The sequence below is a fragment of the Micromonospora sp. PRAS1 genome, from assembly GCF_059553435.1.
In genome coordinates this window covers 1-44,821 of record NZ_JCANNB010000048.1, presented here as the reverse complement: position 1 = coordinate 44,821, position 44,821 = coordinate 1, and the positions used below count along the sequence as shown (strand labels likewise).

Below are 44,821 nucleotides of genomic sequence, written 5' to 3'. Positions count from 1 at the left end.
CCGGGGCGGGTGACAACAACTTCATGATCGCGCGGGGAAAGGGGGAGGGGGAGGGGAGGGGGAGAGGGGGAGAGGGGGGAGGGAGGGGTGACTCTTCAGTCACTACGCGTTACGGTGCTGGCATGTACCGGAGCAGGCGTCTTATCCGGCGCTGCTTCGTCGACTTCCTCCGGGTGTGCAGCAGCGCCTGTTGAGTCCGACATCGCCGCCGCGCGACCTCATCGTCTGAACCGCCCCGAACCTCGCCCACGATCGGCGGGGCGGCGCGGCGTGGCACGGTGGCCCGCCGTTTCCGTACGCCGGCTCGACGCAACGAGCGGTCCCGCCCCGCACGAGGCTGCCTGTTCGCCTGGCTGCCCCCGGGTCGCCGCGACCCGGGCCGTCCACGTCCGACCCCCGACTTAGTCACGTCAAAGCCCCCGGGAGGACCCGATGACTCCGTCCACCGACGACCTGTCGCCCGTCGACGCCGACGCCGAGGAGATCCGTAATCTGCTGCGCCACCAGGCCAGCACCGTCACCGTTGTCACCGCGCCCGGAGCTCCGGCGGTCGGCTTCACCGCCACCTCCTTCACGTCGGTGTCGCTGTCACCACCGGTGGTGTCGTTCTGCCTGAACACCGGATCGTCCAGTTGGCCCACCGTGGCCGGTGCCCGACACGTGGGTGTGCATCTGCTCGCCCACCACCAGACCGAACTCGCGCGCACCTTCGCCACAAGCGGCATCGACCGGTTCGCCGCACCGACCCGTTGGCGGTACGGGCCGCAGGGGGTACCCATTCTGGACGGCACGCTGGCCTGGTTGCTGTGCCGCGTGATCGACCGGGTCACGGTGGGCAGCCACGCCATCGTGCTGGCCGAGCCGGAGCTGGTCCGGCGTGCGGAGATCGGCTCGCCGCTGCTCTACCACCGGGGTCGCTACACCGGGCTGGCGCCGGGCACCGAGAGCTGGGTCTCCCGTGCGGTCGCGTGACGTGCGCCGTACCCAGGTTGCCCGGACAGGAGATCGCCGCATGCCCGTACGCCGGATCCGTCCCCTGCTCGCCGTCGCCTGCCGATCCTGCTGCTCATCGGTTGCTCCGCCGCGGTCACCGGCCCGTCCGCCGGTACCGCCGGCCAGCCCAGCTCCGGCGGCACCGTGACCTGGGCGATCGAGACCGAGCCGCTCACTCTCAACCCGCACCAGTACGCCCAGGCCAAGGCCCTCGAGTTCCTGCTCCGTCTCGTCGCCCGCGACGAGATCACCGTCGTGCTCGACCAGAGCCACGATCTCGACGGCATCGTCGAGGCCCATCGCCGCGTCGACACCGGCCACAAGGTCGGCAACGTCGTGGTACGCCCGTGCGGTCCATAGGCGGCGACGACCGGGAGCGGGGCGGGCTAGGCTCGGCCGTTGCCCGCCGTTACGTCGTGCCGGTACGGCGGGTCGGCGCCCGCGCGGGTGCAGGTGATCGCGGCGACCTCGGCGGCGTACCGCAGCGCGGCGACGATCTCCTCCTCGGGCCAGTCTCTCGGGGCCCGCGACAACCCGGCGAGCAGCCCGGCGGTGAACGCGTCGCCGGCCCCGATGGTGTCCACGACGTCGACGACCGGCGCCGGCTGCCGGAACCCGCGCGCCCCGGAGACGGCGACCGCGCCCCCGGCACCCAGGGTCGCCACGGCGAGTACGACGCCGAGGCCCTGCCAGTGCCGCAGCACCTCCTCGACCGACCGGCCCGGGTAGAGCCAGTCGATGTCCTCCTCGCTGGCCTTGACCACGTGCGCCAGCCGCACCAGACCGTCGATCCGGGCGCGGGCCTCGGCGGGGGTGCCGACCAGACCGGGCCGGATGTTCGGGTCGAGGCTGACGAGCGCGCCCCGGTCCCGCGCGGTACGCAGGGCGTCGGCCAACCGGTCGGCGCCGGGGGCGCGGAACACCGCAAGCGAACCGGTGTGCAGGATGCCCCGGCCGGTGAGCGCCAGGGTCAGCTCCTCGGCACGCCACTGCCAGTCGGCGGTGCCGTCGACGTAGAAGTCGTACGTGGCCACCCCGGCGCCGGTGAGCGAGGCGATCGCCAGCGTGGCCGGGTCTGCGGTGTCGACCGCGTGGCGCAGGTCGACGCCGTTGATCTCGGCGTGCCCGCGTAGCCACCGGCCGAACCGGCTGGTCGAGAAGCGGGCGAGCAACGCGGTCGGCACACCGAGGCGAGCCAGCCCGACGGCGACGTTGAGCGGGCTACCGCCCGGGTGGGCGGCGAACCGGCCGTCCGGCTCCTGCACCAGGTCGACGACGGCCTCACCGAGCACGGTGACCGGCGTACCCCCGGCTGGTCCCGACGTCGACGACGGCTCGGCCTCCCGCACCGGCGGCGCAGACGCCACCGACGCGGGGGCCACCTGCCCGCTCCGCCCCGCAGCCACCTGCCCGCCCCGCACCTCAGGCACCGGTGGGCGCGGGAACCGGCGGCCGGGTGACCAGACCTGTGCCCGGCTCGTAGCGGACCGGGATGGGGTCGCTGAGTTCGCCGACGAACTGGCCGTCGGCGTGGTCGACGAAGCCGATCAGGGACCAACCGTCGCCGTCGGGCACCAGCCTGGGCGCGTACAGGTTCGGTTGGTCGATCGGTCGGGCGGCCGTGACGTCCCACGGGCCCTGCACCGTCGGCGCGGGCACCACCCAGAGTTGGTGCTCGGCGTCCTGGCCGGCGGCCACGGCGTTGGTACAGAACAGCAGCAGCGGCTGCCCGTCCACGACGGCGACCTGGGGCACCTCGAGGTGGCCGAAGCCGGCCGGCGCGGAGAGCGGCGGCTGGACGGTCCAGTTGACCAGATCGGGGGAGGTGGCGTGGCCGACCACGCCTCGGGCGTCGGCCGGCCCCTGGTTGGCCCGGGCGGTGATCAGCATGTGCCACCCGTCGCCGGCCGGGTCCGGGAAGACCCAGGGGTCACGCCACGCCTGCTCGTACCACATCTCACGGTCGAGCAGCTCGTACCAGGTGGGGTCGGCCTCCACCAGCGGGCCGTCGCCGTGCCGGTGCCAGGTGACCAGGTCGTCGGAGACGGCCAGGCCGATGCGCTGGACCAGCCCGTCCTCGGCCCGCCCGACGCCGGTGTAGAAGAGGTACCACCGCCCGTCCGGGCCGCGTACGGTGCAGCCGGTCCAGGTCGCCAGGTCGTCCCAGCCCGTGTCGGCGGGCACGAGCGCGTCGGCGACGAGCTGCCAGGAGCGGAGGTCGGTGGAGACGGCGTGGCCGATCGAGGCGCGCCGGTGACGGCGGTGCGGGTCGAGCAGGGCTCGGGAGGCGCGCAGGAAGAAGGCGTGCCACCGACCGGCATCGTCCTGGGCGTACCAGCTGTCCCACACCCAGTGGTCGGGCAGACGTAGCATGGCGGGCAAGGTATCACTAAATCGGTTTAGCTCGCGACCCGGGGTGCCCCCGAAACCGACAGGTGCCGCAGCGGCGCGACTGGTCACCGCCGAGCGCGGCTGCCCCTCCTCAGCCGGCGGGTCTGCCGACGGACCGGCGTCGGCGCAGCGGCATGGGTACCAGCGCCGAGCCGTGACCGTCGTCGTCGAGCAGGAGTTCCACCGCCCGGCGCCCCATCTGCTCGTGCGGCAGTGCGGCGGTGGTGAGCCCGGGGCGCAGCCAGGAGGCGATCGGGTCGTCGTCGAAGGAGACCACCGAGATGTCGTCGGGAATGCTCAGGCCCGCCTCGCCGAGCGCCTGGTAGGCGCCGAAGGCGAGCCGGTCGTTCATGCAGATGATCGCGCTGGGCCGCGCCGCCTGGCTCAGTAGTGCGTGCGTCGCGGTGTAGCCGTGTTCCGGTAGCCACTCGGGGCAGAAGACCTCGGTCAACAGCTTGACATCGGCGGCGGCCAGGGTGTCCCGGATGCCGTCCAGCCGCGCCTCGGCCGCGAGGGAGATCTCGGGGTCGCGTTCCTTCTGCCGGTTGCGCCCGATCAGGGCGATCCGGTCCCGGTGGCCCTGCGCGAGCAGCGCCTCGGCGACCGTCGCGCCGGCCCCCTGGTCGTCGGGGAGCACGCTTGGCAGTTGCGTGGCGCTTGTGGCGTTGAGCAGCACCACCGAGGCGCCGAGGATCGTTGACGGTACCGCCAGCCGGCGGGTCGCCATGGCCGCGTAGATCACGCCGTCGACCTGTCGGTCGAGCATCGCCTCGATCGCGTACTGCTCGAACGTCGCGTCACCCTGGGTCTCGGTGATGAGCAGTACGTGGTCGCGCTCGCGAGCGGCATCCAGCGCGCCCCGGATGAGGCCGCCGGCGAACCGGGTGGTGGCGACGATGTCGGAGACGAACGCGATGGTGGCCGTCTTGCGGGTTCGCAGGCTGCGGGCGGCGATGTTGGGCCGGTAGCCGAGTTCCTCCGCCGCCGCGAAGACGCGTTGATGCGCCTCCGCGGAGAGTCGGGTGCCCTCCCGCCCGTTGAGCACCATCGACGCAGCGGTCTTGGACAAGCCTGCCCGCCTGGCCACGTCTGCCAGGGTTGCGCGGTTGCGGCCCATGAGTCCTCCGATCGCGGCTGGTCCGTTCGGTGCCGCATGCTCCCCATCATGATGGGTGGTGTCGCGTCGCTGGTCGTCGGTGGGCGGCCCGCGTCACCGAATCCGTCTTGTGAACCAGTCGTTTCCGGACCGTTGCCAACTCCTTCTTGACAGCCCCAGGCATCACGCGCATGCTCTGCTAAATCAGTTTAGCGACGAGGTTCAGCCGCTGGCGGAGGGCGTTGTCCGCCAAGTCTTCATTGGGAACGCGAGCCCCGCAATCGGCGCGCGACGTCCGACGCGTACCGGCCGCCGGCCGGCAACGGTGGACGTCGGCCGTCCAGCGGCCCGGTTCGCGGATGAGTTCAAGGAGCATTGAGGTGCCGGAGTTCTCGACCAGATTCAGCCGTCGCCGGCTGGCACTGTTGGTGCCGCTGCTGGCCGCCGGCCTGACCATCACCGCGTGCAGCGCGCCCGGCTCCGAGCAGACCGCGTCGAATGACTCCGACGCCGAGGTCAGCACGGAACTGGGCACCGATCCGATCACCCTGGAGATGTACGCCGAGACCGGCTTCCCGCTGGCCAAGGCGCTCGCCGACGAGTTCACCAGGCAGCACCCGCACGTCAAGTTCAACGTCCGTGAGGACCAGTTCACCGTAATCGTGGAGAACGCGCCCCGGGTGCTCGCCTCGGACAACGCGCCCGACATCATCCGGCTGCCCACGATGGTCGACCTGGTCAAGGACGGGCTGCTGAAGAACCTGGACCCGTACTTCGACGCGTACGGCTGGGACAAGTTCCCCGCCTCGCAGCTGGTCCAGCTGCGGCTCACCGACGGCGGCGCGGAGCGGGGCAGCGGCTCGCTGTACGGCATGGGGCTCGGCTACAGCGTCACCGGCGTGTTCTACAACAAGAAGCAGGCCGAGCAGATCGGCATGACCCAGCCGCCGGCCACCATCGCCGAGTTCGAGGACCTGCTGGCCAAGGCCAAGGCGGCCAACCTGCTGCCGATCATGCAGTTCAACAAGAACACCGCAGGCATCAACTTCCCGCACCAGGCGCTGCAGAACCAGTTTGGCGACCCGACCCAGATCGCGGACTGGATCTTCCAGAAGCAGGGCGCCACCTTCGACACCCCGGCCGCGCTCAAGGCGACCCAGACCATCCAGAAGTGGGCCCAGGCCGGCTACTTCCCGAAGGACGCCAACGCCATCGACTACACCGCGATGATGGGCGAGTTCCAGAAGGGCAACGGCCTGTTCATGTTCAACGGCGACTGGGAGTCGGCGAACCTGGACAAGAACATGGCCGGCGAGGTCGGGTTCTTCCTCTTCCCGGGTGAGACCGCCGAGGCCAAGAAGGTGGCGATGTCCGCGCCGAACACCTTCGGGGTCGGTGCCCGGGCGAAGAACGCCGACGCCGCGGCCTACTTCCTGAACTGGGTGCACACCAACGACAAGGCCCGGGAGATCTCGGTGAACGTCGGTGGCTCCCACCCGGGCGGCCCGAGTGAGCTGCCCCTGCCGGCGGTGACCGACGGCACCGTACTGGCCGAGACGCTGAAGGCGTCGCAGCAGCTCGGTGCCGACAACGGTGCCGTCGACTTCACCGCGAACGCCACCGGCGGTATCTTCGCCGCGGCCATCACCCCCGAGATGCAGAAGCTGGTCGCCGGCCAGCAGACCCCCGAGGGGTACGTGAAGGCGGTCCAGGCCGAGTACGAGAAGGAACTCTCCCGATGACGTCTGCCCTTGGCAGCGCTCCCGCCGGGTCGGGCATCGCGTCCCGACCCGGCGGGGGGAACCCCGAGGGACCCGTGCGGCTCCACCGCAAGCGGCGGTGGGGCCGCACGGCCCGGTGGATCGGCTGGCTCTGGGTGCTGCCCGCGCTGATCATGTACGGCTTCTTCGTGCTGCGCCCGCTGGTGCTGACCGTGCAGTACTCGCTCTACCGGTGGAACGGCATCGGAGCGGCCACCTGGGTCGGGCTGGAGAACTACCTGACCGTCTTCACCGACCGGGACCTGTTGAAGATCATTACGAACGCGTTCATCCTGATCATCTTCTTCAGTTTCATCCCGGTCGTGCTCGGCCTGCTGGTGGCCAGCCTGGTCCGGCGGATCACCACCGGTCCGGCCGGCACCGTGGTCCGTACCGTGCTCTTCCTGCCCCAGGTGATTCCGCTGGTGGCCGCCGGTATCGCCTGGAGCTGGATGCTCTCCAGCAGCGGCCTGGTCAACCAGGCGATGCGCGCCGTCGGGCTGGACGGGCTCACCCGCTCCTGGCTCGGCGAGTTCAGCACCGCGCTGCCGGCGGTGGGGGTCATCGGCACCTGGGTCATGCTCGGCCTCTGCACCATCCTGCTGGTCACCGGCATGAGCAAGATCGACCCGTCGCTCTACGAGGCGGCGCGGATGGACGGCGCCGGCCCGATCCGGGAGTTCTTCGCCGTCACCCTGCCCAGCCTCCGCCAGGAGATCGGTGTCTGCCTCACCGTGACCGTCATCGCGGCCCTGGCCAGCTTCGACATCGTCTACATCTCCACAAGTGGTGGTCCGGGCATCCAGACCACCGTGCCGGGGCTGGAGATCTACCGGCTCGCCTTCTCCCAGCGACAGGTCGGGCTCGCCTCGGCCCTGGGCGTGGTGCTGATGCTGCTGGTCCTGCTCTGCGTACTGCCGATCCAGCGGCTGACCCGAGGGGAGAAGGCGTGAACCTGACCAGTCGCAGCGAACGGCTGACCGGACGGATCTTCCTGATCGCGCTCGTCGTGGTCACCCTGCTGCCGTTCCTGAGCATGCTGTCCGCGGCGCTGCAACCTCGCGGCACCGTGCCGACCGGCCTGGCCTGGCCGTCGGATCCACAGTGGAGCAACTTCGCCGACGCCTTCACCGCCGCGAACATGGGTGCCCTGCTCAAGTCGAGCATGCTGATCGTGGCCGGGGTGGTGCCGATCGGCGTACTCATCGCCACCATGGCCGGCTTCGGGCTCGGTCACCTGCGGGTGCCCGGCGGACACATCGCCTTCGGGCTGCTGCTGCTCGGCCTGACCCTGCCCTTCGAAGCGGTGGTCACCCCGCTGTACTACCAGATGCGGGACCTGGGTCTGCTCAACACCCGATGGGCGATCATCCTGCCGCTGATCGGCCTCTACATGCCGTTCGCGGTGTTCTGGATGCGGGCCCACTTCACGAACGTGCCACGCGAGTTGTCCGAGGCGGCCCGGGTCGACGGCAGCAACACCTGGCAGCTGTTCTGGCGGGTGCACGTGCCACTGGCCCGCCCGGCCATCGCCTCACTGACCATCCTGCTGTTCCTCTGGACCTGGAACCAGTTCCTGCTCGCCATCGTCATGGTCGACGATGCCACCAAGCGGACGATGGCTGGTGCCCTGGGCGCGTTCCAGGGACAGTGGGGGACGGATCTGGTGCTGCTCTGCGCCGGATCGCTGCTCATTCTGACCCCTACCCTCATCGTCTTCCTGATCTTCCAGCGACAGTTCATCAAGGCCCTGCTCCAGGGCTCCGTGAAGGGATAGCGAGTTGACCGACCCGCAGATCCACGGCGACGTCGAGGAGGGCTTCGGCCCGGTCGCCGACGTGTTCCGGGACAACTTCGCCCACCGGGGGGAGGTGGGCGCCGCGGTCGCCGTCTACCGGCGCGGCCGCAAGGTCGTCGACCTGTACGGCGGCCTGGCCGACCCGCGTTCCGGCCGCCCCTGGACCCCCGACACACCCGCCGTCGTCTTCTCCGTCACCAAGGGGATCATGGCGATCTGCACGTACCTCCTGGTGCAGCAGGGCCGACTCGATCTGGACGCCCCGGTGACCCGTTACTGGCCGGAGTTCGGCCAGCACGGCAAGGCGGAGATCCCGGTCCGCTGGCTGCTCACCCACCAGTCCGGCCTGCCGGCGCTGGACAAGCCGTTCACCCGCGAGGAGGTGCTCGCCTGGGACCCGGTGATCGCGGCGATCGAGGCGCAGCCCCCACTGTGGAAGCCGGGCACTGCGCACAGCTACCACCCGATCACCTACGGCTGGTTGATCGGTGAGGTGATCCGCCGGATCACCGGGGAACTGCCCGGCACCTTCTTCGCCCGGGCCCTCGCCGAGCCGCTCGGCCTGCGTACCTGGATCGGTCTGCCGGCTGCCGAGCGCGATGCGGTGGCCTGGATGCTGGCGCCGGTCGGTGACCTGGGTCCGGAGGGCCACCCGGCCGCCGAACGCGGAATCACCATGGGCGGCGCATTCGCCTTTCCCGCCGACCAGAACGGCCTGGTCAGCTTCAACGACCCGGCCATACAGGCGGCCCAGATCCCGGGGGCGGGCGCGGTAAGCACCGCCGAGAGCCTGGCTCGCCTCTACGCCGCCTGCGTCTCCGAGGTCGGCGCAGCACGGCTGCTCAGCACCGCCTCCGTCAACGACGCGCTCACCGTCCGCGCCGCCGGCCAGCAGGTGTACGGGAATCCCGACGTCGGACACCGCTGGGGCACCGGCTTTCTCGTGCACTCGCAGCCCCGCCCGATGCTCGGCGAACGAAGCTTCGGACACGACGGCGCGGGCGGGCACCTGGCCTTCGCCGACGACACCCACCAGGTCGGCTTCGGCTACGTCGTCAACCAGATGGGCGGCGTGGACGACGAGCGCGCCAACCTGCTCAGCGCCGCGGTGCTGGACTGCCTGGCCGGATAGGCTGCCCCAACGGTGACCGTGACCGTCAGTCGAGGCAGAACTCGTTGCCCTCGGGGTCGGTGAGCACGATGAAACCGGCCTCGAACGGCGGTGCGGGGTCGACCCGGCGCACCCGCGTGGCGCCCAGCGCGACGAGCCGGTCGCACTCGGCCTCCAACGCCGCCATCCGTTCCGCGCCCTGAAGCCCGGGAGCCGCCCGTACGTCGAGGTGGACGCGGTTCTTGACCACTTTCTCCTCTGGCACCTGCTGGAAGAAGAGCCGTGGCCCGCGACCCTCCGGATCCTCGATGGCCGACCTCGTGTTGCGCTGCTCCGGCGGTACGCCGAGTTGGGCGAGGAAGTCGTCCCAGGCGGCCAGCGGGTCGGCACCGTCGGGCAGGTCGACGCCGGGCGGGCCGGGATGCACGTAACCCAGCGCTGCTCGCCAGAAGGACGACAGCGCCTTCGGGTCGTGGGCGTCGAAGGTGACCTGGATGTGGCGGCTCATCGGGGTTGCTCCAATCGGCTCTGCGTTCGGAATGCACCCTGCCACCCGGGGCCGACAGAACCGGGTGCGGGTCAGACCGGGTAGCCGGCGGCGGCGACCGTCTCGGCGATGCGGGTGAGCCAGTGCAGGTCGTTTGCTCTGGACGCCGCACTGGCGTCGGGGTCGAGGATGCTGGCGACGAACTCGGCTGCGTCGTCAAGGTGCCGTTCGCTGCGGTAGTAGCGCAGCATGGCGCCGCGCGAGCGGGACCCTCCCGCGCCGCGCGGCCGCCAGCAACCGCTCGTCGACGCCCGGTTTGTCAATCATCAGTGAGTACCGTAGAGCGTCGATCGAAGCGCCGTCGCGCTTTCCTGACGGTGCGGTAGTCATCAGACCAACGGCGCGCAGCCCGCGCGTCCGGCGTGTTCGATGTCGGGTCGGTGTCGGGCGCGTTCCGGTCGCGCGTTGACATTCATCAGACAGCTACCTACCGTTACAGCGGAATTCGTCGATACCTGGATCGCCTCGGCGCCGTGCCGCACTTCCCGGCCTGGTGCGGCCAGGACCGCGTGGCCTGCCGGCGAGGTTCGGCGGAGTCGGCCGGCGCGACTGGCGAAACAACCTGGCAATCTTAGGGCCATCGATGTTAACGTTCCCAGGGCGTCCCTGCGTGCGAAGTTTCGCCTCGTTCGGTGGCTCGATGTGACCGCCAACATCGGGCCGGGTCCCGGGTCGACGATCGCCCTTCTCTGCGCCCAGGCGGGTCGCGTCAGGCGACTCGCCAATCATCTGATGATTCGCGTCCTTGATGTTGATCAAGGCCCGATGGGCTCCGCGAATTCCTGCGGACATATCCGGTCCTGAGGCGTTGACGTTACATGGCGGTTACCCCTAACGTCTGATGTCTAAGGCACGTGAGCTCCACCACCCCCGCCACCCCCGTGTTTTTGGAGGGATCGCCATGTCCCGTCCCCCTGTCACCCGTCGTACGCTGCTGGCCGCCCTCGGCGCAGGTGGGGCCGCAGCCGCCGCCGGCCTCGGCGCCGGCGGCATCATCCGACCGATGCCGGCCCACGCGGCCATCCCTGGCCCGACCAACTACACCGAGAGTTGGGCGTCGGTGGGCCAGCACCCGGCCGCCGCCGAGTGGTTCCAGGACGCCAAGTTCGGCATCTACTACCACTGGGGCGTGTTCAGCGTCCCGGCGTTCGCCAACGAGTGGTACCCGCGCAACATGTACAACACCGGCTCGGGCGAGAACAACCACCACCGCAACACCTACGGCGACCCGTCGGTCTGGCCGTACCACAACTTCATCAACGGGGCGAATGACCGCTCGGGCCGGTTCGTGCAGTTCGCGCCGCGGCTGCGCTCGGCCGGCGGCAACTTCGACCCGAACGAGTGGGCACAGCTCTTCGTCGACGCCGGGGCGAAGTTCGCAGGTCCGGTGGCCGAGCACCACGACGGCTTCTCCATGTGGAACAGCCAGGTCAACGAGTGGAACTCGGTGGCCAGAGGTCCCCGGCTCGACCTGCTGCGACTGCACACCGAAGCGATCCGGGCCCGGGGCCTCAAGGTCCTGGTCGCGATGCACCACGCCTTCAACTTCACCGGCTTCTACCAGTGGGTACCGCAGCAGTCCGACCCGAGTCTGCGCAAGCTCTACGGGCAGCTGGGCACCGCCGCAGAGGAGCAGCTCTGGTACGACAAGCTCCGGGAGATCATCGACCAGGCCCAGCCGGACATTATCTGGCAGGACTTCGACCTGCACCGGATCAGCGAGGCGCAGCGACTGCGCTTCCTGGCGTACTACTACAACCGTGCGGTGGCCTGGGACAAGGAGGTCGTCGCGACCTACAAGGACGGCCTGGAGCGCGGTGGCGCGGTCTACGACTACGAGCGCGGCGGTCCCGCCGAGCTGCGGGAGCCCTACTGGCTCACCGACGACAGCATCAGCAGCTCCAGCTGGTGCTACACGGTCGGGATCGGTTACTACTCGCTCAACCAGATGCTGCACTCGCTTATCGACCGGGTGAGCAAGAACGGCAACATGGTGCTCAACATCGCGCCGATGGCCGACGGCACCATCCCGTCCGGGCAGCAGACGCTCCTCCGGAGCATCGGTGACTACCTGCGGCGCTTCGGCGAGTCGATCTACTCCACCCGGGCCTGGACCACCTTCGGGGAGGGCCCGACCCGGATGGGCGGCGGCTACTTCGTCGCGCCGGTCGCCGGCAACGCGCAGGACATCCGGTTCACCCGCAGCAAGGACAACCGGGTGCTGTACGCGACGATCCTCGGCTGGCCGGGCAGCTCGGTGAACATCACCACGCTCTCGTCGAACCGGATCAACCTCAGCTCGCTGGCGGGCGTGCAGCTGCTCGGCAGCACCGCCGGCAGCTACGTGAACCTGCCGACCCGCACCCAGGACGGCAGCGGACTGCGGATCACCCTGCCCTCGGCGAGCGCGCCGTTCAGCGCGCCGGCGTACGTGGTGAAGCTGACCTTCAACGGGCCGATCCCGACCCTCGGCGGTGGCGGACCCACCGTCTCGGCGGCGGCCGGCGTCTACCAGAATGTCGGCTTCGAGAGCGGCACCAACCTGTCGGTCGGCAGCTACACCGCGGCGCAGTTGCAGACCGCCGGCATCGGCCTGCGGAGCATCTCCTCGGTCCGGGTCACCGCCGGCCACCAGGTCGTCGGGTACGCGAACGACAACTTCTCCGGCACCAGCTGGACGTTCAACGCCGACAACAGCGATCTCCGCAACACCGGCAACAACGACGCCATCGCCTCCCTGCGGGTGACCTTCAACCCGGCCACGTACCTGCGGATCACGAACGTGACCAACGGGCTGGCGCTGGACAGCGGCGGCAACGTCGCCTCCGGCTCACAGCTCAAGCAGTGGACCTGGGACAGCAACAGCAACCTCCAGTGGCAGATCGTCGACCTGGGCACTGGCTACTACCGGATCGTGAACCGCACCAACGGCATGGTCGTGGACGGCTTCGGCCAGACCGGCAACGGCGCGGCGGCCCAGCAGGCGCCGTGGAACGGCAGTAACAACCAACAGTGGCAGATCACCGACCAGGGCAACCGGCGGTACCGGATCGCCAACCGGGCCACCGGCCTGGTGCTCGACGGCGGCGGTCAGGTCGCCTCCGGCTCGGCGGTCAAGCAGTGGAGCTGGGACAGCAGCACGAACCTGATGTGGAACATCACCACCGCCTGAACCTTCGCAACACTCTCCGACGCGTGCATCCCCGGGATTCGTCCCGGGGGGGCACGCGTCGGACCAATTCTCGGGATATATGGAGGATGATCAATGAAGCGTAACGCTCTGATGAGCGTCGGGCTCACCGTGATGCTCGGCGCATCGGCCACCTTCGCGGCCGGTTGTGGTGACGGCGCGACCAACGAGGGCGGATCGGCCGACTCCCAGGTCGTCGGGGTGGACTACCCCCGCTCCGACACCGACTTCTGGAACTCGTACATCAAGTACATCCCGCAGTTCGCCGGCGAGCTGGGCGTCGAGGTCAAGACCACGAACTCGCAGAACGACATCGCCAACCTCATCTCGAACACCCAGACCTTCATCAGTCAGGGTGTCAAGGGGGTGGTGATGGCGCCGCAGGACACCGCCGCCATCGCGCCGACCCTGTCCCAACTGGAAAGCAAGAACATCCCGGTGGTCACCATCGACACCCGGCCGGACAGCGGCAAGGTGTTCATGGTCATCCGGGCCGACAACCGCGCCTACGGCATCAAGGCCTGCCAGTTCCTCGGCACCAAGCTCGGCGGCAAGGGCAAGGTCGTGATGCTCCAGGGTGGCCTGGACTCGATCAACGGTCGGGACCGCACCGAGGCGTTCAACGAGTGCATGCAGAAGGAGTACCCGGACATCACCGTCTTCGGCGAGGCCACCGATTGGAAGGCCGACGTGGCGGCGTCCAAGCTCCAGACCCGGTTCGCCTCGGACCCGGACATCAAGGGCATCTACATGCAGTCGTCCTTCGCGCTGTCGGGGACGCTCCAGATCCTCAAGCAGCGGGGACTTCAGGTGCCGCCGACCGACCCCAAGCACGTCTTCGTGGTCTCCAACGACGGCATCCCCGAGGAGCTGAAGAACATCGGCGAGGGGCTGATCGACGCCACCGTCAGCCAGCCGGCCGACCTCTACGCCAAGCACGGCCTGGAGTACGTGAAGGCGGCGATCGAGGGCAAGACGTTCCAGCCCGGCCCGACCGCGCACGGCAGCAACATCATCCAGGTACGCGATGGGCTGCTGGAGGACCAGCTGCCGGCGCCGCTGGTGACGCTGGACGGTGCGCCGATCGCGGGTGAGCCCACCCTGAAGTTCGACGACCCCTCCCTCTGGGGCAACAACGCTTGACGCTTCCCTACTCGGGATTCATCGAATCGTCAAGCACGTCGGGGGCCGCACCTCGTGGCTACCTCAATCGGAGTTCCCGAGTTGCGGCCCCGGCTACCAGCCTTGACCAACAACAGCCATCTCATCGCCATGGTCGGCAGCACAACCCTGGAGGTTTTCACACGCTATGTCGAATACCGACACAACGCCCGGCCGCTGCTACCTCCCTATGGCTCAAGCCAAGGGTTGCGCGGGCGAATTCTGATGAGTGCCACCTTGCAGGAGGCCAGCGACGGGCTGGCCGGTGCCGGCCAGCCCGTCGTCGAGGCCGTGCACATCACCAAGCGCTTCGGATCGACGGTGGCCCTCTCCGACGCGGGGATCGTGGTCCGCCGCGGCGAGACGCACGCGCTTGTGGGACGCAACGGGGCCGGCAAGTCGACCCTGGTCAGCATCCTCACCGGGCTGCAGGCTCCCGACGAGGGCGCGGTGGCTTTCGACGGGCGCCCGGCGCCGTCGTTGGGGGATCGGGACGCCTGGCGCAAGCGGGTGGCCTGCGTCTACCAGAAGTCCACAATCATCCCCACGTTGACCGTGGCGGAGAACCTCTTCCTCAACCGGCACGCTCGTGGCCCGGCCGGGTTGATCCGCTGGTCGGCGCTGCGGCGCGAGGCGGAGCAGTTGCTCGCGGAGTGGTCGGTCGACGTCGACGTACGCCAGCCCGCCGCGACGCTCTCGGTCGAGCAGCGGCAGTTCGTGGAGATCGCCCGGGCGCTCTCCTTCGGTGCCCGGTTCATCATCCTCGACGAGCCGACCGCCCAGCTCGACGGTGCGAGCATCAACCGGCTGTTCGCCCGGATCCGGGACCTGCGGGCGCAGGGCGTGACGTTCCTCTTCATCAGCCACCACCTCCAGGAGATCTACGAGATCTGCGACCAGGTGACGGTCTTCCGCGACGCCCGGCACATCGTCACCGCCCCGGTGGCGGAGCTGAGCCGTCCGGAGTTGGTGGCCGCGATGACCGGTGAGGACGTGACCATGCCCGAGGCCGACCATCGACCGCTGCCCGCCGACGCGCCGGTCCTGCTGTCGGTGCGCGACCTGGTCACCTCTTCCGGTGCCGAGCTGTCGCTGGAGGCCAAGGCGGGCGAGGTGGTCGGCATCGCGGGCGGTGGCGGCAGCGGCAAGGTCGAGTCCGCCGAGGCGATTGTCGGTTTGGCCCGACCCGCCAGCGGAACGGTCACCGTCGACGGTCGCACGTTGCGTCCGGGCAGCGTGCCCGACGCCCTCGACGCCGGCGTGGGGCTGGTGCCGCAGGACCGGCACCGGGAGGGTCTGGTGCCGCTGCTCTCCATCGCCGAGAACGTCACGATGACCGTGCCGGACCGCATCGGGCGGCGGGGCCTCATCTCGCCGGCCCGGCGGGACGCCCTGGCCCGGGAGGCCATCGCCGATCTGGCGATCAAGGCATCCGGGCCGCACGTCCCGGTCTCCGACCTGTCCGGCGGCAACCAGCAGAAGGTGGTGATGGGCCGAGCGCTGGCCAGTGATCCGAAGCTGCTGGTCCTGATCACCCCGACCGCCGGTGTCGACGTGCGGTCCAAGCAGACCCTCCTCGGCGTCGTCGAGGAGGTACGCCGTCGCGGCACCACCGTGCTGGTCGTCTCCGACGAACTCGACGACCTGCGGATCTGTGACCGCGTACTGGTCATGTTCCAGGGGCGCGTCGTCCGGGAGATGGCCCACGGCTGGAGCGACAACGATCTGGTAGCTGTCATGGAAGGGGTGGATCTCCACCATGTCTGAAACACTCTCCACCACCGCGCCGCCAGCCGCGGTACCGCCACCGGCGGGGTCGAACACGCGGGGTCTGGCCATCGCCCGGCTGCGTGACCTCGCGCTGGTGCCGGCGATCATCGCGGTGGCGATCGTCGGGTCGATCGTCAGCCCGGTCTTCCTCAGCACCGACAACATCATCAACGTGCTGCAGAGCATGTCGGAGATCGCCATCGTGGTCCTCGCGCAGACCATCGTGCTGATCACCGGCAAGATGGACCTGTCGCTGGAATCCACCTTCGGCCTCGCGCCGGGCATCGCCGCCTGGCTGGTCATCGACCCGGCGCTCACCCGGGGGCTCGGCCTCAACGCGCTGCCGGACGCCTGGGCGGTCCCGATGGTGCTGCTCGTCGGTGCCCTCGTCGGCGCCTTCAACGGGCTGCTCATCGTCCGCTTCGGCCTCAACGGCTTCATCGTCACGCTGGGCATGCTTATCGTTCTGCGCGGGTTGCTCACCGGCGTCTCGGGCGGCCAGACCTTCTTCATGCTGCCCGAGTCGATGACCTACCTCGGCTCCACCACCTGGATCGGAGTGCCGGCCTCGATCTGGCTGTCGCTGCTGCTCTTCGCCGGCGGGGTCGTGGTGCTCGGTTACACCCGGGCCGGGCGGGCGCTGTACGCGATCGGCGGCAACGCCGACGCGGCCCGGGCGGCCGGCATCCGTGCCGACCGGGTGCTCTGGATCGCCCTCATCGCGGCCAGCGTGCTCGCGGCGCTCGCCGGCCTGCTGATGAGCGGCCGGCTCGCGGCGGTGCCGGCGGCCCAGGGCAATGGCGCCATCTTCCAGGTCTTCGCGGCTGCGGTGATCGGTGGCGTCAGCCTCAACGGCGGCAAGGGCAGCGTCTTCGGCGCCTTCACCGGCGTCCTGCTGCTCTTCATGATCATCAACGTGCTGACCCTGGCCGGAGTGCCCGCACAGTGGACGAACTTCCTCAACGGCACCGTCATCCTGGTGGCCCTGGTGGTCTCCCGCATCACCGGCGGCAAGGCACAGACCTAGGCGGCCCGGCCGCCCGGCCGGGCCATCGCACGGCAGAAAACCATGTTCACCCTGTTTCAAACCTCCAGGAGTTTCGGTGAGTGACCGCATCTCGTCCGTAGAAACCATCGACGTACGGTTCCCCACGTCCCGGCACCGAGACGGGTCGGACGCGATGAACCCGTTCCCCGACTACTCCGCCGCGTACGTGATCCTGCGGAGCACCGACGGCGCCGAGGGCCACGGGCTGGTCTTCACCGTGGGCCGCGGCACCGATCTCCAGGTCGCGGCGGTGCAGGCGCTCTCCTCGATGGTGATCGGCCAGCCGGTCGACGAGTTGGTCGCCGACCCGGGGGCGCTGGCCCGCCGGCTCGTCGGGGACAGCCAGATCCGCTGGCTGGGGCCGGAGAAGGGGGTCGTGCACATGGCCGCCGGTGGTCTGGTCAACGCGGTCTGGGATCTCGCCGCCCGGCGGGCCGGCAAGCCACTGTGGAAGCTGCTCGCCGACCTCACCCCGGAGCAGCTGGTCGCCCAGGTGGACTTCCGCTACCTGCGCGACGCCCTCACCGAGGATGAGGCGTTGGAGCTGCTGCGGGCCGCCGAAGGCGGGCGGGCCGAGCGCGAGCGGCAGCTGCGGGCCGAGGGGTATCCGGCGTACACCACGACCCCCGGCTGGCTCGGCTACGACGACGAGAAGCTGGCCCGGCTCTGCCGGGAGGCGGTCGAGGCGGGATACCGGCTGATCAAGCTCAAGGTCGGTGGGAACCTGGCCGACGACGTACGCCGGATGCGCATCGCCCGGCAGGCGGTCGGTCCGGACATCCGGATCGGCGTTGACGCCAACCAGATCTGGGGGGTGCCGGAGGCGATCAGCTGGATGCGTGAGCTGGCCGCGTTCGACCCGTACTGGATCGAGGAGCCGACCTCGCCGGACGACGTGCTCGGGCACGCCGCCGTGCGCAAGGCCCTCGCCCCGGTCCGGGTGGCCACCGGCGAGCACATGCACAACGCGGTCATGTTCAAGCAACTGCTCCAGGCCGACGCCGTCGACGTGGTGCAGATCGACGCCTGCCGGGTCGCCGGGGTGAACGAGAACCTGGCGATCCTGCTGCTCGCCGCGAAGTTCGGGGTGCCGGTCTGCCCGCACGCCGGGGGAGTGGGGCTCTGCGAGCTGGTGCAGCACCTGGCCATGTTCGACTTCGTCGCGCTCAGCGGCAGCATCGAGGACCGGGCCATCGAGTACGTCGACCACCTGCACGAGCACTTCACCGACCCGGTACGCATCAGCGGCGGACGCTACCTCGCGCCCACCGCTGCCGGCATGAGCGCGCAGATGCTGCCCGCCTCGTTGGTCGAGTACCGGTTCCCCGACGGTCCGGCCTGGGCGGACACGCCGGTCATGGCGGGAGCGCCAACGGCATGATCATTGATGCGCACCACCACCTGTGGCGTCCCGAACGCGGCTACACCTGGCTGGCGGATCCGGACCTGGCCGCGATCCGGCGCCCGTTCACCCCGGCGGATCTGACCACCGAACTCACTGCGGCCGGCGTACAGGGCACAGTGCTGGTGGAGGGTGGTCGCTGCCATCCCGACGAGGCGGCCGAGTTCCTCGGCTACGCCGCCGACACCGCGCCCATCCTCGGGGTGGTGGCCTGGATCGACGTGGCGGCCGACGACCTGCCCGACATCATCGAGCGTTATCGCCGGCTGCGCGGCGGTGAGTTGCTGGTCGGGCTCCGCTCGCAGGTCCAGGGCGAGGCGGACCCGGACTACCTGGACCGGCCCGAGGTGCGGCGTGGCCTCGCCGGGATCGCCGCCGCCGGGCTCGCCTTCGACCTGGTGATCCGGGCCGATCAGCTGCCCGCGGCGGCGCGGGCAGCGCGTGCGGTGCCGCAGCTCCGGTTCGTCCTCGACCATCTCGGCAAGCCCCGCATCGACGAGGGCGCGGCCGGGCTGCGGCGGTGGCGCGACTCGTTCGCCGCCCTGGCCGCCAGCCCCAACGTCACAGGCAAACTCTCCGGGCTGGTCACCGAGGCCGCGCCGGACTGGACGCCGGACGACCTGCGCCCGTTCGTCGAGGTCGCGGTCGAGGAGTTCGGCCCGAATCGTCTGATGTTTGGCTCGGACTGGCCGGTCTGTCTGCTGAGATCGGACTATCTGGGGGTACGCCGGGCGCTGGAGGCAGCCCTGCCGTCGCTGACGGAGCGGGAGCGGTACGACATCTTCGGCGGCACCGCGCTGCGCACCTACGAGCTGACCGGGCGGGGCGCTCGTCCCGAGCGGCCAGGGGTGTCGGGGTGAACCCGACCGGCCCCCGGCTCGCCCCGCCGGCCGGATGCGCCCGGCGGCCCGGCAGTCGGCCGCCGCCGCGTCCGGCCCGGCCGCGCCCGGCGGCGGCTACCCGTCCGCCAGCTTGGCAGCGAGCACCGTACGCAGCCATGCCTCGGAGGTGTTGACGTGGATCAACGCGCTGGCCTGGGCAAGAAGTTGGTCGCGCGAGCGCAGGGCGAGGTAGATCGCCCGATGCTCGTCGATCGTCTTGTGGGCCGCGTTGCCCTCTATCAACCCGCGCCACACCCGGGCCCGCAGCGTACGGCCGGAGAGCCCGTCCAGCAGCGAGGTGAGGGTCTCGTTGCCGGTGGTGGCGACGACGGTGTGGTGGAAGGCGGTGTCGAACTGGAGCAGTTTCTCGGCGTCGTCGGCCGCGGCCCGCATGTCCTCCAGGATCTGGCCGAGTTCGTCGAGGTCGGCGTCGGTCATCCGGAGCGCCGCCAGGCCGGTCGCCATCGGCTCCAGCATCCGGCGCACCTCCATGACCTCCAGGAGCGTGTCGTCGCGCAGCAACTCCACCGCGACGCCGAGCCCTTCCAGCAGCAGCCGGGGGGCGAGACTTGTGACGTACGTCCCGTCACCGCGCCGCACGTCGAGCACCCGGGCCGATTCGAGCACCTTGACCGCTTCCCGGACCCCGCTGCGCGACAGCCCCATCTGGGCGGCCAGTTGCGGCTCGGGTGGCAGTCGCGTCCCCGGTGGCAGCTCGCCGCTCTGGATCATGCTCCGGATCTTCGCGATCGCGTCGTCGGTAAGTGCCATCCACGCCCCCTTCGGACCGGCCAGCCGCCCGCCGCCGGCCTGGGCCCGCCACCTGCGGTCGGCACCGGCAACCCTCACCACTATAGAGACGTCGGACGTTTGCCGGCGAAGCGGCTCGCACATCGTGCGACCGAAGCAACCAGGACCATGCAACCCACCGAAAGGGCATGACGTGCGACGTTACGGCTGGGTGATCCGGCTCCGGCCGGATCACCGGGAGACCTACCTGCGGCTGCACGCCGCCGTCTGGCCCGGTGTCGAGCAGACGCTGCGCCAGGCGAACATCCGCAACTACAGCATCTTCCTTCACGGTGACCTGCTGTTCGGCTACTACGAGTACGTCGGCGACGACCACGACGCGGACCAGCGCCGCATCGCCGCCGACCCGCAGACGCAGGAGTGGTGGAAGCTGACCGATCCGTGCCAGGAGTCTCTCGCCGAACCCGGATCGGGGCACTGGTGGGCCCCGATGCGCGAGGTCTGGCACCTGACCGAGGAGGCGGCGTGAACCGCAGCGCGCAGTACGTCGGCGAACAAACCTTCGTGGTCGAACAGAGCGCCACGGTGCCGCCGGGGCCGGGCGAGGTCCGCATCGAGGTCGCCTACACCGGCATCTGCGGCACCGACCTGCACATCGCGCATGGTGCGATGGATCAGCGGGTCCGGATGCCGGCGGTGATCGGCCACGAGATGTCGGGCCGGGTCGCCGAGGTGGGCGCGGGTGTCGCCGAGTACCAGGTCGGTGATCCGGTGACCGTGCTGCCGCTGGACTGGTGCGGCGAGTGTCCCGCCTGTCGCGCCGGGCACACCCACATCTGCCACCGGCTCATCTTCGTCGGCATCGACTCGCCCGGCTCGTTGCAGCGTTCCTGGACGGTGCCGGCGCGGCTGCTGGTGCCGCTGCCCGGGGATCTGCCGCTGGCGCACGGTGCGTTGGTCGAGCCGACCGCGGTGGCCGTGCACGACGTACGGCGTTCCCGGCTCGTCGCCGGCGAGCACGCGGTGGTCATCGGCGCCGGTCCGGTCGGTCTGCTGATCGGCACGGTCGCCCGGCAGACCGGCGCCGCGGTGACCGTGCTGGAACTCGACCCGGATCGCCGCGCGCTCGCCGCCGAACTGGGGCTGGAGACGGTGGACCCGGCGACGGTCGACGCGGCCGGGTACGTCCAGGAGGCCACCGGTGGCGCCGGTGCCGACGTGGTGTTCGAGGTCTCCGGCTCGGCGGCCGGCGTCCGCGTCGCCACCGACCTGCTCGCCGTACGTGGGCGGCTGGTCGTCGTGGCGATCCACCCCACCCCGCGCGAGGTGGACCTGCACCGGATCTTCTGGCGCGAGCTGGAGGTGATCGGGGTACGCGTCTACGAGCGCGAGGACTACGTCGAGGCGGTCCGTCTGGTACACGGCGGGCAAGTGCCCGCCGACCGGCTGATCACCCGGATCGTGCCGTTGGACGAGGTGTCGCAGGCATTCCAGGCCCTAGCCGCCGGTGGTGACGTGAAGGTGCTCGTCGATTGTGGAGGAGACGCGTGAATCCGTTTGACCTGACCGGTCGGTTGGCCGTGGTGACCGGCTGCCGGCGCGGCATCGGCCTGGCGATGGCCGACGCTCTCGCGGCTGCCGGCGCGGACGTGATCGGGGTGAGCGCCGCGCTGGAGGAGAGCGGCAGCGAGGTCGCCGAGCGGGTGACGGCGCACGGTCGCTCCTTCGTGCCGTACCGGGCGGATCTGTCGGACCGCGCCGCCGTCCGGGCGCTCGCCGAGTGGCTCGGCCAGCGCGAGCGGCCGGTCGACATCCTGGTCAACAACGCCGGCACGATCCGCCGCGCCCCGGCCACCGAGCACACCGACGCCGACTGGGACCACGTGTTGGAGGTCGACCTGAACGCGCCGTTCGTGCTCGCCCGCGAACTCGGCCGGGACATGGTCCGGCGCGGCACCGGCAAGATCATCTTTACCGCGTCGATGCTGAGTTTCCAGGGCGGGGTGACCGTGCCCGGCTACGCCGCGGCCAAGTCCGGGATCGCCGGTCTGACCCGTGCGCTGGCCAACGAGTGGGCGCGACACGGGGTGAACGTCAACGCCGTCGCGCCCGGCTACATCGGTACGGACAACACGGCGGCGTTGCGGGAGCAGCCGGAGCGGAACCGGGCGATCCTGGAGCGGATTCCGGCCGGGCGCTGGGGTCGCCCCGACGATCTCGCGGGGGTCACCATCTTCCTCGCCTCCGCCGCGGCCGATTACGTGCACGGGGCCGTCATCCCGGTCGACGGCGGCTGGCTCGCCCGTTGACCGGGTCGGCGCTCCCCGTCGGCCTGGACGGGGCAGCGCGCGCCCGTCGCCCCCGGAATGGAGGAACCGTCACGGATCAACACTGACCGCGCCGTCCCGGGCAGCCAGTCCTCCGATCACATCTGATGAACTCGGGGAAATCGGGTCCGCGCTCCGGTGGATCAACCTCAGCCGGATCGGTCGACCGGCGGCGTCGCCCCACTGGCAGATGCTGGTGGGGCGTCCTGCCATGTCGTCATATTCGCAGCTCAGTCAGGCAGTGTGGTGCTACCCGGCAGCGCTTCAATCGACCATTGCCTATCCCGATGCACGCGGATAACATTCGCGAAACACATCGGATGTCTGGTTGCCTGCGGACACGCAGTGGGAGTTTCGGGTGGCCGGATCGATTCACCAGTTGGAGGATCGATGTCAGACCTGACCCGACGGCAGGCCCTACAGATCGGCGCGGCGGGTGCCGGTGGCGCCCTGCTGCCGCTGCCATGGACGGCCATGGCCCGAGCGGATTCGACGGCACCACCGCAGGTGCTGGCCGCCGGTGACCTGGCGCTCTGGTACGACCGGGCCGCCGGCACGGACTGGCTGCGGGCGCTGCCGATCGGCAACGGGCGGCTCGGTGCCATGGTGTTCGGCAACGTCGACGCCGAGCGCCTACAGCTCAACGAGGACACCGTCTGGGCCGGTGGACCGCACGAGCCGAGCAACCCCCGTGGCCTGGGTGCGTTGCCGGAGATCCGGCGGTTGGTCTTCGCGAACCAGTGGACCCAGGCCCAGAACCTGATCAACCAGAACATGCTCGGCAACCCGGTCGGGCAGTTGGCGTACCAGACCGTGGGCAACCTCCGGCTGGCCTTCCCCACCGGCAGCGCCTCGCAGTACAACCGGCAGCTGGACCTCACCACCGCGACCACCTCCGTGTCGTACGTGCTGAACGGGGTGCGGTACCAGCGCGAGGTGTTCGCCAGCGCGCCGGACCAGGTCATCGCGATGCGGCTGACCGCCGACCGGACCGGCTCGATCACCTTCACGGCCACCTTCGACAGCCCGCAGCGGACGACCGTGTCCAGCCCGGACGGCGCCACGATCGCCCTGGACGGTGTCTCCGGCAACCAGGAGGGCGTCACCGGTCAGGTCCGGTTCCTGGCCCTGGCCCACGCCACCGTCAGCGGCGGCACCGTGACCAGTTCCGGAGGCACGCTGCGGGTCACCGGCGCCAACAGCGTGACCCTGCTGGTCTCGATCGGCTCCAGCTACGTCAACTACCGCAACGTCGGCGGCGACTACCAGGGCATCGCCCGACGGCATCTCACCGCCGCCCGGGCCAGCAGTTACGACCAGCTGCGCGCCCGGCACGTCGCCGACTACCAGGCGTTGTTCGGGCGGGTCAGCCTCGACCTGGGGCGCACCTCCGCCGCCGACCAGCCGACCGACGTACGCATCTCCCAGCACAACAGCGTCAACGATCCGCAGTTCTCCGCGCTGTTGTTCCAGTTCGGCCGGTACCTGCTGATCTCCTCCTCGCGTCCCGGCACCCAGCCGGCAAACCTCCAGGGCATCTGGAACGACTCGCTGACCCCGGCCTGGGACTCGAAGTACACGATCAACGCCAACCTGCCGATGAACTACTGGCCGGCCAACACCACGAACCTGTCGGAGTGCCACGGGCCGGTCTTCGACATGGTCAGAGACCTCGCGGTCAGCGGTGCCCGGACCGCCCAGGTGCAGTACGGCGCCGGTGGATGGGTCACCCATCACAACACCGACGCCTGGCGGGCCACCTCCGTGGTCGACGGTGCCTTCTGGGGCATGTGGCAGACCGGCGGCGCCTGGCTGGCCACGCTGATCTGGGACCACTACCTCTTCACCGGCGACGTCGAGTTCCTGCGGGCGAACTACCCGGCGATGAAGGGTGCCGCCCAGTTCTTCCTCGACACCCTGGTGACCGAGCCTAGCCTCGGCTACCTGGTGACCAACCCGTCCAACTCGCCGGAGATCGGCCACCACCCGGACGCTAGCGTCTGCGCCGGGCCCACCATGGACAACCAGATCCTGCGGGACCTCTTCGACGGGTGCGCCCGGGCCAGCGAGATCCTCAACGTCGACGCCACCTTCCGGGCCCAGGTCCGGGCCACCCGGGACCGGCTCGCGCCGAACCGGATCGGCTCGCGCGGCAACATCATGGAGTGGCTCTACGACTGGACGGAGACCGAGCGGACCCACCGGCACGTCTCACACCTCTACGGGCTGGCCCCAAGCAACCAGATCACCAAGCGCGGCACCCCGCAGCTGTTCGAGGCGGCCCGGCGGACCCTGGAGATCCGCGGTGACGACGGGACCGGCTGGTCATTGGCCTGGAAAATCAACTTCTGGGCCCGGCTGGAGGAGGGCAACCGCGCCCACGACCTGATCCGCTACCTCGCCACCCCCGCCCGCCTCGCCCCCAACATGTTCGACCTGCACCCACCGTTCCAGATCGACGGCAACTTCGGCGCCACCGCCGGCATCGCCGAGATGCTGCTGCACAGCCACACCGGCGAACTGCACATCCTGCCGGCCCTGCCGACGGCCTGGCCCACCGGGCGGGTGAGTGGTCTGCGGGCCCGGGGCGGGCACACCGTCGGCATCGCCTGGAGCAACGGCCAGGCCACCGAGGTGCTCGTCCGACCGGACCGCGCCGGCACCGTCCGGCTGCGTGGCCGGCTCTTCGCCGGTAACCACACAGTGGTCGACACCGCCGACGGCACCCCGGCCCGGACCATCCGGATCGAGACCGACCTGATCGAGGTCACCGTGGCGGCCGGCCGCACCTACCGGGTCACCGGCTCCGGCTCCACCCCGACCGCGCCACCGCTGGAACAGAGCTTCACAAACGTCAGCACCACGAACGACAACAACACAGGTGCCGGCAACTTCGACGGCAACGGCGCGACCCTCTCCGCGCAGGCCCTGTCCGCGGCGGGCGTCACCCCGGGCGCCACCGTGAGCCGCAACGGGGTGAACTTCCGCTGGCCCAACGTCGCCCCGGGCGGTGCCGACAACGCCATCGCCTCCGGGCAGTCGATCGGCGTGACGGGCACCGGCCGGACACTCGGCTTCCTGGCGACCGGCACCTACGGCGCCGTGTCGGGCACGGCCGCGGTGGTCTACGCCGACGGCACCCGGCAGACCTTCACGCTGAGCACCCCCGACTGGTACGGCGGGCCGCATTCCGGTGCCACCGCCGCCATCGTGATGGCGTACCAGAACCGGCCCGGCAACCAGCGGCAGAACGTCAGCGCCTGCGTCTACTACGTGGGGGTGGCGTTGCAGAACAAGCCGGTGGCCCGGGTCGAGCTGCCCAACATCAGCGCACGTGCCGCGGCCAACGTACCGACCATGCACATCTTCGCGATCGCGATCGGCGCCTGACCGCCGGGAACCGCGATCGGCCGCTGACGACCCGGGGCGGGTCTGCCGGATCCACGAAGGACCCGGGAGACCCGCCCCGGCGTGTGTCGAACCGTCAGCTCTTCCGCTGGGCCAGCAGCCACTGAAGGATGCTCTGGTCCTCGTAGGTCGGGCCGTAGGCGGCGTGGTAGTCGGGCAGCGAGAAGGCCTCGTTGCCGTACTCGGTGTAGTGCAGCAGCTCAGCGATCTGCTCGGGCGACTTGCCCCGCGCCTGGTACGCCGAACGCAGCGCGGCGTCGGAATTGCGCGCGAGCGAGATGTTGAGCAGGTGGTCGTTGACGCCGTGGGTGATCCAGAGCGGGACCTCCCCGGCGGCGATGGCCGTCGCCTGGCTGGCGCTGATCTGGAAACCGCCGGTGACCAGGCCGGCGGTGAAGAGGTCGGGGCGCTTGGCGAACGCCTCCCAGAGCAGCCGCGATCCGTACGAGACGGTGGTGGCGTAGACCCGCTTGGTGTCCACCGCGAAGTCCTTGCTGAACTGCTCGACCAGCTTGATCAGCAGGTCGCCCTCGGCGGGCAGACCGACGCGCTGGTTCTGCGGAGCCAGCACGATCACGTCCTCCTGGCTGCCGGTCCAGCTGGACTGCAACCAGGCGGTCGCCGGGATGTCGGCGGCGATCTGTACGCCCAGGTTGTCGCCGTCCCAGCCCATGCCGTGTCCGGGCAGCACCACCATCAGCGGGTACTTCTTACCGGGCTGGTAGTTCTTCGGCAGGTGGTAGTGGTACGGCAGCACCATTCCGGCGTTGAGGTACGAGCCGTACCGGAAGTCGTCGACGAGCAGGTTGACCGCCGGCTCGGTGACCCCGCGCGAGACCTTCGGCGTGGCCTTGGCCAGCACCGGTCCCTTGCCCTTGCCCTTGCCCTTGCCGGGCTGGGCGTGCACGTCCTTGCGCTGCACCACCTGGGTCGGCAGCTCGGTGTTCACCTTGACGTGGCACAGGAAGGTCGGGCACTTGGAGAGGACGACCGTCCAGCCCAGATTCTCGTCCGGGTCAAGCTCGACGATGACGTACCGGCCCGGTACGGATCGGCGGTCGGCGCGTGAGGTGGGCGCGTTGTTGGTGTAGGTGTGGGTGACCTTCCGCTCGGCCAGCTTCGGCAGGTCCTCGATCGGGTTGAAGCGGAAGTTGTACCTGGTGTCCGAGACGGAGAAGGTCGAGTTGTCAAGCGTACGGTCGTTCACCGTCTGGCCGTACTCCACCGCGACCGCGGAGACCTTCTGCCCGTAGGTGTAGACGGTGGTGATCGGTGTGATGCTCTTGATGCCGTCGGTGGCGTCGCCGTGGTTCTTCGACGCGGCGTAGGCCGTGCCGGACGAGGCGAGCGCCAGCACCGTGGCGAAGGCGATCAGGCTCCTTCGCAGTCTCATCGGTCCTCCTTGTCGACGCGTCCGTCTGACCGGACACCCGCTGTCATCGCTTCCCCGAGCGGTGGTGGGCATGGTGTGGCGGGAACGGTCGCTAAACTGATTTAGCAGAGCATCTGCCTCGGGCTGCGTCATGTCAAGGCCAGCTCCCGCAACCTGCCGGAAACGCCGATTTCGCGTACCCGATGTCCGTCGCTGCCCGGCCCCCGCCGATTCCGGCGGGTTCGCGGTGACCGCATCTCGATGCGTGTCGCCCCTTTTCGGCGGGTTTCGGGGGTGCCCGCCACCCGGCGTGCCGGAGGGGTCGCGGTACGCCACCGACCGTCGAGAGTGGTGTATCGTCTTCGTTCGATGGTCGTCCCGGGTCGGGTCCGCGCAGGCATCGGCATCGCCCCGCCGGCACCTGCCTTGACCTGCGGTTACCTGGCCGAACGGAGGAGTGTTTCGTTCGTTACGAGACCGTGACCGCTGGATTTCCAGCCAGGTGTTGACCTGGCCAATGTGAGCGCTAACACTTGGCCTCCAAGTGCGACCCGCGCAGCCGATCGGACGGCGCGAGTTCCAGATTGGGGAAGCCAGTGAGCAGAAGAGTCCTGGCCGCTCTCGGCAGCGCCGTACTGGCGCTCAGCCTGGCGGCCTGCAGCGGCGACGGTGCCGGCAGCGGTGGGAACGACGGTGAGAAGCCCGCCGACCTGACCATCGGCGTCTCGATGCCGACCCAGACCTCCGAGCGGTGGATCGCCGACGGCAACTCGGTCAAGGAGAAGCTGGAGGCCAAGGGCTACAAGGTCGACCTCCAGTACGCCGGTGACGACATCCCCACCCAGTCGCAGCAGGTCGACCAGATGATCACGCGCGGCGCCGACGTGCTCATCATCGCGGCCATCGACGGCACCGCGCTGAGTGGTCAGTTGCAGGCGGCGGCCGACGCGAACATCCCGGTCATCGCCTACGACCGGCTGATCCGGAACAGCCCGAACGTCGACTTCTACGTCAGCTTCGACAACTTCAAGGTCGGCGTCGCGCAGGCCACCGCGCTGCTGGTCGGGCTCGGCGTGCAGAACAAGGACGGCTCGAAGGGCGACGCCAAGGGCCCGTTCAACATCGAGCTCTTCGCCGGCTCGCTTGACGACAACAACGCCCACTTCTTCTTCCGGGGCGCGACGGAAACCCTCAAGCCGTTCATCGACGACGGCACGCTGAAGGTCAAGTCGGGGCAGACCAAGATCGAGCAGGTGGCGATCCTGCGCTGGCAGCAGGAGGCCGCGCAGACGCGGATGGAGGACCTGCTGACCTCCAGCTACAACGACGGCACCAAGGTCGACGGCGTGCTGTCGCCGTACGACGGGCTGTCCCGGGGCATCATCACCGCCCTCCAGAACGCCGGCTACCGCGGCGCCGACGCGATGCCGGTGGTGACCGGGCAGGACGCCGAGATCGCCTCGGTCAAGCTGATCAACGACGGGGTGCAGAACTCCACCATCTTCAAGGACACCCGCCTGCTGGCCGAGCAGGCCGTGGTCGTCGGTGAGGCGTTCCTCCAGGACAAGCAGCCGGAGGCCAACGACACCGAGACCTACGACAACGGGGTCAAGGTGGTCCCGTCGTACCTGCTGCCGGTCGAGACCGTCTACAAGGACGAGATCAAGCCCATCCTGATCGACTCCGGCTACTTCACCGCCGAGGAGGTCGCCGCCGGTCAGGCCAAGAGCTGACGGTGCGCGCCGGGCTCGGCGGCGGTGCCCGCCGCCGAGCCCGCATCCTGTTCGGATCGACTACTCTGCCCCAGCACGACAAGATCGCAGGACGGTGATCATGGGCGACAACATCCTCGAGATGCGTCGCATCACCAAGACCTTCCCGGGAGTGGCCGCGCTCCAGGACGTCTCGCTCGCCGTGGCGCGTGGCGAGATCCACGCCATCTGCGGTGAGAACGGTGCCGGCAAGTCCACGCTGATGAAAGTGCTCTCCGGCGTCTACCCGTCCGGCAGCTACGAGGGCGAGATCCTGCTCGACGGCAAGCCGGCGGACTTCCGCGGCATCCGGGACAGCGAGGAACGCGGCATCGTCATCATCCACCAGGAACTCGCCCTGGTGCCGTACCTGTCGATCGCCGAGAACATCTTCCTCGGCAACGAACGCCGCGGGCGCAGCGGTCTGATCGACTGGAACCGCACAAACGCCGACGCCGCCGAACTGCTCGCCTCGGTCGGGCTGCACGAGAACCCGGTGACGCCCGTCGTCCAACTCGGAGTCGGCAAGCAGCAGCTGGTGGAGATCGCCAAGGCGCTCTCCAAGAAGGTCCGGCTGCTGATCCTGGACGAGCCGACCGCGGCGCTCAACGACATCGACTCGGCGCACCTGCTCGACCTGATGCGCCGCCTCCGCGACCAGGGCATCACCTGCATCATGATCTCGCACAAGCTGAACGAGATCACCTCGATCGCCGACTCGACCACCGTGTTGCGCGACGGCCGGACGGTGGAGCGGCTCGACATGCGCTCGGGTGAGGTGACCCAGGAACGGATCATCCGCGGCATGGTCGGCCGGGACCTGGACAGCTTCTACCCCGACCGGGTCTCCACGCCGGGCGCGGAGGTGTTACGCATCGAGGACTGGACCGTGCGGCACCCGACGCAGGACCGGCTGGTCGTCGACGGTGCCAGCCTCGACGTACGGGCCGGCGAGGTGGTCGGCATCGCCGGCCTGATGGGCGCCGGGCGCACCGAACTCGCGATGAGCGTCTTCGGCCGCTCGTACGGGCGGGACATCACCGGCCGGCTGTTCATGCACGGCAAGGAGATCAGGGCGCGCTCGGTCGCCGAGGCGATCAGCAACGGGATCGCGTACGCGACGGAGGACCGCAAGCGGTTCGGGCTCAACCTCATCGAGGACATCCGGCGCAACGTCTCCTCCGCTGGCCTGCGCAAGCTCGCCCGCTTCGGGTGGGTGAACGACAACGAGGAGACCAGGGTCGCCGAGGCGAGCCGGCGCGACATGAACATCAAGGCGCCGAGCGTGATGTCCGTGGTGGGCAAGCTCTCCGGCGGCAACCAGCAGAAGGTCGTCCTGTCGAAGTGGCTCTTCACCGACCCGGACGTCCTGATCCTGGACGAGCCGACCCGCGGCATCGACGTCGGAGCCAAGTTCGAGATCTACACGATCATCAACCGGTTGGTCGCGGCCGGCAAGGCCGTCATCATCATCTCCTCGGAACTGCCCGAGCTGCTCGGCATGTGCGACCGCATCTACACGCTCTCGGCGGGCCGCATCACCGGCGTGGTACCGGTCGGTGAGGCAACCCAGGAGAAGCTCATGGAACTCATGGCGAAGGACAAGGAACCCGTGCGATGACCAGCACCAAGCCCTCCTCGGTCGCGAAGGGCGAGTCGGCCGAGAGTGCTCCCGCCGCCGCGCTGCACGTCGGCACCAGCGATCCCCGTACGCTGATCCTGAACAACCTGCGGCAGAGCGGCATCTTCGTCGCCCTCGTCGTCATCGTGGCGCTCTTCGCCTTCCTGACCGACGGTCTCTCGCTGAGCCCGGGCAACATCACGAACATCGTTCTCCAGTACTCCTACATCCTGGTGCTCGCCATCGGCATGGTCATCGTGATCATCGGTGGGCACATCGACCTCTCGGTCGGCTCGGTGGTCGCGCTCACCGGCGCGGTCTCCGCCGTGGTCGTGATCCAGCAGGGTCAACCCTGGTGGGTGGGCGTGCTGGCGGCGATCGCCGTCGGGCTCGCGGTCGGTGCGTGGCACGGCTTCTGGGTGGCGTACGTCGGCATTCCCGCCTTCATCGTGACCCTGGCGGGCATGCTGCTCTTCCGCGGCCTCACCCTGCGGGTGCTGGACAACATCTCACTGTCGCCGTTCCCGGCCGAGTACAACCGGATCGCGGCGGGCTTCCTCAACGGACTCCTCGGCGGCGACGGCTACGACGCCTTCACCCTGTTCATCGGTGGTATCGCGGTGGCCGGCTACGTGGTGAGCTGCTTCCGCACCCGGGTGGCCCGGATCCGCTACCAGCAGCCCGTCGAGTCGTTCGTGCTCTTCATCGCCCGGATGGCGCTGGTCGGCGCCGTGGTCATGTGGTTCGCCTGGCAGCTGGCCCACGCCCGGGGACTGCCGATCGTGCTGATCATCCTCGCCGCGCTGGTGCTGGTCTACGGGCTGCTCACCCGGCGTACGGTCTTCGGCCGGCAGGTCTACGCGATCGGCGGCAACCTCTCCGCGGCGATGCTGTCCGGCGTGAAGGTCAAGACCGTCAACTTCTGGATCTTCGTCAACATGGGCTTCCTGTCCGCCGTGGCGGGCATCATCTTCTCCTCCCGCTCCAACGGCGCGCAGCCCGCGGCGGGCAACATGTTCGAACTGGACGCGATCGCCGCGGCGTTCATCGGCGGCGCGGCCGTCACCGGTGGCGTCGGAACGGTCGTCGGCGCCATGGTCGGCGGGCTCATCATGGCGGTGATGAGCAACGGCATGCAGCTGATGGGCGTGGAGCAGTCGATGCAGTCGGTGGTGAAGGGCCTGGTGCTGCTCATCGCGGTGGCCTTCGACGTCTACAACAAGCGCCGCGCCGGCGCGAGCCGGTGAGTCACGGGCGCGGGCCGGCCGGTGCCGGGCCGGCCCGCGCCTTGACGTCCGGTACCTTCTTGGCGACACTGCCTCGCGTCAACTGTCCGCATCAGCGCTGACGCCGGGGGTGCGGATGCTGCTCCAGGAGGAGATCCGCCGGCGCAATGCCGGCGCGCTGCTGCGACACGTACACCTGGGTGGCGCGGTCTCGCGCGCGGAGCTGGCCGGGCGGATGGGTCTCAACCGCAGCACCATCAGGGCGCTGACCACCGAGCTGGCCCGGGTCGACCTGGTGCACGAGGAACCCCCTGCGGACACCGGGCGCGCCGGTCGACCGTCCCTACTGGTCCGGCCCGCCTCCGACCGGTGCTACGTGCTTGCCTTCGACGTCGCCGTGGACCGGCTGGTCGCCGCCCGGGTCGGGTTGGGCGGGATCATCCTGGACCGTCGGGAAGCGGTACGCCCGCGCGCCGGGCCCGACCTGCCCCGCGTGGTCGACATCCTCGCCCGCTTCGGTCGCCAGCTGCATCGCGCGGCGCCGCCGCAGGCGACCTGCGTGGGGCTGGGCGCGTCGTACTGCGGGATGATCCGGCCCGGGGACGGGATGGTCCGCTTCGGCCCCGACCTCGGCTGGGTCGACCAGGCGTTCGGGGCCGAACTCGGGCGGCGGCTCGGGCTCGGCCTACCGGTGGTGGTGGGTAACGAGGCGCATCTCGGCGCCCAGGCCGAACAGCAGCGTGGTGCGGGCGTCGGCTTCGAGAACCTCATCTACCTGCACGGGGACGTCGGCGTCGGTGGCGGCATCATCGTCGGTGGCCGGCTGCTCGGCGGCGACGGCGGCTACGGCTGCGAGCTGGGGCACATGGTGGTCAACCCGTACGACGGTCGACCCTGCGGGTGCGGCTCGTCCGGCTGCCTGGAGGCCGAGGTCGGCGAGCGGGCCCTGCTCGACGCAGCCGGCCGCCCGGCCGAACTGTTCGGCCGGGCGGCTGTCCGGTCCGTGGCCGACGACGCCGACCGGGGCGATCCCGTGGCCCGGGAGGCGTTGCGCCGCATCGGCGACTGGCTCGGCATCGGGGTGGCGAACCTGATCAACCTGTTCAACCCGGGCATGGTGGTCTTCGGCGGGATGCTCTGCGACCTGTATCCCGGCGCGGCGGCCCAGGTCCGCAGCCGGATCGCCCGCAACGTGCTGCCGGTCGCCCGCGAGCACGTACGGCTGCGCACCGCGGCGCTCGGCGACGACGCCACCCTGGTCGGCGCGGCCGAACTCGGCTTCGCCGCCCTCCTCGCCGACCCCCTCGGCAAGGACGCCCCCCACCACCCCGCCGCCGATCTTGCACTTCCGGTCGCCGGTACGCCGGCTATGCGGCCTTTGCCGGGGCGGAAAGTGCAAGATCGGCGGGAGGGGGAGCGGGGTGAGGGTTAGATTCGGGTCCAGCGTTGGTTGGCGGCGGTGTGGCAGTTCCAGACGAGGACCGTGGTGCCGTTGGCGGTGCCGTTGTTGTTCACGTCCAGGCAGAGGTTCGGGAAGCGGACACTACTGATGGTGCCGTTGCCGTTGAAGGTCCACTGCTGGTTGGTGCCACCGTTGCAGTCCCAGATCTGCACCGGCGTACCGGCGGTGGCGGTCGATGAGATGTTCAGGCACTTGCCGAGCACCTGGAGGGCCTGACCGCTCTGGGTGAAGCTCTGGTTGCTGTTGGTGTGGCAGTCCCAGATCAGCGTCGCGGTGCCGTTGGCGGTGCCGCTGTTGTTGACGTCGAGGCACCGGCCGGACGACTCGCTGCGCAGCCGGAAGGTGGTCGGCGGCGGTGGGTTGGTGGTCCCGCCGCCGCTTACCCGGTACACCACCGTGCCGTGCGCCGGCACGCTGGCCGAGATCGTGCCGGTGCTGGTCGAGGTGCCGTTGGTCCAGGCGTCGCGGAGGGTGAACGAGTTGCCCGACTTACCGATCGCCGCCGCCGTGGTGGAGACGGTGGTGGTGGAACTGCCCTGGTTGAACAGAGCGACCGCGACATCCCCGTTGGCCAGCCGCTTGGCCAGCACCCGGCGGGTGCCGTCGTTGGAGACCTGCACCGCCTGAAGCGCCAGCGGATCCTGGTTGATGGCGACCAGGTTCTGGTTGCGCAGGATGTCCAGGGTGGCCGTGCTGGCGTTGCGGATGTCGTTGCCGGCGATAAGTGGTGACGCCATGATGGCCCAGAGGGCGAAGTGGCTGCGCATCTCGGTGTCGTTCATGCCACCGTTGCCGACCACCAGCATGTCCGGGTCGTTGAACGAACCCGGCGAGGCGTACGAGGCCAGCGGCACGTTGACGTTGACGATGTTCTGGATGCCCATCGGGTAGCCGTTGGTCTGGCCGGTGTTCCACGCGTTGGTGATGTCCTCGGTGGTCCGCCACATGTTGGCGATGTCGCCCCAGTTGCGCTGCGGGCCGGTCTTCTCGTGGATGCTGTTCGGGTTGATGCTGTAGACGATCGGTCGGCCGGTGGCGGCGAGCGCGTCGCGCATCAGGGAGAACCCGGCGATCTGGTCGTTGATGGTGCCCCAGGGGGAGCACCAGTCGTACTTGAGGAAGTCCACGCCCCAGGCGGCGAACTGCCGGGCGTCCTGGTACTCGTGTCCGAGGCTGCCGGTCGAACCGGGCCAGGCCCCGAAGTACTGGGCGCAGGTCTTCTCCCGGGGCACCTGGTAGAGGCCGAAGAGCAGACCGCGGGCGTGCAGGTAGTCACCGAGCGCCTTCATGCCGCTGGGGAAGCGACCCGCGTGGGCCTGGAGGTTGCCCTGCGCGTCCCGGTTGGGGTCGAACCAGCAGTCGTCGACCACGACGTACTTGTAGCCGAGGTCGCGCATGCCGGTGTTGACGATGGCGTCGGCCATCTGCCGGATCAGCGTCTCGTTGATGTTGCAGCCGAAGGTGTTCCAGGTGTTCCAGCCCATCGGTGGGGTGCGGGCCACGCCGTTGTTGAGTGCCTGAGCGGGCTTCGGCGAGTGGAAACTGCCGACGACGACTGTGGTGAGCGTCAATGCCAGAACGCTCAGGACGGCCAACCATCGTGGTCGTGCGCGCATGTGATCCTCCTCGGATAACAGGGCGGACAGGTGTCAGTCATCGATGACCGGCCGCGAGTTGTGCGAAGGAGCCCGGGCCGGTTCGGAGGGGTGTGGCGGGGACGGGGCGTCGCCTGCTCGCCCACGGACAAAGCGACCGGAGCACGGCAGGGACGCCTACCGCCGGTCCGTCCGCAGGGTCGCGTCGGCCGTCACCGGCACGCCGGCGATGGCCTGGTGGCAGGGGGCCGGATCACCCGCGCGCAGGCCGCATCGATGTCAGGGATGTTATCGCTTACATCCAGTCCTGTAAATCGAAAGCGGTCGCTGTCGGCGAGAGGGCTGGTTTCCACGGGTTGGTACGGACTCATCACTGATTTCCGAAGCCGCAGCTCAACTCGGTGGATGGTGATTGTTCGTTCGCCAGCTCCCGGTTGCGCCGAAGTCCGGGCTGACGGACGGGATGACCTTCGGGAGGGAAGCCATTGTTAACGTTAATACGACGCTCCGGCGGCGGATGACCATGCCGTGCCGCCCGGCTCACGGGCCGCGTGGCGCCACCCTCCTGGCGGGCGGCGTGAAGCGCGATGGGGCGGCGGCGCCGCCGGTCACCGTTGGCCGGCTACGGGGCGAGTCGTCGGGTCGGGCGCTGGTCGGTCTTCAGCCCGTCGCCCGGGCCCGATGCGGGTCCGAGCCGGCCGTGCCGGCATCGTCCGGGCCGGACGTTGTCGCAGCCTGCGGTGGCGCGGGTGGGGTAAATCGGGCGACCCTGCACTCCGTTACGGAGCTGTTGCCGGCAGGTGTCTTGACGGCATCGGATGTGAGCGTTAACACTGAGGTTCGTCATCGGCCGGAGGTGAAGATGAGCGGTGTGGACGAAGCGGGCGACCGGTATGTCGTCGGGGTGGACTACGGGACCTTGTCCGGACGGGCCCTGGTGGTCCGGATCCGTGACGGTGCCGAGCTGGGAACCGCGGTGCACGAGTACCGCAACGCGGTCATCAGCTCCGCCCTGCCGGACGGTGGCACGCCCCTACCACCCGACTGGGCGTTGCAGGATCCCGAGGACTACCGCGAGGTGCTCCGGCGGGCCGTGCCGGCGGCGGTGGCCGCGGCCGGGGTGGATCCCGCCCAGGTCGTCGGCATCGGCATCGACTTCACCGCCTGCACGGTCCTGCCGACGCTCGCCGACGGCACCCCGCTCTGCGAGGTGCCGGAGCTGCGCCAGCGCCCGCACTCCTGGGTGAAGCTCTGGAAGCACCACGCGGCCCAGCCGCACGCCGACCGGATCAACGCCCTGGCCCACGAGCGGGGCGAGCCGTGGATCGGCCGGTACGGCGGCAAGATCTCCGCCGAGTGGCAGTTCGCCAAGGGCCTCCAGCTGCTCGAAGAGGACCCGGAGGTGTACCGGCGGGCCCAGCGCTTCATCGAGGCCGCCGACTGGATCGTGTGGCAGCTCTGCGGCGTCGAGACCCGCAACGTCTGCACGGCCGGCTACAAGGGCATCATGCAGGACGGCAAGTACCCGTCGACGGACTACCTGACCGCGCTCAACCCCGACTTCGGCGACTTCGTGGCCAAACTGGACGGTCCGCTGCTGCCGCTCGGCGACAAGGCGGGCGAGCTGACCGCGCAGGCCGCCGCCTGGACCGGGCTGCCGGCGGGGATCGCCGTGGCGGTCGGCAACGTCGACGCCCACGTCACCGCCGCCTCCGCGCAGGCGCTGCACCCGGGCCGGCTGGTGGCGATCATGGGAACCTCGACCTGCCACGTGGTCAACGGCGAGCACCCCGCCGAGGTGGCCGGCATGTGCGGCGTCGTCGACGGCGGCATCAGCGCGGGCGCCTGGGGCTACGAGGCCGGGCAGAGCGGTGTCGGCGACATCTTCGGCTGGTTCGTCAAGCACGCCGCACCGGCCGAGACGGCCTCGCACGAGCGGCTCACCGAGTTGGCCGCCGCCCAGCCGGTCGGCGCCCACGGGCTGGTCGCCCTGGACTGGTGGAACGGCAACCGCTCGCTGCTGGTCAACCACGATCTCAGCGGAATGATCGTCGGACTCACGCTGGCCACCCGGCCGGAGGACATCTACCGGGCGTTGCTGGAGGCGACGGCGTACGGCACCCGGATGATCATCGAAGCGTTCGTCGAGGCGGGGGTGGATGTCCACGACCTGGTGATCGCCGGTGGCCTCACCTCGAACAAGCTGCTGATGCAGATCTACGCCGACGTCACCAACCGGCCGCTGGGCATCATCGGTTCCGCTCAGGGGCCGGCGCTCGGCTCGGCGATCCACGCCGCGGTGGCCGCTGGCGAGTACCCCTCGATCCACGAGGCGTCGCAGGCGATGGGGCGGGTGAACGAGGCGGTCTACCGGCCGGATCCGGACCGGGTACGCGCCTACGACGCCCTCTACGCCGAGTACCGGGCGCTGCACGACCACTTCGGTCGGGGCGCCAACGACGTGATGCTGCGCCTGCGAACCATTCGGAACGCGGCGGTCGAGTCGGCCGCGTCGCAGCACGAGACCCCGCTGGAGGTGGTCGCATGACCGAGCGTGAGCTGCGCGAGACCGTCGCCCGCCTGCACGGCGAGCTGACCCGTTACGGTCTGGTGGCCTGGACGGCCGGAAACGTCTCCGCGCGGGTGCCCGGCCGGGACCTGATGATCATCAAGCCCAGTGGCGTGGACTACGACGACCTCTCGGCGGAGAACATGGTGCTCTGCGACCTCGACGGCGTACCGGTCGAGGGCGAGCTGTCGCCGTCGAGCGACACCGCCGCGCACGCCTACGTCTACCGCGCCATGCCCGAGGTCGGCGGGGTGGTCCACACCCACAGCACGTACGCGACCGCCTGGGCGGCGCGTGGGGAGTCGATTCCCTGCTACCTGACCGCCCAGGCCGACGAGTTCGGTGGCGAGATCCCGGTCGGACCGTTCGCGTTGATCGGCGGCGACGACATCGGCAAGGGAATCGTCAGCACCCTCACCGGGCACCGCTCGCCGGCGGTGCTGATGCGCAACCACGGCGTATTCACCATCGGGTCCACCGCCCGGGCCGCGGTGAAGGCGGCGGTGATGTGCGAGGACGTCGCCCGGACCGCGCACCTGGCGCGCGCCCTGGGCCAACCGGTGCCGATCGCGCCGGCCGACATCGACGCCCTGTACGCCCGCTACCAGAACGTGTACGGCCAGCGGCCCGCACCGCAGGCCAACCCCTGACCCCGGTTCCGGGCCATCGGCGGCCCGGGGCCGAACGCGCATCACCCACGCAACCTCCATCCGCACCACCCCTGCACCACGAAAACCGCACCACAACCGCCGCCCGTGCACCTCGCGGGCGGCGTGGCAACCGCAACCCCACCCGAGGAGTACCGATGAGAAGCATGCAAATGTCCCTCGCGCCTCGGCGCGCCGTCGCGGCTATCGCCGCCCTGCTGCTTGCCGGCAGCGTGGCCGCCTGCGGCAACAGCGACACCGGATCAGGAGACGGCGGCGGCGGCGACGACAAGATCGTCATGGGCTTCTCCCAGGTCGGCGCAGAGAGCGGCTGGCGGACGGCGAACACCAACTCCATCAAGGAGGCCGCTGCCGAGGCGGGCATCGAGCTGAAGTTCGACGATGCCCAGCAGAAGCAGGAGAACCAAATCAAGGCCATCCGCAACTACATCCAGCAGAAGGTCGACGTGATCGCCTTCTCGCCGGTGGTGGAGTCGGGTTGGGACACCGTGCTCAAGGAGGCCAAGGACGCCGGCATCCCGGTCATCCTGACCGACCGTGCCGTGGACTCGGCCGACAAGTCGCTCTACAAGACCTTCCTCGGGTCGGACTTCGTCAAGGAAGGCCGGCTGTCGGGGGAGTGGCTGGTCGAGGAGAAGAAGTCCGCGACCGGTGACGTGAACATCGTCGAGTTGCAGGGCACCACCGGTTCGGCCCCGGCCAACGACCGCAAGAAGGGCTTTGCCGAGGCGATCGCCGCCGACCCCAAGCTGAAGGTCATTGCCTCCCAGTCGGGTGACTTCACCCGGGCCGGTGGCAAGCAGGTCATGGAGCAGTTCCTGAAGGCCCACCCGAAGATCGACGTGCTCTTCGCGCACAACGACGACATGGGCCTGGGCGCGCTGGAGGCGATCACCGCCGCCGGCAAGGTGCCCGGCAAGGACATCACCATCATCACCATCGACGCGGTCAAGGACGGCATGCAGGCCCTGGCCGACGGCAAGTTCAACTTCATTGCGGAGTGCAGCCCGCTGCTCGGGCCACAGCTGATGGAGCTGGCCAAGAAGGTGCACGCCGGCGAGGAGGTGCTGCCGCGGATCGAGACCGAGGAGACCACCTTCACGCAGGAGCAGGCCAAGGAGGCCCTGCCCAACCGGAAGTACTGATCGACGCCCGGGGTCGCCGCGCTGACGTGGCGACCCCACCGCGTCGCCCTTTTCCCGACGGACTGGGCAATTCGGCCCGAGATATCCCGTGCCACGTCCGCCCGGTCGACCCGTAGGTCGGCCGGGCGGACGCGACGGGGCCGCCGTGGCCCCCCGGTCCGTACCGATAGAACTTAGAAAAAGGCCTGATGGGATGACGGATAGCCCTCCGGTCCTGACGATGACCGGGATCAGCAAGTCCTTCCCCGGGGTGCGTGCACTCCACGACGTCGACTTCCGGCTCTTCCCCGGCGAGGTGCACGCCCTGATGGGCGAGAACGGTGCCGGCAAATCCACCCTGATCAAGGTGCTGACCGGGGTGTACGGCATCGACGAAGGCACCATCACCCTGGATGGGGAGCAGGTGGCCTTCAGCGGACCGATGCAGGCCTCCGCCGCCGGGGTCAGTACGGTCTACCAGGAGGTCAACCTCTGCCCGAACCTCTCGGTGGCGGAGAACATCTTCATCGGGCGGGAGCCCCGCCGCCTCGGTGCCGTGCGCTGGGGCGAGGTGCGGCGGCGAGCCCGGCAGCTGCTGGCCCGGCTGGATCTCGACATCGACGTGACCGCGCCGGTGGCGAGCTACTCGCTGGCGGTGCAGCAGATGGTCGCCATCGCCCGCGCGATCGATGTGCAGGCTCGGGTGCTGATCCTCGACGAGCCGACCTCCAGTCTGGACGCGGGTGAGGTGGCGCAGCTGTTCCGGATCATGCGGCAGCTGCGCGACGAGGGGATCGCGATCCTTTTCGTGACCCACTTCCTCGACCAGGTCTACGGCATCGCCGACCGGATCACTGTGCTGCGCAACGGCACCCTGGTCGGGGAATACCCGACCGCCGAACTGCCGCAGCTCGCCCTGGTCGAGAAGATGATCGGCAAGGAACTCGACGTCCTCGAACGCATCGAGGAGCACCCCCGGCGGGAGTTGGCGGCGCTGGAGGGTGGCACCCCGTTCGTCGAGGTCTCCGGGTTGGCCCGCAAGGGGGCGGTCGACCCGTTCAGCCTGACCATCCACGCCGGCGAGGTGGTCGGTCTGGCCGGCCTGCTCGGCTCGGGGCGTACCGAGGTGGCGCGGCTGTTCTTCGGCGCCGACCGGGCCGACCGGGGCGAGGTTGCGGTGAACGGCAAACCGACCGGCCTGCGTAACCCGGTGCAGGCCATCGAGCAGGGCATCGGGTTCTGTTCGGAGAACCGCCGCGCCGAGGGGATCATCCCCGACCTGACGGTCCGGGAGAACATGATCCTGGCGATGCAGGCGGCCCGGGGCTGGCTGCGCCCGATCCCGCGCCGCCGCCAGGACGAGCTGGTCGAGCAGTACATCAAGGCGTTGAGTATCCGGCCGGCCAACCCCGAGCTGCCGGTACGCAACCTCTCCGGCGGAAACCAGCAGAAGGTGCTGCTGGCCCGCTGGCTGATCACCGAGCCCCGACTGCTGATCCTGGACGAACCGACCCGCGGCATCGACATCGGTGCCAAGGCGGAGATCCAGCGCCTCGTGGTGCAGCTCTCCGACGGCGGCATGGCCGTGCTCTTCATCTCCGCCGAGCTGGAGGAGGTGCTGCGGCTGAGCCACAAGGTCGCGGTGATGCGGGATCGGGAGATGGTCGCCCAGCTCAGCAATGACGACACCGTGGACGCGGACCGGGTGATGCAGACTATCGCCAGCGGTTCCCAACGGGAGGGGGCGGAACAGTGACCGAGACCAAGGACCGCTACCGGGCCATCCTCGGTCACCGGCTCTTCTGGCCGGTCGCCGTGCTCCTGGTCCTGTTGGCGGCCAACACCGTCTACCGACCCGGCTTCCTGGCCGTCGAGGTCAACAACGGCCACCTGTACGGCACACCGATCGACATCCTCCGGCTGAGCGCCCCGCTGATCCTGGTCGCGCTGGGCATGACGCTTGTCATCTCCACCGGGGGCATCGACCTGTCGGTCGGTTCGATCTGCGCCATCAGCGGCGCCATCGCCTGTCTGCACATCAGCCAGGCACCGGACCAGAACAACATGACCACCGTGGTCACCGCGATCGCCATGGCGCTCGGTGTCGCGCTGGCGCTCGGCGCCTGGAACGGCGTGCTGGTCTCCGTGATCGGTATCCAACCGATCATCGCCACGCTCATCCTCATGGTGGCCGGGCGGGGCATCGCCCAGCTGGTCACCGAGGGCCAGATCATCACAATCAACTCCGGCCCGTACCGGGCGATCGGTCTGGGGCACTTCCTGGCCCTGCCACTGGCGATCTTCATCGCGCTCGGCGCGGCGCTGCTCGTCGCCGCGCTCACCCGCCGTACCGCGCTCGGCATGATCATCGAGTCGGTGGGCGGCAACCGTGAGGCCAGTCGCCTGGCCGGCATCCGGTCCGCCCGGATGGTCTTCCTTGCCTACGTGGTCAGCGCCGTGTGCGCGGCCATCGCCGGCTTCATGATGACCGCAAACGTCTCCAGTGCGGACGGCAACAACGCCGGTCTCTGGGTGGAACTCGACGCGATCCTCGCGGTCGTCATCGGTGGCACCTCGCTGGCCGGCGGCCGGTTCTACCTCAGCGGCACGATCCTCGGCGCGCTGATCATCCAGACCCTCACCACGACGGTGTACGCCATGAACATCTCCCCGCAGACGGCACTGCTCTTCAAGGCGGTGGTCGTCATCGCGGTCTGCCTCATCCAGGCACCGGCCTTCCGCGCCAAGTTCGGCAGGCGCCGACGCGGCACCCCGACCCCGCCGGCTCCGTCGGCACCGCGGCAGAAGGAGGAGGTGAAGGCGTGACCACGACCTCGTTGACCACCGGGCCGAGTTGGGCCCGGCTGCCCCGGCGGCACGTGCCGGTGCTGGTGACCCTCGCTCTGCTGCTGGTGATGTACGGCATCGGGGTGTCCCAGTACCGTGCCTTCTCCAACATCCAGGTCATCTTCAACGTCTTCATCGACAACGGCTTCCTGCTCGTGGTCGCCGTCGGGATGACCTTCGTGATCCTCACCGGGGGCATCGACCTGTCGGTCGGCTCGGTGGTCGCGATGACGGCGATGGTCTCGGCGTGGTTGCTCCAGTCGGGCCTGCCCGCGCTGCCGGTGCTGGTGATCGCGCTGCTCATCGGGCCGACGCTCGGCTTCCTGATGGGCTGTGCAATCCACTTCTTCGATCTCCAACCGTTCATCGTCACTCTCGCGGGAATGTTCTTCGCCCGCGGCATGTGCACCTTCATCAGCGACGCCTCGATCCCGATCACCGACGGCTTCTGGACCACCATGTCGCAGTACCGGATCGGCGATCCCCGGGGCAACTTCGTCTCGATCAGCGTGCTGATAGTCCTCGTGGTGGTCCTCGTCGCCGCGTACGTGCTGTCGTACACCCGGCTCGGCCGCAACGTCTACGCGATCGGCGGCAACCCGCAGTCGGCGCTGCTGATGGGCCTGCCGGTGGGGCGTACCCGGATCGCGGTCTACACCATCAGCGGGCTCTGCTCGGCGATCGGTGGGATCCTGCTCTCCTTCTACACGCTCTCCGGGGCGCCGCTGATCGCGGTCGGCATGGAACTCGACGTGATCGCGGCCGTCGTGATCGGCGGAACGGTGCTCACCGGAGGCTCGGGCTACATCTTCGGCACCATGCTCGGTGTGCTGGTGCTCGGTGTGATCCAGACGCTGATCACCTTCGACGGCAGCCTGAACTCCTGGTGGACCAAGATCGTGATCGGAGGACTGCTCTTCGCGTTCATCCTGTTCCAGCGCCTCATCGGCATCCGCTACAAGTAACCGCCCCTCTCGCGGAAGGCAACTCCCATGGCAACACACCCCCAACCCGAGGTCTGGTTCCTCACCGGAAGCCAGGCACTGTACGGCGAGGACACCCTCCGGCAGGTGGCCGAGCAGTCCCGTCAGATCGCCGCCCTGCTCGACGACTCGCCGCACATCCCCGCGCGGGTGGTCTGGAAGCCGGTCCTGACCACCAGTGCCGACATCCTGGAGATCTGTCGGGATGCCGCCGTGCAGGGAGCGGTCGGGGTGATCGCCTGGATGCACACCTTCTCGCCGGCGAAGATGTGGATCTCGGGGCTGGACGCGTTGCGGACACCGTTGCTGCACCTGCACACGCAGGCCAACGTCCGGCTGCCGTGGGACGAGATCGACATGGACTTCATGAACCTGAACCAGGCCGCCCACGGCGACCGGGAGTTCGGGTTCGTCCAGACCCGGCTCGGGGTGGCCCGCAAGACGGTGGCCGGACACGTGAGCGACCCGCGCGTCGCGCTTCGCGTCGGCGCCTGGACCCGGGCGGCGATCGGCTGGTCGGCGATGCGGTCGCTGCGCCTGGCCCGGTTCGGCGACAACATGCGCGACGTCGCGGTGACCGAGGGGGACAAGGTCGAGGCCGAACTGCGGTTCGGGGTGTCGGTCAACACCTACGGGGTCAATGACCTGGTCCGGGTGGTCGACGAGGTAGCCGACGCGCAGATCGACGACCTGGTCAAGGAGTACGACGACACCTTCCGGGTCGCCGCCGAGTTGCGGCCGGGCGGCGAGCGACACGACTCGCTGCGGTACGCGGCCCGGCAGGAGATCGGGCTGCGTACGTTCCTGGACGCCGGCGGGTTCCGCGCGTTCACCACGAACTTCGAGGACCTCGGCGGGCTGCGGCAACTGCCCGGCATCGCCGTGCAGCGGCTGATGGCCGACGGGTACGGCTTCGGTGGGGAGGGGGACTGGAAGACCTCCGTGCTGGTGCACACCCTCAAGGCGATGTCGGTGGGCACCAAGGGCGGCACCTCCTTCATGGAGGACTACACCTACGACCTCACCCCCGGCGAGGAACTCATCCTCGGCGCGCACATGCTCGAGGTGTGTCCGACAATCGCCGCGGACGTGCCGAACGTGGAGATCCACCCGCTGGGCATCGGTGGCCGGGAGGATCCGGTCCGGCTGGTCTTCGACGCCGAGCCGGGCCCGGCGGTGGTGCTCGGCCTGGCGGACATGGGCGAGCGGTTCCGGCTGGTGGCCAACGAGGTCGACGTGGTGCCGCCACCACAGCCGCTGCCCCGGCTCCCGGTGGCCCGGGCCGTCTGGCAGCCCCGCCCGCACCTGGCCGGCTCGGCCGAGGCGTGGATCACTGCGGGGGCCCCGCACCACACCGTGCTCTCCCAGGCGGTGGGTGTGGAGGAGCTGCACGACCTGGCCGAGATGGCCCGTACCGAGCTTGTGGTCATCGACGCCGACACCGAGCCCCGGCGCTTCGCCGCCGAACTGCGCTGGAACCAGGCGTACTACCGGCTCGCCCGGGGTTTCTGACCGCATCAAACACGGCCGGCGGGTCGGGTCCACTGTCGATGGACCCGGCCCGCCGGCTGCTGCATACGGTGCCGTCCGCGGCTCGTTCGTTGAGAGTATGTTACGTCTTGACTAACGGCCTGTTATCGCTCACAGTCGATACCTAAGACGGACGATATCTATGGCTGGCCGGGCCGTTAGCGTCTCGTCGAGGGCAAATCACCCAAGTCTGCGCCCCCTTGGGCAGGGGGCATTGTTAGCGATCACATGCCGCTCGCCGACGGCGCCACGGGCGCTGCGGTGAAGACCGCGCTTGTCGACGGTCGATACGGCACCTCGTTTCCGAAAGGAAGGTCATGGCTACCTTGGACGGGATCGCACCGCCTGCGCCGGGTCGGCGTAGGTGGCTGTCGCGGGTTGCCGCGGCAGCTGTGGCGGTAGTGGTGGGCGGAACGCTGGTGGCGGCGGTGACCTCGACG

35 protein-coding genes are annotated in these 44,821 nt (G+C 69.4%); 27 read left to right on the top strand and 8 right to left on the bottom strand.

The window, feature by feature from the left end; genetic code table 11:
- Positions 1-432 precede the first annotated feature (432 nt).
- Positions 433-972 (top strand): flavin reductase family protein, encoded by a 540-nt coding sequence (locus AC507J_RS29320; protein ID WP_496293249.1) that lies wholly within the window; start codon positions 433-435, stop codon positions 970-972.
- A 165-nt stretch (positions 973-1,137) separates the two neighbouring features.
- A complete protein-coding gene (locus AC507J_RS29315; RefSeq protein ID WP_496293247.1) occupies positions 1,138-1,353 on the top strand; it encodes a zinc-binding dehydrogenase in 216 nt (71 codons plus the stop codon).
- Positions 1,354-1,379: 26 nt separating this feature from the next.
- Here AC507J_RS29315 and AC507J_RS29310 read toward each other — a convergent pair whose 3' ends face one another.
- The 3 genes from AC507J_RS29310 to AC507J_RS29300 form a co-directional block, all read right to left on the bottom strand.
- Positions 1,380-2,342: a carbohydrate kinase family protein gene (locus AC507J_RS29310; protein ID WP_496293251.1), complete on the bottom strand. Its 963-nt coding sequence runs from the start codon at positions 2,340-2,342 to the stop codon at positions 1,380-1,382.
- Between the two features lie 73 nt (positions 2,343-2,415).
- Positions 2,416-3,366 carry a glycosyl hydrolase family 32 gene (locus AC507J_RS29305; RefSeq protein WP_496293245.1) on the bottom strand — a complete coding sequence of 317 codons (951 nt, stop codon included), beginning with the start codon at positions 3,364-3,366 and terminating at the stop codon, positions 2,416-2,418.
- Between the two features lie 109 nt (positions 3,367-3,475).
- Entirely contained in the window at positions 3,476-4,501 is a 1,026-nt protein-coding gene (locus AC507J_RS29300; RefSeq protein WP_496293243.1) for a LacI family DNA-binding transcriptional regulator, read from the bottom strand.
- A gap of 359 nt (positions 4,502-4,860) precedes the next feature.
- On the opposite strand from AC507J_RS29300, the gene AC507J_RS29295 reads away from it, so the two are divergent.
- The 4 genes from AC507J_RS29295 to AC507J_RS29280 are packed head-to-tail and all read left to right on the top strand — an operon-like array spanning position 4,861 to position 9,170.
- Complete coding sequence (locus tag AC507J_RS29295) at positions 4,861-6,222, top strand: ABC transporter substrate-binding protein (protein ID WP_496293241.1); 1,362 nt, start codon at positions 4,861-4,863, stop codon at positions 6,220-6,222.
- The gene (locus AC507J_RS29290) at positions 6,219-7,193 is read left to right on the top strand and encodes a carbohydrate ABC transporter permease (protein WP_496293239.1); all 975 of its coding nucleotides are present in this window, start codon (positions 6,219-6,221) and stop codon (positions 7,191-7,193) included. Before AC507J_RS29295 ends, AC507J_RS29290 begins: the two co-directional genes overlap by 4 nt.
- The gene (locus AC507J_RS29285) at positions 7,190-8,017 is read left to right on the top strand and encodes a carbohydrate ABC transporter permease (RefSeq protein ID WP_111241714.1); all 828 of its coding nucleotides are present in this window, start codon (positions 7,190-7,192) and stop codon (positions 8,015-8,017) included. Before AC507J_RS29290 ends, AC507J_RS29285 begins: the two co-directional genes overlap by 4 nt.
- A 4-nt stretch (positions 8,018-8,021) precedes the next feature.
- On the top strand, positions 8,022-9,170 hold the full coding sequence (locus tag AC507J_RS29280) for a serine hydrolase domain-containing protein (RefSeq protein ID WP_496293237.1): 1,149 nt from the start codon (positions 8,022-8,024) through the stop codon (positions 9,168-9,170).
- Positions 9,171-9,195: 25 nt separating this feature from the next.
- On the opposite strand, the gene AC507J_RS29275 is transcribed toward AC507J_RS29280, so the two are convergent.
- Together AC507J_RS29275 and AC507J_RS29270 are read right to left on the bottom strand one after the other, a co-directional pair.
- Positions 9,196-9,657: a VOC family protein gene (locus AC507J_RS29275; protein ID WP_496293235.1), complete on the bottom strand. Its 462-nt coding sequence runs from the start codon at positions 9,655-9,657 to the stop codon at positions 9,196-9,198.
- Positions 9,658-9,728: 71 nt separating this feature from the next.
- Positions 9,729-9,887: a hypothetical protein gene (locus AC507J_RS29270; protein ID WP_496293233.1), complete on the bottom strand. Its 159-nt coding sequence runs from the start codon at positions 9,885-9,887 to the stop codon at positions 9,729-9,731.
- 710 nt (positions 9,888-10,597) lie between these two features.
- Between AC507J_RS29270 and AC507J_RS29265 the strand changes: the two genes are divergently transcribed.
- From AC507J_RS29265 to AC507J_RS29240, 6 genes are all read left to right on the top strand, one after another.
- On the top strand, positions 10,598-12,868 hold the full coding sequence (locus AC507J_RS29265) for an alpha-L-fucosidase (protein ID WP_496293231.1): 2,271 nt from the start codon (positions 10,598-10,600) through the stop codon (positions 12,866-12,868).
- 93 nt (positions 12,869-12,961) lie between these two features.
- A complete protein-coding gene (locus AC507J_RS29260; RefSeq protein ID WP_496293229.1) occupies positions 12,962-14,029 on the top strand; it encodes a sugar ABC transporter substrate-binding protein in 1,068 nt (355 codons plus the stop codon).
- A gap of 243 nt (positions 14,030-14,272) precedes the next feature.
- Complete coding sequence (locus tag AC507J_RS29255; RefSeq protein ID WP_496293227.1) at positions 14,273-15,814, top strand: sugar ABC transporter ATP-binding protein; 1,542 nt, start codon at positions 14,273-14,275, stop codon at positions 15,812-15,814.
- Complete coding sequence (locus AC507J_RS29250) at positions 15,807-16,844, top strand: ABC transporter permease (protein ID WP_496293225.1); 1,038 nt, start codon at positions 15,807-15,809, stop codon at positions 16,842-16,844. The genes AC507J_RS29255 and AC507J_RS29250 overlap by 8 nt, the downstream gene beginning before the upstream one ends.
- A 76-nt stretch (positions 16,845-16,920) precedes the next feature.
- Positions 16,921-18,246 (top strand): enolase C-terminal domain-like protein, encoded by a 1,326-nt coding sequence (locus AC507J_RS29245; RefSeq protein WP_496293223.1) that lies wholly within the window; start codon positions 16,921-16,923, stop codon positions 18,244-18,246.
- Complete coding sequence (locus AC507J_RS29240) at positions 18,243-19,127, top strand: amidohydrolase family protein (protein WP_496293221.1); 885 nt, start codon at positions 18,243-18,245, stop codon at positions 19,125-19,127. The genes AC507J_RS29245 and AC507J_RS29240 overlap by 4 nt, the downstream gene beginning before the upstream one ends.
- 96 nt (positions 19,128-19,223) lie before the next feature.
- Here AC507J_RS29240 and AC507J_RS29235 read toward each other — a convergent pair whose 3' ends face one another.
- A complete protein-coding gene (locus AC507J_RS29235; protein ID WP_496293219.1) occupies positions 19,224-19,919 on the bottom strand; it encodes a FadR/GntR family transcriptional regulator in 696 nt (231 codons plus the stop codon).
- A 172-nt stretch (positions 19,920-20,091) separates the two neighbouring features.
- On the opposite strand from AC507J_RS29235, the gene AC507J_RS29230 reads away from it, so the two are divergent.
- The 4 genes from AC507J_RS29230 (at position 20,092) to AC507J_RS29215 (ending at position 25,615) form a co-directional block, all read left to right on the top strand.
- Entirely contained in the window at positions 20,092-20,427 is a 336-nt protein-coding gene (locus AC507J_RS29230; protein WP_496293217.1) for an L-rhamnose mutarotase, read from the top strand.
- Positions 20,424-21,449 carry a zinc-dependent alcohol dehydrogenase gene (locus AC507J_RS29225; protein WP_496293215.1) on the top strand — a complete coding sequence of 342 codons (1,026 nt, stop codon included), beginning with the start codon at positions 20,424-20,426 and terminating at the stop codon, positions 21,447-21,449. The genes AC507J_RS29230 and AC507J_RS29225 overlap by 4 nt, the downstream gene beginning before the upstream one ends.
- The gene (locus AC507J_RS29220; RefSeq protein ID WP_496293213.1) at positions 21,446-22,207 is read left to right on the top strand and encodes an SDR family oxidoreductase; all 762 of its coding nucleotides are present in this window, start codon (positions 21,446-21,448) and stop codon (positions 22,205-22,207) included. Before AC507J_RS29225 ends, AC507J_RS29220 begins: the two co-directional genes overlap by 4 nt.
- A gap of 408 nt (positions 22,208-22,615) precedes the next feature.
- Positions 22,616-25,615: a glycoside hydrolase family 95 protein gene (locus tag AC507J_RS29215; RefSeq protein ID WP_496293211.1), complete on the top strand. Its 3,000-nt coding sequence runs from the start codon at positions 22,616-22,618 to the stop codon at positions 25,613-25,615.
- A gap of 94 nt (positions 25,616-25,709) precedes the next feature.
- Here AC507J_RS29215 and AC507J_RS29210 read toward each other — a convergent pair whose 3' ends face one another.
- A complete protein-coding gene (locus tag AC507J_RS29210; RefSeq protein ID WP_496293209.1) occupies positions 25,710-27,026 on the bottom strand; it encodes a hypothetical protein in 1,317 nt (438 codons plus the stop codon).
- Positions 27,027-27,601: 575 nt separating this feature from the next.
- Here AC507J_RS29210 and chvE point away from each other — a divergent pair.
- The 4 genes from chvE to AC507J_RS29190 all read left to right on the top strand — a co-directional run bounded on the left by chvE (position 27,602) and on the right by AC507J_RS29190 (position 33,035).
- Positions 27,602-28,738: a multiple monosaccharide ABC transporter substrate-binding protein gene (chvE, locus tag AC507J_RS29205; protein WP_496293207.1), complete on the top strand. Its 1,137-nt coding sequence runs from the start codon at positions 27,602-27,604 to the stop codon at positions 28,736-28,738.
- 100 nt (positions 28,739-28,838) lie between these two features.
- A complete protein-coding gene (gene mmsA, locus AC507J_RS29200) occupies positions 28,839-30,377 on the top strand; it encodes a multiple monosaccharide ABC transporter ATP-binding protein (RefSeq protein WP_496293205.1) in 1,539 nt (512 codons plus the stop codon).
- Entirely contained in the window at positions 30,374-31,624 is a 1,251-nt protein-coding gene (mmsB, locus tag AC507J_RS29195; RefSeq protein WP_496293203.1) for a multiple monosaccharide ABC transporter permease, read from the top strand. Before mmsA ends, mmsB begins: the two co-directional genes overlap by 4 nt.
- 115 nt (positions 31,625-31,739) lie before the next feature.
- The gene (locus AC507J_RS29190) at positions 31,740-33,035 is read left to right on the top strand and encodes an ROK family protein (protein WP_496293201.1); all 1,296 of its coding nucleotides are present in this window, start codon (positions 31,740-31,742) and stop codon (positions 33,033-33,035) included.
- Here the strand turns inward: AC507J_RS29190 and AC507J_RS29185 are convergent.
- A complete protein-coding gene (locus tag AC507J_RS29185) occupies positions 33,032-34,681 on the bottom strand; it encodes a glycoside hydrolase family 27 protein (protein ID WP_496293199.1) in 1,650 nt (549 codons plus the stop codon). The genes AC507J_RS29190 and AC507J_RS29185 overlap by 4 nt on opposite strands.
- A gap of 841 nt (positions 34,682-35,522) precedes the next feature.
- Between AC507J_RS29185 and araB the strand changes: the two genes are divergently transcribed.
- The 7 genes from araB (at position 35,523) to araA (ending at position 44,363) form a co-directional block, all read left to right on the top strand.
- Positions 35,523-37,208 carry a ribulokinase gene (gene araB, locus AC507J_RS29180; protein ID WP_496293197.1) on the top strand — a complete coding sequence of 562 codons (1,686 nt, stop codon included), beginning with the start codon at positions 35,523-35,525 and terminating at the stop codon, positions 37,206-37,208.
- Complete coding sequence (locus AC507J_RS29175; RefSeq protein ID WP_496293196.1) at positions 37,205-37,879, top strand: L-ribulose-5-phosphate 4-epimerase; 675 nt, start codon at positions 37,205-37,207, stop codon at positions 37,877-37,879. Before araB ends, AC507J_RS29175 begins: the two co-directional genes overlap by 4 nt.
- 155 nt (positions 37,880-38,034) lie before the next feature.
- On the top strand, positions 38,035-39,042 hold the full coding sequence (locus AC507J_RS29170) for an ABC transporter substrate-binding protein (protein ID WP_496293194.1): 1,008 nt from the start codon (positions 38,035-38,037) through the stop codon (positions 39,040-39,042).
- A gap of 193 nt (positions 39,043-39,235) precedes the next feature.
- A complete protein-coding gene (locus AC507J_RS29165) occupies positions 39,236-40,777 on the top strand; it encodes a sugar ABC transporter ATP-binding protein (protein WP_496293192.1) in 1,542 nt (513 codons plus the stop codon).
- A complete protein-coding gene (locus AC507J_RS29160) occupies positions 40,774-41,847 on the top strand; it encodes an ABC transporter permease (protein WP_496293190.1) in 1,074 nt (357 codons plus the stop codon). The genes AC507J_RS29165 and AC507J_RS29160 overlap by 4 nt, the downstream gene beginning before the upstream one ends.
- Positions 41,844-42,833 (top strand): galactofuranose ABC transporter, permease protein YjfF, encoded by a 990-nt coding sequence (gene yjfF / locus AC507J_RS29155; protein ID WP_496293188.1) that lies wholly within the window; start codon positions 41,844-41,846, stop codon positions 42,831-42,833. The genes AC507J_RS29160 and yjfF overlap by 4 nt, the downstream gene beginning before the upstream one ends.
- 27 nt (positions 42,834-42,860) lie before the next feature.
- Entirely contained in the window at positions 42,861-44,363 is a 1,503-nt protein-coding gene (gene araA, locus AC507J_RS29150) for an L-arabinose isomerase (RefSeq protein WP_496293186.1), read from the top strand.
- Positions 44,364-44,821 lie beyond the last annotated feature (458 nt).

What these genes read in the sequence shown, in the direction of transcription:
- AC507J_RS29320 (WP_496293249.1), top strand. Translation starts at nt 433, where the DNA reads ATGACTCCGTCCACCGACGACCTGTCGCCCGTCGACGCCGACGCCGAG.
- AC507J_RS29235 (WP_496293219.1), bottom strand. Translation starts at nt 19,919, where the DNA reads ATGGCACTTACCGACGACGCGATCGCGAAGATCCGGAGCATGATCCAG.
- AC507J_RS29215 (WP_496293211.1), top strand. Translation starts at nt 22,616, where the DNA reads ATGTCAGACCTGACCCGACGGCAGGCCCTACAGATCGGCGCGGCGGGT.
- AC507J_RS29260 (WP_496293229.1), top strand. Translation starts at nt 12,962, where the DNA reads ATGAAGCGTAACGCTCTGATGAGCGTCGGGCTCACCGTGATGCTCGGC.
- AC507J_RS29240 (WP_496293221.1), top strand. Translation starts at nt 18,243, where the DNA reads ATGATCATTGATGCGCACCACCACCTGTGGCGTCCCGAACGCGGCTAC.
- AC507J_RS29265 (WP_496293231.1), top strand. Translation starts at nt 10,598, where the DNA reads ATGTCCCGTCCCCCTGTCACCCGTCGTACGCTGCTGGCCGCCCTCGGC.
- AC507J_RS29250 (WP_496293225.1), top strand. Translation starts at nt 15,807, where the DNA reads ATGTCTGAAACACTCTCCACCACCGCGCCGCCAGCCGCGGTACCGCCA.
- AC507J_RS29165 (WP_496293192.1), top strand. Translation starts at nt 39,236, where the DNA reads ATGACGGATAGCCCTCCGGTCCTGACGATGACCGGGATCAGCAAGTCC.
- araA (WP_496293186.1), top strand. Translation starts at nt 42,861, where the DNA reads ATGGCAACACACCCCCAACCCGAGGTCTGGTTCCTCACCGGAAGCCAG.
- AC507J_RS29185 (WP_496293199.1), bottom strand. Translation starts at nt 34,681, where the DNA reads ATGCGCGCACGACCACGATGGTTGGCCGTCCTGAGCGTTCTGGCATTG.
- araB (WP_496293197.1), top strand. Translation starts at nt 35,523, where the DNA reads ATGAGCGGTGTGGACGAAGCGGGCGACCGGTATGTCGTCGGGGTGGAC.
- mmsA (WP_496293205.1), top strand. Translation starts at nt 28,839, where the DNA reads ATGGGCGACAACATCCTCGAGATGCGTCGCATCACCAAGACCTTCCCG.
- AC507J_RS29210 (WP_496293209.1), bottom strand. Translation starts at nt 27,026, where the DNA reads ATGAGACTGCGAAGGAGCCTGATCGCCTTCGCCACGGTGCTGGCGCTC.
- AC507J_RS29275 (WP_496293235.1), bottom strand. Translation starts at nt 9,657, where the DNA reads ATGAGCCGCCACATCCAGGTCACCTTCGACGCCCACGACCCGAAGGCG.
- mmsB (WP_496293203.1), top strand. Translation starts at nt 30,374, where the DNA reads ATGACCAGCACCAAGCCCTCCTCGGTCGCGAAGGGCGAGTCGGCCGAG.
- AC507J_RS29175 (WP_496293196.1), top strand. Translation starts at nt 37,205, where the DNA reads ATGACCGAGCGTGAGCTGCGCGAGACCGTCGCCCGCCTGCACGGCGAG.
- AC507J_RS29300 (WP_496293243.1), bottom strand. Translation starts at nt 4,501, where the DNA reads ATGGGCCGCAACCGCGCAACCCTGGCAGACGTGGCCAGGCGGGCAGGC.
- AC507J_RS29170 (WP_496293194.1), top strand. Translation starts at nt 38,035, where the DNA reads ATGAGAAGCATGCAAATGTCCCTCGCGCCTCGGCGCGCCGTCGCGGCT.
- AC507J_RS29270 (WP_496293233.1), bottom strand. Translation starts at nt 9,887, where the DNA reads ATGCTGCGCTACTACCGCAGCGAACGGCACCTTGACGACGCAGCCGAG.
- AC507J_RS29290 (WP_496293239.1), top strand. Translation starts at nt 6,219, where the DNA reads ATGACGTCTGCCCTTGGCAGCGCTCCCGCCGGGTCGGGCATCGCGTCC.
- AC507J_RS29190 (WP_496293201.1), top strand. Translation starts at nt 31,740, where the DNA reads ATGCTGCTCCAGGAGGAGATCCGCCGGCGCAATGCCGGCGCGCTGCTG.
- AC507J_RS29305 (WP_496293245.1), bottom strand. Translation starts at nt 3,366, where the DNA reads ATGCTACGTCTGCCCGACCACTGGGTGTGGGACAGCTGGTACGCCCAG.
- AC507J_RS29255 (WP_496293227.1), top strand. Translation starts at nt 14,273, where the DNA reads ATGAGTGCCACCTTGCAGGAGGCCAGCGACGGGCTGGCCGGTGCCGGC.